Source organism: Bradyrhizobium sp. UFLA05-89 (assembly GCF_059803475.1).
On sequence record NZ_JBANBA010000014.1, the window covers coordinates 1 to 57,671 of the forward strand.

A 57,671-nucleotide genomic window follows, 5' to 3' on the forward strand; every position below is an offset into this window, starting at 1 on the left:
CGAAGCGCTTGTTGGGCTGCTGGGCGAGAAGTACATCGCGGATGACTTGATCCCGTGAAATGCCGTGGGCCTTGGCTTGACCGTCGATCTGCGCCTCCACGAGGGGCGTATAGACGTAGCCTGGGCAGATGGCGTTGCAGGTGATGCCCTCTTCCGCGGTCTCGAGAGCCGTCACCTTGGTCAGGCCGACGATGCCATGCTTGGCGGCGACATAGGCCGCCTTGAAGGGAGATGCGACCAGCGCGTGGGCAGACGCAATGTTGATGACCCTGCCGAACCCATTCTGCCGCATTGCGGGCAGCGCAAGGCGAGTCGTATGAAAGGCGGAAGACAGGTTGATAGCGAGGATTTGATCCCACTTTTCGACAGGAAACTGCTCCAGCGGCGCAACATGTTGGATACCAGCGTTGTTGACGAGGATATCCAGCCGGCCTGACTGGGCCACCGTCGCCGCAATCATCTCGGCGATCGATTTCGGCTTGCTCATGTCGGCGGGCGAATAGCTCGCCCCTACCCCGAAATCTGCAACGATCTGCTCGCGCGTCCGTCCAATCTCCTCCGGAGCCCCAAGACCGTTGAGCACCACATCGGCTCCGGCAGCCGCTAAAGCTCGCGCAATCCCGAGCCCAATGCCGCTGGTCGAGCCAGTGACCAGCGCTACCTTGCCGGCCAGCGTCCGCGCGGCAGTTTGGTCCTGCAACTTGATGGGAATGTTCATAATCGGAGCCTCTCATTTGAGCGATGGCGGGTCTGGTGGCCGGACCTGGCCTTCGCGAACTTTGAGAGGTTTTCCCAGTCTACGGAAATGCCCTTTAGCTTCCGAAACCATGCACGCTTGCTATCGGAGGCGGGATGTCCTTCCTCGCCTCGGTCGGCTAGAGTTCCCACCGACCTCGCTGGGGAGCCGATCCATGGAAATGCACCAGGTCCGATATTTTCTCGCGGTGGCGCAGCAGCTCAATTTCACGCGCGCTGCCGAGGAATGCAATGTGACGCAGCCATCGCTCACCCGCGCGATCAAGCAGCTCGAAGCCGAGCTGGGCGGCGACCTGTTCCGCCGCGAGCGGCCGGCGGCACAACTCACAGAGCTCGGGCAGCGCATGCACCCGCTGCTCAAGCAATGCTATGATGCGGCGGCGGGTGCCCGATCGTTGGCGTCTTCGTTCAAGAGCGGCGAGATCGGGGCGCTGCGCATCGCGTTAACGCATTCCATCGATCTTGCACTGCTCATTCCCCACCTGAGCCAAATCAAGCGTCAGTTCAATCGCCTCGAATTCTGTTTCCTGCGCGGTACCGGTCGGGAAGTCGGCGAACTCCTCAAAAAGGGCGAAGCGGAGCTCGGGATTGCGGCCGAGATCGATGAGGCCTGGGATCGGCTCGACACCTGGCCACTGTTCACGGAGAGCTTCGAGCTCGTCGTCAACAAGGACCATCGCCTCGCCGAGCGCGCTGAGATCGAGTTCGATGATCTGCGTACGGAGCAGTTCTTGAGCCGAACTTATTGCGAGCATTCCAAACGCATTGCGGCCTCACTGCGCGAGCACGGCATCGACGTCGGCCATAGCCATGATATCTCTAGCGAGCGCGATCTGATCGAGCTGGTCGAAGCCGATATCGGCGTCGCGATGGTGCCTCACACGTCACCTATCCCAGCGAACGTCAAACGCGCGACCGTTGCAGGGTTGGACGCTCGCCGCACGGTCAATCTCTATGGCGTTGCGGGACGCCAGCGTACCGCGGTTGCCTCTGCTGTCATGCGGATGCTAAGAGGCGCCGATTGGCGAGAGATCGCGGGGTAGCTGGCCCAGCTTCTTTCCCCGCAGTCGAGCGAGCTGGGGTCTGTGCTCATAGAGGCAAAGCGGAAAATATCTGCTCGGGTTGAGCTTTACTGGTTTGACCCATCTGCGACATTCGCTTCCCGCAGCAATTGCTCAGTCTGCGGGCTGGATATTTAGATACCGGTGTAACAAGGCGTCGGTGCTCGGCGTATCATTTTGTGTCCAACCCGACTGTCCTCGTGTCAGACCGATTGGAGGTCGCAGCTATGGCTCTGCCAGGTTACGCCATGAACCAGCTCTCTTTCCCACAGCTGTACGAGAGGGAGCTTGTCGGGCCTCTCTTTCGACCGTGGGCCGAGCTTACGGTCAATGAACTTCGCGTGTCCGAGGGCGATCGGGTCCTGGACGTTGCCTGCGGAACAGGAATCGTTGCTCGCATCGCCAAATCTCAGGTTGGCAGCAATGGCTCTGTTGTCGGCGTCGACATCAGCGCGGATATGCTTACCGTAGCGCGAACCGTTGCACCCGAGATCGATTGGCGCGAAGGTAACGCGACCGCTTTGCCTCTCCAGGACGGAGAGGATTTCGACGTTCTCATCTGTCAACAAGGCCTGCAATTCTTTGCTGATAAGCAGGCGGCGGTTCAGCAGATGCGGCGCGCTCTGGTTGCAGGCGGCCGTCTAGCTGTCGCAATCTGGAGCTCGGACGACGAAATACCGTTCCTGCGAGAGCTGCGTCGCGTTGCCGAGCAACACCTCGGTCCGGTCGTGGATCAGCGACACAGCTTCGGTGACGCGGCGTTGCTCCAAACCTTGCTCAGTCAAGCAGGTTTCCGTGATGTCAATGTAAAGGTCATAACACGGATTATTGGCTTTCAGGCGGAGACCCTATTTCCGCGATTGAACGCCATGGCTCTCATCGGCATGAGTTCTGCTGGCAAGACCATGGACGATCGAGAGCGCAAACGCATCGTGGATACCATTGCGACGCAGAGCGAGCGCGTGCGCGAGCGCTATTCTGACGGATCAACCCTCGCTTTCGAGCTGACTACCAATCTAGCGATCGCGAAAGGCTGAGCTGCCGCGAGCGCGCTGGTTTTGGCTGCCGAAAACGTCGTCCACCGTAGCGAAAGGAGCAGAAGCTTGCCGTAGCAGTGCATGTCCGGTTCTGGCCCCAAGCAGCGCGTGGGTGTTTGAGGTCGAGCAGACATGGACGCGCTGATCGGTGCGGCAATCCGCTTGCGAGCACACGCATAGCCGAATCTAAATGCTCACGCCTCGCGCTTTCCAGCGCTCTGAGCAGGTCGTCGATTTCCATGCGCTTGCGGCAATCGGGAACGACGAAGCTTTTTTGACCCTCAACGGGCTAAAAAGGGCCGCTAGATCCACGGCTCTGACAGGTGTTCCGCCCTAAGCGCCCGCAAAACTGCAGGACGTTCGGCAATCCTGTTGGCATAGGGTCCAAAGTGAGGCCAGCTCGCACCCGGCCGCGCCATGCCTCGAGACCAGCGGCAAAGAACAAACGCATAGGCATCCAGTACCGAATAGTCCTCCCCGAGCAGCCAAGGTCTCGCATCAATAGCCAACTCAGCATCAATGATGTCGAACAACTCTGCAACACGCGTCTCGGCGCCAGAACGCAGCTTGATCTGCGCGGCTTCGTCCGCCGTCCACTTGCTCGAGTGTAGGTAATTTGACAATGCGGGGTGCAGGTTCGTGGCCAGCCACATGAGCCACTTATAAAAATGGGCTCTGCCATCCGTTCCGAACTCGGGTGCCAATCTTGATCCCGGATGTTTGTCCGCAAGATATAGCGAGATCGCGGCGGCCTCGTAGAGGATCAGATCACGTTCTTTGAGAACCGGAATTAGCCCATTGGGATTGAGCTTCAAATACGCTTCGCGCTTGTGGATGCTTGCATATCGATCGACGAAGACCAGTCGATGCTCGATGCCAATTTCGTGGAGCAGGATATGGGGAAGAAGGCTGATATAGCTGGGGTAGTAGTAAAGCTCGATCATAGTGCCGGCTCGGTGCAGGGACGAGAGGGGGTCCTGGAAATGTCAAATAATTCGCCACACAGGCGTCGCCGCGGCAACGTCCCTTGGCTCCAAGGAGCGGTTGGGAGCAGTTCGCCATTGCGCCGGAGTACACGCCTGGTCGAAGATCAATGCTCGCGACTCGCGCTTTCCAGCGCCTCGAGTAGGTCGTCGATTTCCATGCGTTTGCGGAAATCGGGATCGACGAAACGAGCCTTCACGACGCCATCTCGTCTGAGGACGAAGACCGCCGGGATCGGCAGCATCCAGCCGTCATTGCCGTGGAACCGCGCCATATCCTGATAGGACAGCAGACCCTGGATCTCCGTACCCAGCCAGATCGCCAGATTGAGGGAGAGCGCATAACCGTTGTCGAGATCGGTCAATACTGGGAAGGGCGCCGCGGAGTCGGCCTTGAACTGATCGGTATATTCCTGCGTCTCCGGCATAATGGCAACGATCTGCGCGCCCATAGCCTCGATGCGATCCTGCGCCTGGATCACCGCCCGGACGTTCAGCCGGCAATAGGGGCACCAATGACCTCGAAAGAACATGACCGCTACGGGGCCGCGCGCGATCAGCGAGTCCAGCGTAACCAGGCGTCCTTTCTCGTCGGGCAACACGAAGGCCGGCATCACCTCGCCCGGGCGAGGCGCGTTCTCTCCGCCACCATTCTCGGCCAGTCGCGCGACGAGACGGTCGACCGCCTCGCCATAGGCGGGAAAGATCTCCCGGCCGGCATTCGCATAAGCCCGAAGCTGCTCATTCAGCGTCCCCTCCATGTCACGGCAGCGCTGGAAGGCGAGCTTGAGCCGTTCTGCGTCGGCTGGGGAAAGGGATGTCATTTTCCGCTCCGGCAAGAGTGAAGTCTATTATTCGGCATTTCGATCGCCTCGCAAGGGGCGCCCGTCCATCGAATGCCCGATCCCTGTCAAACGGAAATGCCGATCTCCAATCGGTTCGATAGCCGCCGCCTATCGCGCCGCGATAGCGCAGAGCTATCAGCACAAGAGCCAGACGGTATTTCCCCTGCTTGAGGAGCCCGTCCATCCTCGTGTGGCCGCAAGCTTCCCACCCATGGAGGAACACCCATGAAACGTCAGATCATCCTGCGTGTTGCGAATGTCGTCACCTCCCTTCTGATATGTTGCCTCGTCCTTGCCGCTGCGACCTCGCTCGCGCGGGCCGATAGCGACGACGGCATCGTCCGGGTGAAGAGCGCGGTGTCGATGCCCGAAGCGATCAGCCGCATCAAGGCGGACATTTCCACCAAGGGCATCAAATTCTTCCTTGAGGTCGACCAGTCGAAACTTGCCGCGGATGCCGGCATCAAGCTTCGACCTTCGACATTGCTCATCTTCGGCAACCCTCCACTTGGCACCCAGTTCATTACCGCCAATCCCAATGCCGGCCTCGACTGGCCTGTTCGCCTGCTCCTCACGCAGGATGAGAATGGCGAGGTCTGGGCCGTGTGGACCGACTTCGACTGGATCGCCAAGCGGCACAACATCCACAATCGCGAAGCGCAGTTCAAAATGGCCACCATGGTCGTGAGGTCGATTACCTCGACGATCACAACGAAGTAGCCGCCGATCGCGCCGGCGCGGCGCGGAATGCGCCGCCCGCATGCACAAGCGAAACTCTCATCAAGCAGTAGAGGCCGTTCCATGACTAGCGAGAGATTCGATGTGGTGATCCTGGGCGGCGGCAACGCCGGCATCGGCGTGACCGGTCCGGTCCGGCGCGCCGGGCTCTCGGTCGCGATGATTGAGCCGCGTGAACTAGGCGGCACCTGCCCAAACCGCGGCTGCACGCCGAAGAAGATCCTGGTCGCTGCGGGCCAGGCTCTGCACGATATTGATCGCGCGTCCGTTCATCACATTGCAGTTGGTAAGCCCCGGCTCAATTGGGCGGCGCTGATCGATCGTGAGAAGGCGATGATCAGGGACATTCCGTCCAACCTCGCCCGCGTAGTGGCGCGCCGAGAAGTCGAGGTTATCGGAGGTATGGGTGTCTTCGTTGCCCCCGACACCATCAGGGTCGGAGATCGCGTGCTCCAGGCCAAGCACATCGTAGTTGCCACGGGGTCCAAGGTGCGACCGCTGCCGATTCCTGGTGCCGAGCACATGATCACCTCGGACGAGTTACTAAGCGAACGTGAGCTGCCGAGCTCGGTGATATTCATCGGAGGCGGCGTAATCTCGCTGGAATTCGGGCATATCTACGCCCGGGCCGGCACCGCGGTGTCGGTTCTGGAGGCCCTGCCGCAGCTCCTCCCCGCCATGGACTGCGATGCTGTCGCGCAACTTCACGCCGAAAGCGAACGCATCGGCATCAAGATCACGACCGACGTCAAGGTCCGGCGGATCGAGCAGGTCGGCCATCGGCTCCGGGTGGTCTTCACGGATGGCGACATCGAACAGGCGCTCGAAGCGGATCGCGTCATCAACGGCGCCGGCCGGATAGCCAACGTGGATGCGCTCGATTTGGCAAAAGGCCGGGTCGAGCAAGTAAACGGTCGCATCGTCGTAGATCGCTACTTGAGGTCGGCTTCAAACCCTCAGGTCCACGTATGCGGCGATGCCGTTCCTGTATCGCCCCAACTTTCCCCGCTCGCGACCTACGAAGGTGAGATAGTGGGCCGCAACATCGTCGACGGACCGCGTCACGCGCCCGATTACGCGGGCATCGCGACTTCAGTCTACACCGTGCCATCGCTGGCCGCCGTCGGTCTCACCGAAAACGCAGCGCAGCAGTCCGGTTTAACCATTGATGTGCACATCAACGACATGCGCGACTGGTTCTCGTCTCAATCATATGCCGAGACCGTTGCCTGGTCGAAAATAATCGTCGACCGGGTTAGCGACCTGGTCCTCGGCGCGCACTTCGTCGGCCATGCCGGCCAGGAGCTCATCAACGTCTTCGGCCTCGCGATCAAGTTTGGCATTACCGCCAAGCAATTGCGCGACAACGTCTACGCCTATCCCACGTTTTCTGCCGACATCAAGCACATGCTCGGGCACGCATAGCGATCCGCTATCGTTTCGAGAGACAGACAGCATTTCAACGTGCCCTCAACCTCAGCCAAGCTCTACCCATAGCCGGCAACCACCGAGGTTACGGCCAACACAGGAGACCTCCCGATGCTCAAGAACTTCAAGCTATCGCATGCGATCTGGACCGGAGCTGCCCTCGTCGGCGCGCTCACGCTCACCACGCAACCGGTGTTCGCGGGTGAATGTCCGGCCGGCAAGGTCAAGCCCAATGCTCAGCCGATGGTCGACTACAAGCCCGTTGGCGTAACCGACGTGACGCTCGGATCGATCGACCTAGGCAAGCAGCCGGCGCACATCGAGGGGCGCGAGCTGCGCTTCCGCAAGCTGACGATCGAGCCTGGCGGTATCGTTCCGTGGCACAGCCACGACGACCGACCGGCGTTGATCTTCGTGCAGCAGGGCGAGATCGTCGAATACGCTTCCAACTGCATCGACCCGATCGTGCACAAGGCCGGCGACCTCCGCCCGGAGGTTTTCGGTACCTCGCACTGGTGGAAGAACCTCGGCAAGGAAACTGTCATCCTTTATGTCGGCGATGTCCGCAAGGATCCGGCCGACCACAATATGTAACGAGCCCTCGCAGCCCCAGCCTCGTTACTGGATGTGACGACCCGGGATCCCCCGTGCTCCCCCCAGCACGCCGGGCGTCACATCCTCTTTCGGAATGAGGAGACGTCACGCAATGACCGATCTGTCCACGAGCATGGAGCCGGTTGCGGCCGAGTTGCACGAGCATTCGCCGGGCGTTGCGCTCCGATCACTGGTGATCGGGCTGACCGCATTCTTGACCGTCGTCGACCTGTTCGCAACCCAGGCGATTCTCCCGTCTCTTACGCGGCACTATGGCGTGACCCCCGCCGCGATGGGATTTGCGGTCAACGCCAGCACGTTTGGAATGGCAATCTCGAGTCTCGTCGTAGGCCTCTTCAGCCCCCACATCGATCGACGACTCGGCATCCTTCTCAGCCTCTCTCTATTGGCGATACCCACAAGTCTGCTTGCGATAGCCCCTGGTATCACCGCCTTCATGATTTTGCGCGTCGCGCAGGGTCTGTTCATGGCTTCTGCGTTCACACTGACGCTTGCCTACCTCGGTGAGCAGTGCAGCGCGATGGATACCGGCGGAGCATTCGCCGCCTACATCACGGGTAACGTGGCCAGCAATCTGATTGGCAGACTGATCTCCGCCGCGCTTGCCGACAGTCTCGGCCTTGCCTGGAACTTCTATTTTTTTGCGGCCCTAAACCTCGCCGGCGCCGCGTTAGCCTACTTCTCGATACACCGCGTGCAACCGATGCAGTCCGTGGCCGCGAACGACTCACCAGTTCGCGCCATGCTTGAGCATTGGCGAACACCACGGCTGCGCGCTGGGTTCGGCATCGGTTTCTGCATTCTGTTCGCCTTTATCGGCACCTTCACGTTCGTGAATTTCGTTCTGGTGCGACCGCCGTTGTCGCTCGGCATGATGGACCTTGGCTTTGTCTACTTCGTCTTTCTGCCGTCCATTCTGACGACACTGCTCGCCGGAAAAGTCGCCGTTTGGCTCGGCAGTCGCATGACTGTCTGGATCGGCCTCGGCGTAGCCGCCGCAGGCCTTCCTTTGATGGTGACGTCTCATCTGCCTCAGGTTCTGACTGGAATGGTTCTGGTCGGCGTCGGGACGTTCTTTGCGCAGGCCGCTGCAACCGGATTTGTCGGTCAAGCTGCAGCCAAGAACCGTGGGATCGCGAGTGGCACCTATCTCGCCTGCTACTTTCTTGGAGGAGTAGTGGGAACCGCCCTTCTAGGCCGACTGTTCGACACGTTCGGGTGGATGGTCTGCGTGCTCGGCGTGGCCGGCGCGTTGGCCCTTGCCTCGCTGCTCACGGCGAGGCTGACGCCATCGCAGTGATGAGATCGCTGGCCGAGCATTCGTACCTGCTTCTTATGCTCATTTCGGCGATGCGGCGCTCCGCTCACGCAGACACTCGAGCTCATATCCGAAAAATCGTATGATTGGTAGCGGGGGAGCGACTCGCCCCCCGATAATCTTTCGCTTTGAAGCTCCGCATTCGAAGAGCCGGCTGCGCAAGCTTCCATGCCGGACAAAAATTCTTGTGAAATGGCATAGGCGTGCCCGCGGCGAGAACCCTCCTGTTTTTTTGTCGGCGAATACCGCGCGTCATCCTGCTGGTATTTGTGCTGGTATCGGCAACAACCGACGAAGAAAGGGCGTTGAAATTCAAATGGTTATGGCTCTAGGCAATTATCGGCCAGGGGCACCACGAAAAAAACTATAATAATAACAATAACTTAAGTCACTGGTTCGATTCCGGATTTTCTCGGGACAATTGTCGCGACGCATTGGAAATTCAAGCAAAATCCCACTACAATCGTCCGCTTTGCTGGCATTTTTGCTGGTATCGCCAAGCCAAACGCACCGCAGCGAATTTCGATATTCCGAACAAGAGAATTGAGCAGATGGCCCGCAAGAACGGTGGCGCGTGCCAGCGCGCTCCGAAATGCCAAACCTCTGATCGCGCGGATGTCTGATTTGCTCCCCCGCTATCCAAGTCTACGCCGCACAAGTAGTCGACGTGCACCAATGGGTCTGTGACCGGTCGGCTGTTAGCGCTGGCCGATTTGATTGTTGCTCTGAGATATCATGGGAGTTTGTGGGATTGCCCTCCGAGGCAAAAGTCACACGTTCGAATCGTGTCGGGCGCGCCAGTTTCTCCTTGTCTTACAGAACTATATGTGGGTCCAAGCTAAAACCGCCGAGCTGTCTCATTCGAGCGAGTAAGCTATGTTGCAAAGGCAAAGCGCATTGGTCGAATGGAAGCACACCTGCGTCAACAAGATGCAGAACAAGTTGCCAGCTTCACGGCCACCGCAATTAGCTAGTTTCATATACTCCCGAGCAACTACGCCTCTGCTCTGCTGATAAGGAAGATAAGACCGCCTAGTAGGCTCGTGCTCATTCCCAATTGAGTGCTCCGCCGTTCTGGTACTCGATGACCCGGGTCTCGAAGAAGTTCTTCTCCTTCTTCAGGTCCATCGCCTCCGACATCCACGGGAACGGGTTCTCGACCTCGGCGAAGACCGGTGCGAGTCCGATCTGGGCGCAGCGGCGGTTGGCGATGAAGTGCATGTACTGCTGGCACAGCGCCGCATTGAGACCGAGGAAACCGCGCGGCATGGTATCGCGACCGTAGGCAGCCTCGAGCTCAGCGGCATCACGGATCATGCCACGGATCTCGTCCTGGAATTCCGCGGTCCACAGATGCGGATTCTCGATCTTGATCTGGTTGATCACGTCGATGCCGAAGTTCAGATGGATGCTCTCGTCCCGCAGGATGTACTGATACTGCTCCGCGATCCCGACCATCTTGTTGCGGCGGCCGAGCGACAGGATCTGCGCGAAACCGGTGTAGAACCACATGCCCTCGAACACGACGTAGAAGGCGACGAGATCACGCAGGAAGGCGCGGTCGCTGTCGGGCGTGCCGGTCTGGAACGACGGATCATCCAGATGCTGGGTGTGCTTGAGAGCCCAGGCCGCCTTGTCGGTGATCGACGGCACCTCGCGGTACATGTTGAACAGCTCACCCTCGTCGAGGCCGAGGCTTTCCACGATGTACTGGAAAGTGTGGGTGTGCACCGCCTCCTCAAAAGCCTGCCGCAGCAGATACTGCCTGCATTCCGGATTGGTCAGATGACGGTAGATCGCCAGAACGATGTTGTTGGCGACCAGCGATTCCGAGGCCGCGAAGAAGCCGAGATTGCGCTTGATCGCGCGCCGCTCGTCCTCGGTCAGGCCGTCCCGCGACTTCCACAGCGCGATGTCAGCCTGCATCGAGACTTCGGTCGGCATCCAGTGATTGTTGCAGCCGGAGAGATATTTCTCCCAGGCCCATTTGTACTTCAGCGGCAGCAGCTGGTTGACGTCGGCGCGGCAGTTGATCATCCGCTTCTCGTCGACCGAGACGCGGCCGCCGGCGCGGTCGATCGACCCCAGGCCGGTCGGATCGACCGGCTCGAGCTTGAGCTGGGTCTGCGGACGCAGCGCCGTGGTGAGGGCTGGCGCGGCCGGAGCCGCCGCCGTGGTTTCAGTATCGGACCAATCAAGCATCGTCATTTCCTCACTGGCACGCTTCGCATTCGGGATCGTTGATCCGGCAGGCCTTGATGCCGTCGAGATCGGGCGCCGCCGCGGCCGGGATCATGATCGGCGCGTGCGAGGCGCCGCCCGATGCCGACACCGCGTTGAGCTTGCCGTCGGTGCCCTTCAGCGTCGATTTTTCGACATGCGTGGCGCTGCGCGAGCGCAGGTAATAGGTCGTCTTCAGGCCGCGCCGCCAGGCCAGCCGGTAAAGCGTATCGAGCTTCTTGCCGGAGGGATTGGCGATGTAGAGGTTGAGCGACTGCGACTGGTCGATCCATTTCTGCCGGCGCGCGGCCGCCTCGATCAGCCAGGCACTGTCGATCTCGAAGGCGGTGGCGTAGAGCGCCTTGAGATCGTCAGGAACGCGGTCGATCTGGCCGACGCTGCCGTCGAAATATTTGAGGTCGGAGACCATCACCTCGTCCCACAGTCCCCTCGCCTTCAGGTCGCGGACCAGGAACTCGTTCACGACCGTAAAGTCGCCGGACATGTTCGATTTGACGAACAGGTTCTGGTAGTTCGGCTCGATCGACTGCGAGACACCGCAGATGTTTGAGATCGTCGCGGTCGGGGCGATCGCCATGACGTTCGAGTTGCGCATGCCGCGGGAGGTGACCTTGTTGCGCAGGTGGTCCCAGTCGAGCGTCGAAGAGCGGTCGGCGTCGAGGCCGCCACGGGCGTCGGCGACGAACTGGATGGAGTCGAGCGGCAAAATGCCCTTCGACCACAGCGAGCCCTCGAAGCTCGGATAACGGCCACGCTCGGCGGCGAGATCCGACGATGCTTCGATGGCGTGGTAAGAGATCGCTTCCATACTGGTGTCGGCGAACGCCACGGCCGCGTCCGACGCGATCGGGATGCGCTGAACCTGAAGCGCCTCCTGGAAGCCCATCAAGCCGAGGCCGACCGGCCGGTGGCGCATGTTGGAGCGGCGCGCCTCCGGGATGGTGTAGAAGTTGATGTCGATGACGTTGTCGAGCATCCGCACCGCTGATGTCACCGTCCGCTTCAGCTTGGCCTGGTCAAGACCATTGGACCCAACATGGGCGAGCATGTTGATGGAGCCGAGATTGCAGACCGCGACCTCGTCGCCCGAGGTGTTCAGGGTGATCTCGGTGCAGAGGTTCGACGAGTGGATCACGCCCATGTGCCGCTGCGGCGAGCGCAAATTGCAGGGATCCTTGAAGGTGATCCAGGGATGACCGGTCTCGAACACCATGGTCAGCATGCGGCGCCACAGATCGGTCGCGCGGACCGTCTTGGACACCCGCATGCCGCCGGCCTTCGCCTTGGCTTCATAAGCCTCGTAAGCCGACTTGAACGCCTCGCCGTAGCGGTCGTGCAAATCGGGCGTCTCGTCCGGCGAGAACAGCGTCCACTCGCCGTCGGCATCGACGCGCTGCATGAACAAGTCCGGCACCCAATTGGCGGTGTTCATGTCGTGGGTGCGGCGGCGGTCGTCGCCGGTGTTCTTCCGCAGATCGAGGAACTCCTCGATGTCGACGTGCCAGGTTTCGAGATAGGCGCAGACCGCGCCCTTGCGCTTGCCGCCTTGGTTGACGGCGATCGCAGTGTCGTTGGCGACCTTCAGGAACGGGATGATGCCCTGGCTCTCGCCGTTGGTGCCCTTGATATGGGCGCCGAGACCGCGCACCGGCGTCCAGTCGTTACCGAGGCCGCCCGAATATTTTGCCAGCAGCGCATTGTCCTTGATCGACTTGAAAATACCGTCGAGGTCGTCGGAGACGGTGGTGAGGAAGCAGGACGAGAGCTGCGGGCGCAGCGTGCCCGAGTTGAACAGCGTCGGAGTCGAGGCCATGAAGTCGAACGACGACAGCAAATCGTAGAACTCGATCGCCTTGGCTTCGCGGTCAATCTCGCGCACCGCCAGGCCCATGGCCACGCGCATGAAGAAGGCCTGCGGCAGCTCGATCCGCTTGCCATGCTCATGCAGGAAGTAGCGGTCGTAGAGCGTCTGGAGGCCGAGGAACTGGAAGTTCAGATCGCGCTCGGGCTTCAGCGCCGCCGCGATCCGACCGAGATCGAAGCGGGCGAGCTCGGGATCGAGCAACTCGGCGGCGATGCCGGTCTTCACATAGGCCGGGAAGTATTCGGCATAGCGCGTCACCATGTCCGCCTGTGAAGCGGATGTCGGCACGCTGTGGACGTAGGACAGCACCTCGCCGCGGAGCTTGTCGAGCAGCAGGCGCGCACTGACATAGGCGTAGTTCGGCTCCTGCTCGACCAGCGTGCGGGCGGCCATGATCGAGGCCAGCGCCAGTTCGTCCTGGCTGATGCCATCGTAGAGATTGCGCGTGGTTTCGGCGAGCACGGGCGCAGCGGAGACACCGTCGAGCCCGGCGCAGGCTTCGCCGACGATCAGCGCGAGGCGCTTGCTGTCGAGACCGACGCGCGAACCGTCGGCAAGCGTAACGTGGAGTGCTGGGGCAGCGACGGGCACGGCCTGATGAGCAGCAGCTTCCTCCGCACGCTGGCGGGTACGTTCATCGCGATACAGCACGTAGGCGCGGGCCACCTTGTGGTGCTCGCTGCGCATCAACGCAAGCTCGACCTGATCCTGGACGTCCTCGATGTGGAAGGTGCGGCCCTCGCCGGCACGACGGTGCAATGCCGCGACCACTTCCGCAGTCAGTTGCTCGACGCTCTCGTGGACGCGGCGTGAAGCGACCGCGGTGTTTCCTTCCACGGCGAGGAAGGCCTTGGTCATCGCGACCGCGATCTTCGCCTGGTCGAACGGGGTGACCTTGCCGTTGCGGCGGATGATCTGCATGGCGGGCTCGCTGGGAACGGCAGCGAGCGACTCTGGACGCAACTGGATGATGGGAGCGGAGACAGTCTCCGCGTGGTGCATATTGGTAGACATCAAGGGCCCCGTGATGCGCGCGTTATGTTTGAGCGGGGCAAGACGAGGACGCTGCAGAAACGCCGGCAACGGAGTGCCGACGGCGCATGCAAGCGACCGCCGGGACACCCCGCCCGTGGACGTTCAGTTGCGTCGCGGCAGGTCTCCTGGCTCGCAGGTCATAGCTTTCTCCCCGTCTTCCCGGCGCGAACAGGCACCAGTGACGATTGTTTGGGAGCAGCTCGCTGCTGACAGTTGCGGGGGCAGCGCCGGAATTCCGCACCTCAGGCGCGGTTCACCGGCTTCCCTCTTAGCCACTAAATCTTGCGATCCAGCGGAACCGTGACACCCATATGTGGTGATATTCGCGGCGAAGTGTCAATGATCGATTAACGCGTCGGCCGGTTTTTGTCTGTGGAATGCGGGAATTTCACAGCTATCCACCGACATCCCGCGATTCGGCGGCTGCGCGCAATCAGTTCCGTTACGGGGTTTTCGCGGGGAATGGGGAATGCCAATTCATCGTGCTTGGCGAATCAGGCGGGAGCAACCGAACGGAGGTCGTCGCGTCGCCGCCTTCGTCGTTCACGTCGAAATCGCGCGTCGCCGCCCAAGCGGATTGAGCAGGCGAACGATCTCGCAGGCTGCAACAAGACCGACCAACCAGGCGGCGCTGCGCAGCCCAATCCGTGTCACTATGGCGAGAGTGAAGGCGCCCTCGCCGCCCAGGAACGGCGTCATGGCGAACAGAGTGAGCTCATAGGCCGCGTAGGCACAAACCAACGTGACCGCCAGAACCACAGCCGTGTGGTTCTGCGGGAGCGCACCGAGAATGGCTGACGAGACAGCGGTAGCGGCGAGCGCCGCTGCCCCGATCGCGAAGCCCCAGGCGATCGTGTTGGCATCGACCGGATAGTGCAGCACGCCAAATCCGATCGCCTGATTGACCAGCCATGCACCCGTGACGACGAGGAGTGCCGGACGCAACCGCAACAACGCGGCTGCAACGACTGCGAAGGCCGCAAACGGAGTCGCGCAGGCAAATACGAAGCTTGCCAGCGCACAGGCCGTCACCAGCAGACCGAAGGCGAACATCGGAGCGTTGCGCGGCTCAACCGGGTGCAAACGAAAGCCGTCAGCGGCGGCGGGCAGAACGTTGAAGGCCATTGGAAAATCTCCTCTCCTGCAATTGTAGCGACATCTGTTGCTGCGGGACAGCCTTTTGGCGGTCAGTGAAGGGCATCCATGGGATTTTCGGGCTCGGCAAGGTCGATCCGGTCATACGCGGCGAGCCATTCGATGATCGTCTGCGACAGCGGTCCGGCCGCGGCCAACTGCCGAAGCGTCACCCGAACGGTCGCGCGGCCGAGGCGGTCGTTCCGAACGGTCAGCGCATCAGGGTCTCGCCCCGCCATCACGGCCGCCATGATGTCTCGCTTGAGCGCGACGGACCCCGGCTCGCCATATTGCTCAAGGAAGGTCTGGAATGCCGCTTGATGTTGCGTCCGAAATTCATGCTTTCGACCGAATTGATCGCGAAGCGGATGCGCCGGATAGAAATGGGCGCAGGGAACCCAGCCGTCCGGAACCGGCTCCGTTGCCGCGTGCGTCCGACCATGCGCAAGCAGCTTCGGCAGGACATGCGTGTGTGGCCCGTCGGGACTGCGACCATCAGGTGGCGGGATCGGCTGGAACACCTCGGCCCGCCCGACTCGGCTGATGAAAACGCGGTGCGGATTGGCAGCGAGAATGATGCGCATCGCATCGTTCCCCGGCGCAAACACCGATCGGCCGACTCTTTCACGGAGCGCCGCAACGACGTGCCGATCTGCTATGCGAATGCAAGCGTCGATCTGCAATGTGCCAAGGCCGAGATCAAACAGGATGCCGCTGCGATCCCTGCCTCGCAGAGCATCGTCGTCGGCTCCGACCTCCGTCAACGTGGTACGCCCGTGCATCCCACACGAGCCAAGCGGAAGACACAGCGCCACGCGATGACTCCAGCTCTCGCTCGTCGGCGATTCCGAGGCGAACAGGCGCAGCTTTGGCGTTGACAGGATTTGAATCCCGCCCTTGTCCGTGACGATACTGATCATCGCCTCGTCGCAACGCAGATCGGCCGGCTCGGCCTGATCGCGTGTGAACTCGGCGATCGCCCCGAAAGTGCCCACACTCCAGCCCGCCTCAACGTCAGCAAGCTGACCGGCAAGGACGTCCATCACTCCGGCTGCCGTCATCCGAGATCCCTCGCCGCGCGACCTCTGGCGCGGCCCTTAGACTAGAAAGTCGCGCCAGCCTTCAAGAGATAGGTGCGGCCGGGAAGCGGATAGGCGCTGAACCGCCCGTCGGTGAAGGTACTCGCGATCGCATAGTCGTAATAGAGCGCGTTGAGCACATTGTTGACGGTGAAGGACCAAAAATAGCGCTCATACTGTCCGCTGAGCTTGAGATCGATCGTGCCATTGGCAGGAATTGGCTTTTGGGTTCCGGCCTGGTCGTTATCCATCCGCCGCTCGCTCCAGAAGCGCGCGGTGGCATCGAACACGACGTAATTCTGCCAGATGTTCCAGGTGACGCCAACATTCGCGGTGTAGCGCGACACCAGCGGCACGTCATTGCCCGCCCAAATCCCTTCGCGGAAGACCGCACGAGTAACCGCCATGCCTGAACGCAATAGCAGCGCGTCGTTGATGCGGACAGAGAGACTGGTCTCGGAGCCGTAGCGGCGGGTCGGATCGAGATTGACGTTGTAGAAAAGCACTGGGTTGAAATGGATCTCATTGGTGAGGTCCATCAGATAAAGGCTGCTCTGCATTTGCAGTCCGCCAGCCTTGATGCGCAGACCGCCCTCGACATCCTGTGATGTCTGAGTCTTGAGCTGGAATGTTTGCGGGATCGACGCAAACGTCACGGGATCGAACGAAGGCCCCGATGACACCCGCTCGTCGACATCAGGCGTCCGAAATGCACGCGCGCCTCGGCCGAACAAAGTAAACACGTCGTTGAGACGCTGCTCGACACCGAGGTGCAGCGCATATTGGGTTTCGCTGCTATTGAGCGGCAGCGCGCCGATGTCGGCGTTGAACGGAGCTGTAGGATCGAAATTGTCACGCGCCGACAAGTTGACGTTCTGCACGCGCGCGCCGTAGGAGACGTCGGTCGTCGGCGTGACACCCAGCGTATGCTGGAAGTAGCCGGCAACCGTCTGTTGCCTGAGGTCGTAATTGTGCCACGGTGCCAGGCCCTGGCCGGCGCCGCGATCCTGTTGGTAGCTCGCATCATAGTAGTCGATACCGGTCAGCAACTGCGAGGGCATGCCGAACAGCAGGCTCTTCACGCTCAGTCGCGGCGTGATCGACCACGTCGTCAGATTGGCTTCGAGATAGGTCGAGGTGAAGAGAGCCGGCACCGGCGTTGGACTGGAGAAAAATGCGCTCTGCTGCTTCTTGTCGCGCACGCCGCCGTCGACAATCAGATCAACGCCGTTGACGAGTGTCTTCGTGAAACCTGCGGTCGCACTCCAGCCCTGCTGGTTGGCGTAGTCGAAGGGCGTGCTGGTGCCTCTTCGATCCGTTGCGAGTTGGTCGAGCCCGATCGACGGATCGACGAGGCGGCCGCCCGGCAACCTCAGTTCCTGGTTGTCACCCGTGACGGTGAGAAACGCCGTCAGATCGGGCGTCGAGTAGTTCAGATTGCCGACGCCGTTTTCCTGGGAGTAGCGATTGTTATCGCGGTAGCCGTCGGTCTTGACGACATTGCCGTAAAACGAGGTCGACCAGGGACCAGAGGTGAGCGAGGTCGAAACGTTGCCGAGCCTGGTGTTGAACGAACCGAATCCGGCTTCGATGCGCGCCGTGACGGGTGGCCCGCTAACACCGTTTTTGGTGATGATATTGATGACGCCGCCAACCGCATTGTCGCCGTAAAGCACTGCGCCGGAATTGCCGCGCGTGATCTCGATGCGCTCGATGGAATTGAGCGGGATGGTGGAGAGATCCACCTGCGCCATGTCGATGTCGTTCAGCCGCCGCCCGTTGATCAGGACCAGCGTATTTGCCGTGGCGAAAGCGCCGAAGCCGCGCAGGTCGACGCTAGTCTTGGCCGCCACCGGGCCGCCGTAAAGCGTCGTGATCTGGGCACCCGGGGTCTGCGTCGTGATGATCTCGGCGAGCGACTGCGCCGGCGAATGTGCGATGTCGGCGGCGGTGATAACGGTGGTCGCCGCTCCGACGATCCCTCCGCCGCTGGCGACTGTCTGGTTGCCCGCCGCCGGCGGGGGTGTGCTATCGGCCGCCGGAGTGCCACGGGCGGTGACGTTTGGCGCGGCGCGACGCCTCGTCGTTTCGCCATCGCCGGTCGCTCTGGCGCGCGTGCGGTTCGGGTCGTCCGACTTGGTCACTTCCACGGGCGGTAGTTGCTCTGCAACAGTCTGGGCGCGGGCCGCCCCGGCCTCAATAAGAGCAGCAGAGACGATCACGGTTGATGCGAGCAGAGCCACGCGGCGGCGCCGGATAGCGGCAGAAACGGGAGACATACAACAGGCCTCGGTATGACGTCAGTGGCACGTCACAGCGAACGAGGCTTTACGGCGGAGCGATCGATTGCTCCGGTGAAGCTAATGTCTGTTACTCCCCGACCGACACCTTCGCGTGTGACCACGGCTGACGGCAGGTCTCCTGGCTCGCGGGTCGTTACCTCTCCGTCGCCTTCCCGGGACCGAGATGCCCAGTGGCAAATGACGTGAGGTTCACCGCTTACAGTTGCGGGGGCAGCCGCGGCATAAGGGTACTCCCCGCACCGCATTCCCTATTAATCCCCGAAGGGAGCCGTCGCAACAACCGTAAGGTTTCGGGTTTGGCCCCGTCAAACGAGTTCGCGACGATGGTCTACGGTTCGTTGCACAGTGTGATCGAAATACATCACTGGATGTAATGGCGAGGCGGAATTTAGTGCCGGCTAATCCGATCCGCGTCGCGCCATTGCGTGATCTGATCGGCGCGCGACGACAACTCGCGAATTGCCTCTGGAGGATAAAGAAAAAGTCCGACCTGCTTCCTGCCTTGGCTGAAATAGGCCCTGCCGCTCGTTGGGACACGACCGTCCTTTGACCAGCGGCGAAGCTCCGCGCCGGAGACTGAGAGAATTTCTTCGACCATCTTCGCAGTCAGCGGCTCGATCCTCAGCCGCTCAAGCTTCTGCTCGGCGACCTCGCACACATCCAGGATTGAGCGCTCGGCAACGTCAGGACATTCGATGACGATGCCCGATCTCACGTGCTTCACGACGCACTTTACCTCGTCGCGAAACGTCGATTTGACCAGCCGAATTGCCTGGTTTGCCTTCTGGATGCTGCCGGCCGTCAAGCGCACCGAAGGATAGAAGCCGACCATATGCACCGCGGCTTCAGACGTATCGAGATAGCGAAAATGAACAGCTTCGTCTTGCATTCGTCTCAGGGCTTGGACGCGGCATAAGGTGAAAAGAGCGACTGTCGCTCGTCGACCATCAGGGACCGGCCGACCGGTGGAAAAGCTCGCTGCGGACAACTGATACGTTCGCACACCTTGCATCCCATGCCAATGGGGACCGCTGACGCAGGATCGTGAATGTCCAAGCCCCTGGAGTAAACGAGCTCGCCAGCGTGCCTGACGTCGCACCCGAGCGCCACGGCGAAAGTCTTGCTGAGGGATTCATAACCGCCGCTCCTGTGGGACACGGTTCGCGCGATCCAAAGATAGGCCCGTTCGTCCGGCATCCGGGCAAATTGAGTCACGATACGGTCGGGAGAGGCAAACGCCTCATAGACATTCCAGAGCGGACAGGTGCCGCCAATCCGGGAGAAATGGAAATCGGTGGCGGATTGGCGTTTCGAAATGTTGCCGGCACGGTCGACGCGAATGAAGAAGAACGGAACGCCGCGCGACGAAGGTCTTTGCAACGTGCTGAGGCGATGACAGATGGTTTCAAAGCCGACGCCGAATGCCTCGCCCAGGAGATCGATGTCGTAGCGACGCACCTTGGCTTCGGCAAGAAATCGCTCGTAAGGCATGAGCAGCGCGCCGGCAAAGTAGTTGGCAAGGCCGATGCGGGCAAGCCCGCGCGTCTCCTGATTGGCGAAGCCTGCGCTCTCGACCAACGTCTTCAACTCTTGTTCGAGGCCGAGCATGGCGATCTGAGTTGCGAGCTGGAACGCACGTTGTCCAGGTTCGAGCCTGCGCGAAAGATGCAGTGTCCGGCTCTGCGGATCGAAACGGCGCTGGACATCGTCTGTCGCATCGCCGGTCACAACCGAAACGTCGAACCTCTTTCGCAGATGATCGCTAAGGGTGGACGGCGTTACGGTTGCCGAGGGCGCGAGTTCCTCGGCCATTAGCTCAGCAGCTTCATCAAGTTCGGCTATGTAGTTGTGACGCGCATAGAAGAAATCGCGAACCTCTTCGTAAGGCGTCGAAGGCAGGATCGCTGTTTCGGCCTGCCGGTCCTCACCGAGCAGCGCGGCGAGCGCCGCAGTCTGCTCGATCGCCTGCCGGTACCGGCGATTGATGCCGACAAGCGCCCGCCCGAGCGCCGGCATGTTGACGGCAAGCTCTCGCAGTTCGGCGGCAGACAACGTGTCGCCGATCTCCGGATCCGACAAGGCTTCTCGTAAATCGGCAATGAGCCGCGCCTCGTCATCCTCCGAGAACAACTGAACGTCGACGCCGAATGCAGCGTTGAGCTTGAGCAGCACGGCGATCGTGAGCGGCCGCTGGTTGTTCTCCAGCTGGTTGAGATAGCTCAGCGAAATTCCGATCGCCGAGGCGAGCGCCTGCTGCGTCAACCTGCGCTCCTCGCGCAGGCGTTTCAGGCGCACGCCCATGAATGCCTTCTTCATATGGCGCCCTCCCCGGACTTCGCAAACTTTGCAAATTCACAGCCTTTGCTTCGCAAAGCTTCACCTTTTCAGTACTGTACGCGATCGCCGCTCTTGCAGATATTGCGAATAGCAAGACCAAGTTGCAAGGGTCATCGGATATCCGTCGATGCAGGCCGCTCTCGAATCCATCGCCAGCCGGAACGAGCCCACCCGGTTCGTCGAGGTGATCTTCCCGAGCAGGCCAATCATTACGGCACGCTGTTCGGCGGCAATGCCTTGAGCCTGATGGGCAAGGCCGCCTTCGTTGCGGCGACGCGCCGAGCCCGCTGTGCCGTCGTGATGGCGACGTCGGACAAGGTGCAATTCCACGCGCCGGTCCGTGTCGGCGAGCTCGTCGAGTTGACCGCCCAGGTCGAGCGCGTCGGCCGCTCATCAATGACCGTCTCCGTGGAAGTGGTCGCGGAGACGCTTGGCACAGGCGCTCGCCGGGTCGCCATGCAAGGCTCGTTCGAGATGGTTGCGGTCGACACATCCGGCCGGCCGACGCCCGTGGCTCCGCTTCCTTCAAACCAAGTCTAGGGATATCCAATCGTGAAATCGCATAACGTCCGCACCTACAAGTCCTCCGAGCATCTGGCGCGGGCCGATCAACTCGCCTGGAAGATCGCCGAGGTCGCTTCCGATCCGGTCGCCGTCGAGCCCGCGGTGATCGAGATGATCGGAAACCGGATCATCGACAACGCCGCCGTGGCCGCCGCTTCGGTTGCGCGCCGTCCCGTGGCGAGCGCACGTGCACAGGCAGTTACTCATCCGTTCAAGCCCGGCGCAACGGTGTTCGGACTCGCACCGTCGCGGCGCATCTCGCCGGAATGGGCGGCCTGGGCCAATGGCGTTGCCGTGCGCGAGCTCGATTTCCACGACACGTTCCTGGCTGCCGACTACTCCCATCCCGGCGACAACATTCCGCCGATCCTTGCGGTCGCACAGCATTGCGGCCTCGACGGCGCCGCGCTGATCCGCGGCCTTGCGACCGGCTACGAGATCCAGGTCAATCTGGTGAAGGGCATCTGCCTGCACGAGCACAAGATCGACCACATCGCCCATCTCGGCCCCTCCGCAGCGGCCGGCATCGGCACTGCGTTGGGCCTGCCGATCGAGACGACCTACCAGGCTGTGCAGCAGGCGCTCCACGTCACCACCACGACGCGCCAGTCACGCAAGGGCGAAATCTCGAGCTGGAAGGCCTATGCACCGGCCTTCGCCGGCAAGTTGGCGATTGAGGCCGTCGACCGCGTCATGCGCGGCGAAGGCGCGCCCTCGCCCGCCTGGGAGGGCGAAGACGGTTTTATCGCGTGGCTGCTGTCGGGGCCGAAGGCGCAATACACGGTACCACTGCCCGAAAAGGGTGAGCCGAAGCGCGCCATTCTCGACACCTACACCAAGGAACACTCTGCGGAGTATCAGAGCCAGGCGCTGATCGATCTTGCGCGGCGCATGGGTCCGAAGATCGGCGATCTCACCAAGATCGAGAGCATCGTGATCCACACCAGCCATCATACGCATTACGTGATCGGTACCGGCGCCAACGATCCGCAGAAGATGGATCCGAAGGCCAGCCGCGAGACGCTGGACCATTCGATCATGTACATCTTCGCCGTCGCCCTCGAAGACGGCGGCTGGCATCACCAGAAGTCCTATGCGCCCGAACGTGCTAATCGGCCCGAGACGGTCGCCTTGTGGCACAAGATCTCGACGATCGAGGACCCGCAATGGACCCAGCGCTATCACAGCCATGATCCCAAGCAGAAGGCGTTCGGCGGCCGCGTGGTCGTGACGTTGAAGGGCGGCTCGATTGTCAGCGACGAACTGGCCGTAGCCGACGCCCACCCGCTCGGCGCCCGTCCTTTTGCCCGGCCGCAATATGTCACGAAGTTCCGCAGTCTCGCCGATGGCGTCATCGCACCGCAGGAGCAGGAGCGCTTCCTTGGCCTCGTCGAGCGCCTGCCGGAGCTGAAAGCAGTCGACCTCGTCGGACTCACGTTCACCGTCGATGCCTCGCAACTCGGCCCGAAAGGATCGAGCGGCATCTTCGACTGGTCCGGCTGCTAGCGCCCTCAACACAGCTCTCACGCAATTTCGGGGATTGCCATCATGACGAATGAAGCTCCTTCAAAGCCGACGCCCAAGAAGTCGGTCGCACTATCAGGCATCGTCGCCGGCAACACGGCGCTCTGCACCGTCGGCCGTACCGGCAACGATTTGCATTATCGCGGCTATGACATTCTCGACGTCGCGGAAACCTGCGAGTTCGAGGAGATCGCCTATCTTCTCGTGCACGGCAGCCTGCCGACGCCGGCCGAGCTCGCCGCCTACAAAGCCAAGCTGAAGGGCTTGCGCGGTCTGCCCAATGCCGTGCGAGCGACGCTAGAGGCGCTGCCGGCCGCGGCGCATCCGATGGACGTCATGCGCAGCGGCGTCTCGACGCTGGGCTGCGTGCTGCCGGAGGCCTCCGATCACAATCATCCGGGCGCGCGCGACATTGCCGATCGCCTGATGGCTTCGCTCGGCTCGATGCTGCTCTACTGGCACCATTTCGCTCAGAACGGCCGCCGCGTTGACGTCGAGACCGACGACCAGACCATCGGCGGTCACTTCCTGCACCTTCTGCACGGGCGCAAGCCGTCGGACTCCCATGTCCGCGCCATGCACACCTCGCTCAATCTCTACGCGGAGCACGAATTCAACGCGTCCACCTTCACGGCGCGTTCGATCGCCGGCACTGGCGCAGACATGTACTCCGCCATCACCGGCGCCATCGGTGCGCTGCGCGGACCCAAGCACGGCGGCGCCAACGAGGTCGCCTTTGAGGTGCAGAAGCGCTATGCCGACGTCGAGGAAGCCGATGCCGACATCCGCCGGCGGATTGCGGCCAAGGAGGTCGTCATCGGATTCGGCCACCCCGTCTACACGATCGCCGATCCGCGCAACAAGGTGATCAAGGAGGTCGCCCGCCGCCTGTCGCGCGATGCAGGCGCAATGAAGATGTTCGAGATCGCGAACCGGATCGAGGCGGTGATGGCCGAGACCAAGAAGATGTTCGCCAATCTCGACTGGTTCAGCGCCGTCTCCTACCACATGATGGGCGTGCCGACCGCGATGTTCACGCCGCTGTTCGTGATCGCCCGCACGTCTGGATGGGCCGCCCATATCATCGAGCAGCGCATCGACAACAAGATCATCCGTCCCTCCGCCAACTATGTCGGTCCGGAGAATTTGACTTTCGTGCCGCTCGACCAGCGCAGCGGCCTGCGCCCGTCGGTTCGTGCCGCCTGAAGGATCAGAGATGCCGTATCTCATCGCCGCCGATCTACCTCGTGAATCCGCCGGCAACCGCTTTCGCGCATTGTTGAAGCAGCCCGGCATCCTGAAGCTGCCGGGCGCCCATAACGGCATGGCGGCGCTCCAGGCCAGAGCCGCCGGGTTCGAGGGGCTTTATCTGTCGGGCGCAGCCATGACGGCGTCGATGGGACTGCCGGATCTCGGCATCATCACCGTGGATGAAGTTGCCTTCTTCATCCGGCAAATCGCCCGCGCATCGTGCCTGCCTTTGCTCGTCGACGCCGACACCGGCTACGGCGAGGCATTGAATGTCATGCACGCAACCCGCGTGTTCGAGGACGCCGGTGCCGGCGCACTTCATCTCGAAGACCAGATCCTGCCGAAGAAATGCGGCCATCTGAACGACAAGAAGATCGCCGACGCGCATGACATGGCGGCCAAGGTCGCGGCTGCATCGAAAGCGCGCCGCGATCTCGTGATCATCGCCCGGACCGATGCGGCCGCAAGCGAAGGTCTCGACGGAGCGGTCGCCCGCGCAAAGCTCTACATGGAGGCAGGCGCAGACGCGATCTTCCCGGAAGCGCTTAATACAGCCGACATGTTTCGCACTTTCGCCCAACGCATGCCCGGCGTGCCGCTCCTCGCCAACATGACGGAATTTGGAAAGACTCCATTTTTCACGGCCGCTGAGTTCGAAGCCATGGGCTACGCAATGGTGATCTGGCCCGTTTCGTCGTTGCGAATGGCCAACAAGGCCCAGGCAGACCTCTATGCCGCAATTTCGCGTGATGGCGGCACGCATAAGGTCGTTGACCGCATGCAGACGCGTGCGGAACTCTATGCGACAATTGGATTACAAGTCTACGAAGCTCTCGATTCATCGATCGTCCAAACGATCGTTCCAGCCGGTATGCCACAGCGGAAGTGATCTTCGAGAGGTTGACGTCACCCCTCTCTTGCAGATAATCGAAGCCGTCGAGGTTCTCCGGGTCCCGCTTGATCCGGAGCTAAGAGGGAAGCCGGTGCGCTCCTGGTTCACTTGAACCGAAGCAATGCCGGCGCTGCCCCCGCAACTGTAAGCGGTGAGCCCGCATCCATCAGTGTCACTGAAGCGAAAGCTTCGGGAAGGCCGGATGCAGGCGATGACCCGCGAGCCAGGAGACCTGCCCCGACAACATAATCGTCCACGGGCGGGGTGTCCCGGTGGTGCGCCAAGCAGCTGCCGCTTCTGCGCGGCACTCCTGCCAGCGTCCGCCATGGCCTTTTGCCCCCACCACAATGGGGTTAAAGCTATGACTTCTCTTTCACTTCCAATTGCAACGCTCGGCGCGCCCCGTATCGGGCCGCGCCGCGAACTCAAACTCGCGCTCGAAGGCTTCTGGGCCGGCAAGATCAGCGAGCAACAGCTTCTTGATACCGCGGCCGGGCTTCGTGCCGCCAACTGGGCGCGCCAGAAATCGCTCGGTGCCACGATCGTTCCTTCGAACGACTTCTCGCTCTACGACCAGGTGCTCGATACCAGCGTGATGGTCGGCGCCATTCCGGAGGCTTACGGCTGGACCGGCGGTGCCGTCTCGCTCAAGACCTACTTCGCGATGGCGCGCGGCTCGCAAGGCGATGGTCACGACGCGAGCTGCGGCCACGCCCATCACGGTCATGGCGCAACCGCGCAGGAGATGACCAAGTGGTTCGACACCAACTACCACTACATGGTTCCCGAATTTCGTAAGGGCCAGACATTCAAACTCTCGTCTCGCAAGGCGATCGAGGAGTATGACGAGGCAAAAGCACTCGGCTATCAGACACGCCCGGTGCTGGTCGGTCCCGTTACTTTCCTGAAGCTCGGCAAAAGCCATGACGCCGGCTTCGATCCGGTTTCGCTGCTCGACGGCCTCGTGCCCGTTTATGTCGAGGTTCTCAAGGAATTGGCCCAGCGTGGCGCCGATTGGGTCCAGATCGACGAGCCCTGCCTGGTGCTTGATCTCGACGACGCGGCGCGAAACGCACTCCAGCGCGCCTATGCGCAGTTCGCAAAGGAAGTCCCTGGCATCAAGATCATGCTCGCCACGTATTTCGGCGCGCTAGGCGACAATCTCGCGACCGCTTTGGCGTTGCCCGTCGCCGGTCTCCACGTCGATCTCGTCCGTGCACCTCAGCAACTGGCCCAGATCGAGGCGGGCGCCCGTGCCGATCTCGTGATCTCTCTCGGCGTCATCGACGGCCGCAACGTCTGGCGTTCCAACCTCTCGGCACTGGTCGATCGTTTCAAGCCCACCGTCGCAAAGTTCGGCAACGATCGTGTTCAGATCGCGCCCACCTGCTCGCTCCTGCACACGCCAATCGATCTCGAGCTCGAGACCGATCTCGATCCGGACGTGAAGAGTTGGCTCGCCTTCTCGGTCCAGAAGATCGCCGAGCTTGCGACCGTGGCGAAGGCGCTGGCCGGCGACAAGAGTGTCGCGGATGCCCTTGCCGCATCCGACCTTGCGGCAACCGCACGCAAGACGTCACCGAAGATCCACGATGCGAGCGTTGCCAAGCGGATGGCTGCGATCGACGATGCCATGCGTCGTCGCACCAGCGCTTTCGAGAGCCGTGCGGCCGTTCAGCGCAAGCGCTTCGAACTGCCCGCCTTCCCGACCACCACGATCGGTTCGTTCCCACAAACCGCTGACGTCCGCAACGCCCGTGCAGCGCACGCGAAGGGCAAGCTAACCGATGCGCAGTACGAGCAGTTCCTCCGTGAGGAAACCGCCCGCACCGTGCGCTGGCAGGAAGAGATCGGTCTCGACGTGCTCGTGCACGGCGAATTCGAGCGCAACGACATGGTGCAGTATTTCGGCGAGCAGCTCTCCGGCTTCGTGTTCACCAAATACGGCTGGGTGCAGTCCTACGGCTCCCGCTACGTCCGTCCGCCGATCCTGTTCGGGGACGTCTCGCGGCCGAAGCCGATGACGGTCGAATGGTGGCGTTATTCGCAGTCGCTGACCAAGAAGCCGATGAAGGCGATGCTCACGGGGCCGGTGACGATCCTGAACTGGTCGTTCGTCCGTGACGATATGCCACGCAGCGAAGCCTGCCGTCAGATCGCGCTCGCGATCCGCGACGAGGTGACGGACCTCGAAAAGGCCGGCGCAACGATGATCCAGATTGACGAAGCCGCCCTGCGCGAGGGCCTGCCGCTCCGCCATTCCGAGTGGAAGACCTATCTCGATTGGGCGGTGGAGAGCTTCCGCATCTGTTCGACGGGCGTCGCCGATGCCACGCAGATCCACACTCATATGTGCTACTCGGAGTTCAACGCCATTATCGACGCGATTGCGGCGATGGACGCCGACGTTATCTCGATCGAGACGTCGCGTTCGAAGATGGAGCTGCTCGATGCGTTCACCGGATTCAAATACCCGAACGACATCGGCCCCGGCGTCTACGACATCCACTCGCCGCGCGTCCCCGAAACCAGCGAGATGAAGGATCTCATGACGCTGGCCCGGAAGCGGCTGTCGGACTCGCAGCTCTGGATCAATCCGGACTGCGGCCTGAAGACGCGCAAATGGGAGGAAGTTCGCCCAGCGCTCGCCAACATGGTTGCGGCGGCGCGCGAGCTGCGCAAGGCATCCTGATGCCGGCCTGAGTTCGATCGTTTAGGCCCTCTCCAAGGAGACTTGCGATGCGCTTCTGGATCAAATGTACCGGCTTCGACAGCGGCAAGCCGTATCACGTCAACTTCTCGCTGGTCGGCGGAATGTGGCGTGACGGCGACAAGACGATCCTGGAGTTCGTCGGCAGCGGCGCCCAGACGATCGAGGTTCGCGAGACGCCTGAGGACATCCTCGCCATCCACCTTGGCACATCGGAGGCCGGGAAAGCGTGAATGTCATGACGAACGACGCCGGCACTCACGCAAGTCAGGTGCTGGCCGATTTGAGGAAGGTTGGCGCGCATCCGGATCACTGGTATGCGGTCGCCTGGTCGCACGAGGTCCAACCCGAACGCGCGTTCGCCTCGTCTTTTGCGGGCGAACCGATCGTCATCGTCCGCACGAAGACCAGCGAGCTCTTTGCGTTGGAGGATCGTTGCGCCCACCGGCAGGTGCCTCTGTCAAAGGGCGTCGTGAAGGATTGCCATCTACATTGCTGCTATCACGGCTGGAGCTACGACTCCTCGGGCCGCTGTGTCGATGTGCCGTATCTCGGCAAGGAGAAGCATCCGAACGGCGTCAAGTCCTACCCCTGCTGCGAACGCGATGGTGTCGTGTTGGTGTGGCCAGGCAACGTGCCAGCTGCAACGCCACCCTCAACGCTCGGGGCCGCGGCGGACCGGGGCTACAAGACCCGCCGCTTCGGCCAGATCGTCAATTGCCATTACACCTTCATGCACGAGAACCTGATGGACATGAACCATCAGTTCTTGCATCGGCGAACGACGGGGAAAGTCGGACCGCGCTATCTCGGCAAGCGATCAGGCGATGGTTGGATGGAGCTCGACTACAGCTTTCGGCGTCCCGGTGAACGGGCCCCCCTTGGGGAGGGCCTGATCATCGGCAGCCTACGTCCTGCCTCTACGGCTCCGCGCGACCTTATGACGATTCGGACCGACTACCCGCACCAATCGTTGCGTCTTTGGACCTCGGGGGAGGCCCCGGTGCTGAATGTCTGGCTGGGTTACACACCAATCGATGCGGAACAACGGAAGAACCGGACGTTCATCGTACTGTCCGTTCGGCGACCAAAAATCCCGGGGCTACTGGAGATGGTCTGGCCGTTGTTGGCCAAATTCACTGATCGTGTGTTCGACGAAGATCGTGAAATTGTCGAGATGGAGCAGGCCGCTTATGAAGCGCAAGGTGGTGATCGGAATCAGGAAGTCTTTCCAGCCATTCGCGACCTACGAGAATTGCTTGCCCGCCGTGGTTTGCGCAGCTGCGGTCGTTGCGACTAACGAATCTAATTGACCGCCGCCTTTGCTCCTAACTCTCTAACGTATGCTGGAATGGCCATGGTCGCATGGTTCATTTGGAGCTGTTCCACGGCATCGTTTCATTGCATTAGACGTCGCTGGCGGTCAGAACTTGAATGATGTCTCGATCTCGTACGTGCGGCGCGCCCCCAAGAAAATCTGGTCCGGATAGAACGGATCGCTCCATGTTGCATAAACTTTGTCGGTCACGTTCCGCACCCGAAAAGTCACGCGCGTGTTGTCGAAGGTCGGAAAGCGCGCCGACTTCGGAATGTCAACGAAGGCAAATATGTCGGCCGTGGTATAGGCCAGCATGGTCACGGTGTTGGCGTCTGTGGTGTAACGATCACCGACATGACGGACCGAGAACCCTGCTTCAACCGGCAGCCAGCCGGGATTGAGGAAGCGGTAGGAGGCGCCGCCATTCACGACCAGCGCGGGAATATTCGGCGGCGTGTTGCCGGAATAGGTGCCCCCGGTGAAATCAAAATCCGCATAGCGGGCGTTAACGTAGGCGACGTTCCCCCAAAGCTTCAGTTCCGGGACTGGGCGCGCGGCGGCGGCGAACTCGACGCCCTGGGATTTGACCCTACCGGCGATGCCGACGGTCTGACCGCCCTGAGCCGTATAGACATTGTTGCGCTCGATATCGAAGGCGGAGAAAGTCCATTCGGCCCGGCCATCCCACAGGAGGTTCTTGACGCCGGTCTCGTAGCTGCGCGCATCCGTGAGCGTAAGCTTCTGTGTCGGGTTCAACAGAAAGATGCTGCCGGCCGACAGATCGCTTGCGGTCGCATATTGGCTGTAGAACATCAGCCCCGGGAGCGCTTCCCAGGTGTAACCGATCCGTCCTGTGACTGGGTCCCAGTTGGCCGAATAAGGAAAGCCGGCCTTGCTCGCGCCGAACACGTCGGTCGACGTGCGATCGAGCGTGAACGGATTGTAGCGCAGGCCACCTATCAAGGCGAAGGTCGGCGTCAGCTTCAGACGATCCTCGATGTTGAATGCGATGCTGTCGATCGTGGCGGTCTGGCGCTGTGTCGTCAGCAGCCCGTAATACCCCCGGGTGGGATCGACGAGCGCAACTTGATCATAGGGGAAGTTGGCTGCGGCTGGACGCGTGAAGTCGAGGTGATACGCTTCCACCCCTGTCACGAGCCTGTTCTCCATGCCGAAGAAGCGCGAGTTCCAGGTCAGGTCGGTGTTGTTGCCGACGGTATTCTGGTTGTGATGGACGAAGAAGCGCTCGCGGTCGATCGGATTAGCGGCCCGCGCAGGGTCGTTGTTGAACGCGCTCACCTCGCTGTTGTACCAGTCGCGGCTGGCATTGTACTCGTAGGTCTGGCTCCTCAGCGTCACGTCATTGTTGAGATTCCACTCAAAGCCACTGCGCGCCCAAAGCTCCTTGATGGTCTTGTGGTTGTCGAGCACGTTGTAATTCGTGCTCAGCGTCCGGCTATCGATCGTGACCGCACCGAGATTGGTGCCGTTGTAGTCCGACACCTTCGTGCCGGAGACGATCCCGCTCGTGGCATATGGACCGCTGTAGGCGATCGGGACCAGCGGCGTGCCCTCGTAGACATGAGCCTTGTAGTCCTTGTATTCGACCGCGCCGAACACCTTGAACGATTCCGAGAGCCTATAGTCGAGCTGACCCGAGACGTGGAGGTTCTGGGCATCGGTATCGTCGATAGATCCCTTGACGCCCGATTGACTGATGTCGAAGCGGTAATCCAGACCCTTGATATTGGTGCTTCCGCCAGATCCATAGCCGGTCCGGTAGCTGCCATAGGAGTCAAACCCGAAGAAAGCCTCGTTCTGGATCGGGCCGGTGGTCGGAGCCTTGGTCACGTAGTTGATGGAACCACCGACGGCCCCCTGCCCGGTCATCAGCGACGATGGTCCCTTCAAGAACTCGACACGGTCGAGATTGAACGTCTCGGCGGTCAAGAACGTGAAGCCGGTTGGACCGACATTGATCCCGTTATAGGTGATGTTGACCTGATTGCCCTGAAAGCCACGCATCGCGAAGGCGATGTCATTCGGCGCGTCGCCGGCGGTGACGCCGGTCGCACCTTTCACGGCGTCGATTGTCGTGTGATAGCCCTGCTCACGAATCGTATCGGCGCCAACCACTTCCACGCTCGCGGGCGTTTCGCGCGGCGTCAGGCCGAGCCGGCTTGCGCCTTGAGCCACGACATTCGTATTGAGCGGTGTCGCGGGAGCCCCTGGCTGCGCTCCCGTCTGCGAGACAGGCGGCGCTGCGACAATAGTCCGCGAACGCGCGCCCGTACGATTGGCTCGATTTGAGCGCGACGAATTCACCGTCTGCTGTCGTGCCGGTCGCGGCTTCGGCGCCTCTACCTGGACGGGGGGAAGTGTCGTGCCGGCCGGTTGGGCTGGCTTCTCTTGCGCGTTTGCGGCGGAAGTCACCGCAAGTGTCAGCACGAAACTCGAGAACGAAACCGAAGACAACAATCGACGCATACGCCGCCCCAAATCAGAGAGGCCCGCGAACGCGGACCTCACCACCACCCGCCTTGATTAACTTCCGTTAATGAGTATGATGTCAATCAAGAAACATCATACTCTTGATGCTGGCAAGATGAGTGTGTCCCGCGCGACACTAGTTCGTCGTGGGCAGCGACGATGTCTTGGGCAATAGTGTTCGCGGGGTAGGCAGTCGCGTTACAGAACGATGCTTGAAGCTGTAGAAGTCACAAAGCGATTTGGCTCGAATTGCGCGCTTGACGGCGTTTCACTGAGCGTATCTTCCGGCGATATTTATTGCCTGCTCGGCGCGAACGGCGCCGGCAAGACGACGTTGATCAATCTTTTTCTGAATTTTCTCGTACCGACGTCCGGCTCCTTGCGCATTGGCGAGTTCGACGTGACCCGTCAAGCGTTGGAGACAAAGCGTCTCCTTGCGTACATCCCAGAACAAGTGACGCTCTACGCTCCGCTCACGGGGGTGGAAAATCTCGCATTCTTCTCGTCGCTCGCAATCGGCGAACGCCTGCCGCGCGCGCGGCTGCTGGAGCTGCTGGCGGCCGCAGGCCTTCCAAGGGAGGCCGTCGACAAAAGGGTCGCCACCTACTCCAAGGGGATGCGGCAGAAGGTCGGGATTGCGATTGCGCTCGCCAAGAACGCAAAGGCTCTGCTGCTCGACGAGCCGACGTCGGGACTCGATCCCTCCGCGGCCAACGAGTTTTCCGAGTTGCTCGTCACGGCCAGCCGGAACGGCGTCGCCGTGCTGACGACGACGCACGATCTGTTTCACGCCAAGCAGACCGGCACGCGCATCGGCATCATGAAGCGGGGCCGTCTGGTCGAGGAACTCAAGAGCGAAGATGTCAGCCACGCCGATCTCGAGACGCTCTATCTCAAGCACATGAAGAGCTGACGTGTTCACCACCATCGCCGCAAAGGACCTGCGCGAATTGCTCCGCGACGGACGGCTGTTGTGGAGCGGCGCACTGCTGGTTGCCCTGATGTTGGTCGCGCTGGCGATCGGATGGAACCGGCAAGCGCAGGTCAACAGCGAGCGCGCAGCGGGCCAGGCCCTCGACTATGAAGCCTGGCTTCACCAGGGGCCACGGCACCCTCACGATGCTGCCGAACAAGGTATGCACGTGTTCAAGCCGGAGCCGCCGCTTGCCGCCTTCGATCCGGGCATCGAGCCATTCGTCGGCTCGACGGTCTGGCTGCAGGCGCATCGCCAGAGCGAGCTCAAGTTCAGGCCCGCACAGGACGCCACCGGCCTGCAGCGCTTCGGCGAATTGTCGCCTGCCTGGATCCTTCAGGCACTGTTGCCGCTTCTCGTCATCATTGTCGGATTCAACGCGGTGAGCGGCGAGCGCGAGCGCGGTACCCTGCGACAACTCCTGAGCATCGGCGTACCAACGCGAAGCCTGCTGCTAGGCAAGGCCGCTGCGCTAGCGAGTTGCATCGCCATCCTCGTCGTGCCGCCGGCGCTTGCATTTGCGGTATTTCTCGTGGCCCGGCTGCCGGCCGGAGAACGGCTCGATGTCCTCTACCGTATGGCATGGCTTGCGGCCGGTTATGGCGCCTATCTCGCCTTCTTCGTCTTCCTGACGCTGGCGGTGTCCGCGCTGGCCCGCTCCTCGCGAACTGCGCTCGTCCTGCTGCTCGGCTTCTGGGTGACGGCGACGCTAATCGTACCGCGAACGGCCTCGGAGGTTGCCAATCTGGTCTATCCAACGCCGTCGCGACTCGAGTTCACCGACCATTTGTCACACGACATGTCCGAGGCAGCCGACGAAGCATGGCACAACCATTTCGGCGTTCGCACGCAGTGGGACGCCGCGCTGCCACTGAGCAAATGGGGCGCAGCGCTGAAAGTCGACGACGAAGCCGGCTATGGCGTGCTCGATGCGACATTCGGCAGGCTGTGGGACACGTTCGAGCATCAGGAAAAGTTGCAACAATGGATCGGCATCGTTGCGCCCGTGATTGCGCTTCGCGACTTCTCCATGGGGCTTTCGGGTACCGATTTTTCCCAACATCGGGATTTCTCGACCGCGGCCGAGATGCAACGTCGCAAGATCCAGGACATCGTCAGCCAGGATCTGATCGACCACGCCGATCCACTTGGCAATGCGCATTTTACCTACAAGGCTCAGCCGGCGCTGTGGGCGACCGTGCCTCAATTCAAATACGACCTGCCGAAAGTGTCTTTCGCGCTGACCAATCACTGGCCGGCCTTTGCACTGCTCGCCCTTGCCGCATGCGCTGCGGCCATGTTTGCCGGCTATGGCATCTCTCGTCCCTTGATGCGATAGGCCGACGGAATGACCTCGCCTCAGTCTTCTCGCGCATCGACGCTGCTGCTCATTCTGCAGAACGAAGCTCGGATCCTTCTGCGCGATGGCACGCTGCCGCTGGTCTTCGTCGTGCTGACCTTCATGGTGGCCTGCGGATTTTTCGTCGGGCTTGAGCAAGCGTCGCTGCGCGAGCATATGATCGAGAACGTCGTCAAGCACGAGCAGGACACGCAGACGTCCAATCAGGAGACACTCCGGTCGGTCCTGAGCGGCAAGGAAGCGCTGGTCCCCTTCGACAATCCGGCCAACCCGGCAGCGCTCGCCGGATCACTGGCGGGCCGCCATACGACGCTGCCCAATGCGCCGCTTGCGGCGCTCTCCGTCGGCCAATCCGACTTGCTGCCGAACTACTACCGCATCACTTATCTCAGCAAAGTCCAGTTCATGTACGACACGGAGATCGAAAATCCGTGGAACCTGCTCAGTGGCCATTTCGACCTGTCGTTTGTCATCGTGTTCGTTTTGCCGCTGCTCGTGATCGCGCTTGGCTACAACATGCTGTCGGCCGAGCGCGAACACGGCACCCTGCGGATGCTCTGTTCGCAGCCCGTCTCGATCGCAGCAATCATCGCCGGGAAACTTCTGGTGCGCTACGTGGCCGTGCTGGTGATTGCGATACCGCTGCCGCTAATTGCGATTCTCACGCTTCGTCCCGACACACATGGCGAGGAGCAGATGTTCCTGATGTCGTCATGGGCCGCGCTGGTTGCGGGCTACGTGCTGTTCTGGTTCGCGCTCGCGTCCTTCGTGAACGTGGCCGGACTATCGTCGTCTGCCAACGCTTTGGTGATGGTGGCAGTGTGGACCGTGCTCGTGCTGATCGTGCCGGTGGTTCTGAACCTCGCCGTCAGCGTGATCAGCCCGGCCCCGTCCCGCACCGAGCTTGCCAGCCGGACGCGGGTCGTGACCGGAGATGCCTTGCGCGAATATGAGAATCTCTACAGCGCCGACTACCGTTACGCCTCGGATCCCGAGGCGATGAAGGTCAAGGATGGCCACATCGAGGTGCCGGCGCGCATGCGGGCTTTTTTCCTGGCCAAGGAGCGCGTCGATGAGCGGATCGAGCCCCTGCTCAAGCAATTCGACCAACAATTGCTGAAGCAACAGAAGCTGGTTGATGTCCTGGGCTTCCTCTCACCTGCCATCCTCGTCAACGAGGCGTTGAATGGCATTGCTGGCACGGACTCCCGGCGCTTTCTTGCCTTCAAGTCCGAAACCGAAGCGTTCCACAACTCGTGGCGCGCATATTTCGCACCTCGCATTCAAGATGACGTGGCGGTCACGTTGAATGACCTGAACGGGCTTCCCAAATGGCACTGGGCTGAGGCGCCGCCAAGCCGGGTCAATCGACGCGTCTGGTCCCGGATTGCGCTGCTTCTGGTGCTCGTAGCAGTTCTGGGCGCCGCGACCTTCGCTCGTTCGACCCGGGGCCAGGTCATCTAGAATCATCGAGAATTTCGGGTCCTTAGAGCGAAGTCTTGTCGGCTGGGGCTCTGTTCTTTGCAATCAGGTTCCGGGGGATGTTACATCTTCATTCCAGAGTGACCGTCCATCTTCATCTTTCCGCCCATAGCGTTGCCGCCAGTTAGCCCCTTAGCGCCAACGCCCTGAACGTCGAACGTAGCCTGGACCTTTCCGGCCTTCTCGAAATCCAGCGTCACGGGGAGTTTGTCGCCCTGCTTTAATGGACCCTTCGGATCCTCAAGCATGAGGTGGTAGCCTTCCGGCGCGAGCTTCACCGTTTTGCCGGCGCCAATCTCCGACGGCAGGATCGCTACGCCGGCCACGAAAACGCAAACGCGGCAAAGGTCATGCTGATCCGTCTTTGTCGGCGCCGATCCGTGATCCGCGCCTGGACCGGTGGCCTCGACGGCGTGACAAATAGGCCGGCCGTCCTGTCCACCGTTTGCCATTGCCGCCGACTGTGCAACCGCCGCAAACAATTGAAATGCGAAGAGGTAAGCGATCGCCCGCTTCTGTCGCAGTTTGCGGAACATGCCCAATTCAATCTCCCCAAACTGGGGTCTAGCATCTCGTTGCACCAAGGGGGAGTGCCAGTTCCCACTACCGGAGTAGCGAGACTGCGTGACGGAAACGGTCGCCAATTCCTACATCCTGTAGCGCACGCCGCCGTAGATCGAACGCCCGGTGCCCGGGTTGAAGAGCTCAGTGGTCGGATCGGCTCTCCCGACCGTAACCGTGCTCATATGTGGCGGGTGCTTAGCAGATTGCGGGTTTCAATGTATCCGGACCACCTCTTGCCTTTGTCGTAGCCCATCTTGAAGCTCAAGAGCGCGTCTCCCGTCACCGTGGAGTCTCCCCGGCAGAAATCACATCGGTCAGCGCAAGAGGAGGCTCGACTTGCCGGTCATAGGGGCGCACAGCCGCCGGCCTTAAACTCAATCGAGATATTTCCGCTGCGGAAAGCGTTCGCTGGACGGATCGCGCATCGCTGGGCAATATTCCAGGATAGCGAAGGACAGCTCTCTCGGCTTCGTCTGCCGAATTCGCGGCGACGGCAAAGAAAACAATGTCCGTTCTGTTGTTGACTTCAATCGTTGCAAGGACGATCCAAGCTGATGGCGCCAGTTGCGGAGGCGACGCGGAGCGTGCCTCGTCAGCCGCTTCCAGATCTCTTCCTTTTCGCCGAGTTTGCGACACTAGATTCCTAACCTCTCTTTGACCGTCTCCGCCTCTTTCCGCGCTGACGCAATGAGAGGTGCGCGGCGCTTGAGGATCTCCTCCGTCAGTGCCGTCCCAGCCGCTTCCGGACTACCGGCGGCGAAAGGTGGCTTTGGATCGTATTCGATCAGAAGCTGAATCCGCTTCGCGGTGTCCTCATTCGAGAGGCGCGCCGCGAGCGTCAGCCCAAAGTCGATCCCGGAGGTCACGCCACCGGCAGTGATGCGGTTGCGATCCTCGACGACCCGCTCGGCCTTGAGCGTGGCACCCATCAAGGGCAACAGGTCGCGCACGTACCAATGTGACGTGGCCTGATATCCCTTCAGCAGGCCCGCGGCGGCGAGAACCAGTGAGCCGGTACAAACGCTGGTCACATAGCGAGCACGAGCGCCTCGCGCGGAGAGGAAGCCGGTAACGTCCGGGTCCTTCATGCAGGCAATTGATCCCCCGAGACCGCCCGGGACAAACAGGACGTCCAGATCCATCGGGCAGGTCTCGAAGGTATCATTCGCGTGAAGAGCAATGCCGACATCGGTCATGACGGCACTGCTATCCTTCCAGACCAGCCGGATGTCGGCCTGAAGGATCGAAAAGACGGTCTGCGGCCCGACCAGATCCTGCAGGATCATGCCCGGATAGATCAGCATGCCGATTTTCGGCTTTGATGCTTCGGCTGGCTCGGCGGCAGATGCCGACTGAACGATCGAAGCGAGAAGAGGCAGCGCACCAAGCGCAATGTTGAAATCACGACGATTCATGACGCCCTCCAGTCACTTGCTTCCATGCTCGTGCTTTTGCTGATCCGCATCGCCATCCATCATGACCAGGCCTTCGAAGCGTGAGAACATCGCCGTCTTCTCCGGCGGCAGTTTGGCTTCGGCTTTCGTCATGTCGGTTTCGAGCTTCTCCGCGTCTGCGGCCGGCACACCAGCCTTCACCAATGCATCCTTCGACTTGATGCCGTCGCCGGCGCATAGGATGAGCGCCCAGGCGCCGTTGCGGCTGCGCAATAGTGCGCGGCCTCCCATCTCCCCTTGAGTCCAATCGGCAATGGCATGACTACCCGATACCAGGATTGGCTCGACCGAGAGCGTCGCTTGCGGTTTGTCGAACATGCCATGAAGAAGCTGACTAATGGATTCTTCGTCGGAGCCGATAGGCGCAGCGAAACAGGTGATCGAATGGATCGTCAGCGCGATCAGCACTGCCAACGTCGTTCTGAACATCTTCAAGTCCTCGGTTTGCCGTTTCACTCTCGCGCAAATTCGTCCGGAACATTCTACGGGCGTCAACCATCGCGATATCTGGAATAGGCGTCCCGTCCAATTCGCTCGGCCTGCTTGTTGAAGTCCACGAACATGTCGCGCATCATCTTGGTGATGTCGGGCGGGGCCTTTTCGGGCGTTCCGGCATCGTATGGCGGCTCGGGCGCGTACTGGGCCATCAGTTGGACGCACTCCGCATATTGACGATCGCGCAGCTGGCCCACCAACGACAGGCCGAAGTCGATCCCGGCCGTGACGCCTCCGGCAGTAATTCGGTTGCGGTCACGAACGATCCGGGCTTCGGTCGCATTTGCTCCGAACAGCGGCAGCAGCGGCACCGCCGCCCAATGCGAAGTCGCCTTGTAGCCGGTCAGAAGTCCCGCAGCCCCGAGCAGCAATGAGCCCGTGCAGACCGACGTGACGAACCTTGCGCGCGATCCTCGGTTCTTCAGGAAGCGAAGTGTGGCGTCATCCTGCATGGCCGCAAGCGTACCGGATGCGCCGCCGGGAACGCAGATGATATCGAGATCCCCTGGACATTCGTCGAAGGTCGCGCTGGGCTGGAACTGCAGACCGGTATCGCTCTTCACGATGTCGCGGGTCTTTCCGACTATGTGGGTTGTCGCACCCAGAAGGCCGGTCAGCATGGCGTGCGCGCCGACCATGTCGAGCGCGGTAAACTCGGAATAGATAAGGAACGCGATCTGCTCCTTCCCAAACCAGTTCGCCGGCATCTGCGATATGTCATGACCGGCCGGCATATCCGGCGCGACCTCGGCGGCGGGCGCCGCCCGCAGGCTCGCCGCGGCAAGGCCCGCGGCAGATGCGAGAAGCAGATCTCGTTTCGATATCATTCGTCCACTCCCGTGACTTCGATGCGACAACGCTATCAGTACCGATAGGCAAGCGTACCGTAGAAAGCGCGCCCGTCGCCGGGGGCCACCTGCCCGCCGAACCAAAGGAAGGGCACGAAGTATTTCTCGCCCGTCAGATTCTTGACGTTGAACGACGCCCTCCAGTGCTCGGACTCGTAGGCAATCTTGGCGTCGACCGTGAAGTAGCCGGGCGTCTTGTAGAGATTGAGATTGTCGACGTACTGCGAGGACGCTACGTAAACGCCAGCGCCGGCGCTCCAGCCTCTAAGAGCGGGCCAGTCGAGCGTGTAGTTCACCCAGACCCGGCCCGAATCTTCCGGGACCATGGGCACTTTGTTCCCCTGCGGCGTCCCCGTATTCGAGTCGGAGAACACGACATTCGTGTGCCCGTAGCTCGCCAGCACCTTCCAGTTCTTGGTGGGCTGCCAAATCAGGTCGGCCTCGCAGCCTTTCGATTCCTGCGCGGACAGAGCCCCGATACCGACGCCAATCGTCACCGGCACGTTTTGCCGCTGGATGTCGAACGCCGCGACAGTACCCGTCAATTGATCGTTGATATTGAACTTGAATCCCCCCTCGACCTGCTTCGATGTCTCGGGCGCGATGTTGGTGTTCAAAGCCTGCGTGAACGGTTGGGCCTGCATCCCCTCGCTGTAGCTGCCGTACACCGATAGTCCGGGAATGAGATCGAGAACCGCTCCGAACCTGGGCAGCGCCTTGGTTGTGTCAGTGCCGAATTGGGTCGGCGAAAACACGCCCGTGCTGAACGGGAAGTTCTCGAGATAGTCGATGTTGATGCTCGCGTATCTCACGCCAGCAAGGATGTGAAGACGATCGTAGATGGTGGATTGCAGCTGGGTATATGCGCCTTTAGTCACGTAGGCACTGTTGAAGTCGAAAAACGGGAAGAAGAAGGCTGCCGATGCAGCGGTGGGATCCGTATATGGCGTCGGAAAGACAGGATTGTTGACCAGATCGACCGGCGGAATGCCCAAATCCGTATTCATGTGACCGCGATCCGTGACATGGCTGTAGTCGGCACCGGTGAGCCAAACGTTGTTTGTTGGCCCCAACCTGAACCGCGCCTCCAGATTGGGATTGACGGAGATCTCCTGCTGCTTCTGGGCAAGGTCGACATTCAACAGGCTCCAGGTCGTTGGACCGACATCCGGCGCGGCGGTTTGCGTCGTTTGGCTCCTCTGATCGAAGCTCTGGTCAGCCCAGCGTGCCTTGATGTTGAAGGACCAGATGGCATCGAACCTGTGGTCGAACGTTGCCGTCACGCTTTTGACTTCGCTATAGCTCTTCGGAATGTTCGAGGGGCCGATATAAAGATCGGGATTGAGGCGGAAGCTTCCAGCGATCGTACCAACCGCAGGCAGGCCTTGGTAAGCTTGCTGCTCGAGCCGCGAGACGCGGCCCTGGATCGTCAATGTCGTGTCTTCCTTATTCGTCAGCGTCAGCGTTGGATTGAAAGAGTAGCGATCCTGATGCACGACGTCGACAAAAGTATCGTTCGTCGTATAGGCGCCGGTGAACCGGAATAGCACCGTCTTGTCGGTTGACAGCGGTTGGTTGACGTCGAAATACGGCTGTACGTAATTGTTCGTTCCAAACGTCAAGCCCGTTTCAAGGCTCGCCTTGTCGGTCGGCAGCTTCGAGACGACATTGATGGCACCTCCGAGCGGACTGCCTGCTCCGCCGCCATAGAGGATCGCGTTCGGCCCCTTCAGTACCTCGATCCGCTCGACGTTCACGAGCGAATCCCGGTCGCCGGCGTTGTACATGACGTTCATGCCATCGAGATATTGCTGGGCAGAGAACCCGCGAATGTTGGTTAGGCCCGTCGGCCCTGTGGTGCCGATACTGAGAGTATTTGTCCCTTGCACGTTGGAGACATTCTGAATGGCCTCGGTGACCGTGACATTGTTTTGATCCGTCATGACGCTTCTGGGGATCACCTGGATCGACTGCGGGACCTGCTCGATTGGCGTCGCCGTCTTGGTCGCGGAGAACGCCGATAGCGCCCGATAGCCATCGACAGGCCCCGCGGTCGTCACGGTGGTGCCCGGCGGCAGCTTGAGATCCGGCAAATCGAGCGCGGGATTGTACGTTCCGAGAGCGGTTGCGGGCGGCTTGACCGCTGCCACAGGCTCCGCCGGCGCCCACTTCGCGCTTGTGCGCTTTCTGCCGGACTTATTTCCTGCCGTGGGCTTCGCGGGGCGGGTTTGGTTCGGTGCCAGGACGGTCACGCCGGGCAATTGTGTGGATTGGGCACGAGCAACGTCGGAAGCCGCAAACAGCAGCTGGATCGCGACGATACTCGCGCTCCCCAAAGCGCGAGAACGAAACATCAGAAACTCTCAGACTCGGGCGCAATCGCCCGCCAATGGTCGACAACATCACCGGTGGCGGCCGAGTGGCCGCACCGATCTGGCGATTTTGGAAAAGTCAGGAGTTCGAAGGGGGAGCGCGGGCCTGGGCGTGTCCGCCACCGCGAGAGTTCTGCAGTTCTTGCGCGACATCGCGCCAGACCACCGGCAACGAGGACCGATAGGGCACGACAACCGCGATCTTGGGGGTGTCCAGCGATGCGCCGGCGTGAACCAGGCAGCACAGCGCGCAGGCGCCCGCGTGAGCGCGATGGTCGGCCTGGTCGGATTGGTTGTCGGCCTCCCCGTCCGTCGCGTGGCAGATGACATTGCCGCCAAACGCGGCCAGGGGATCGGACAGGCTGGAAGCGGTCGCCCATGCCACCCCGATCGGCGCAATGATTTGCATCATCAACGCCAGCAAGAAGGCCGGAAGATAGATTTGCAGCCGTCGCCGCACTGGAAGTCACCCCGTTACAACGTCTTAAATAATCATGTGACTCAGCGAGAGTCGATCGCGCCTCGTCCTACTTGCCAAGAAGCGAAGTCGCGCAGTCGAAAATGTTGATCGGCTGTGTCCCAAATATCACGCTGGTCGACCACGAGAATGATCGAGATCGACTCGCAGACTTTCTAGTTCGCACTTGTCTTGAGTAACGGACATTCGCTCCGGCTCAGTGGCAGATAGGCCTTATCAGCCGGTATTGTCTCGATGACGTTGTAGTAGTCCCAGGGAGTTGTAATCTCCGATGGCTTCTTGACCTCGACGAGGTAAAAATCGTGCACGAGCTTGTTGTCGGCGCGTAATCGCGCGCCTCGGGCATAGAAGTCGTCGACGGGCATGGAACGCATTTTATCCAAAACAGCGTTCGTCTCGTCCATTCCGGCCGCAGCCACCGCCCTGAGATACTGCAGCACGGCTGAATACACGGCCGCTTGAGGTGCGGTCGGCATGGCGTTGTGCAGCTTGAAGAAGCGCTGACCGAATGCTCTTGTTTCCACGTTCAGGCCCCAATACCAAGCGGTCACGGTTCTCAGCCCTTTGGCCGTCTCCGGACCCATGGCGTGCACATCAGTCAGGAACATGAGCTCAGCCACCGCCTTCTGCGATGTGGAATTCATTCCAAACTCGTTCCATTGCTTCATTGCCGTGACAAGTTGCTCACCAGCGTTTGCGAACGCAACGACTTTGGCCTTTGAGGCCTGAGCCTGCAACAAGAAGGAACTGTAATCGGCGTTTCCAAGTGGATGAAAGACCGCGCCAAGCGATTTTGCACCTGCTTCAGCTAGCGTGCTTTGAGATACCTCCACCATGTTACGTCCGAACGCGTAGTCGGCAGCGATAAAGAACCAGCTGTCGTATCCTTGCGACACCAGTCTGCGAACTGATCCGGTGACGAGATTGTAATTGTCGTGCAGCCACATTAAGCCGGTGCGCGAACATTGTTTACCGCCGATGTCGGTGGTGCCGACCGCCGAGTAAATGACAATTTTGTTCTTGTCGCGCGCAATCGACTGGATCGCGAGGGCTACCGCCGAGTTGCCGACGTCAGCCACCATATCGACGCCGTCGACATCGAACCATCTGCGGACAATCTGGGCTCCTATATCCGGCTTGTTCTGGTGGTCGGCGAACACGATTTCGACCTTGACGCCGGGCGTTGCCTTCTGGAAATCCTCGATGGCTAATTTCGCGGCGACGACAGAACCCGGTCCGGAATTGTCCGACAACGGGCCGGACTGATCGTTGATGACTCCGATTTTGACGATTCCGCCTGAAAGCTCGCTAGCCACGCCGGGATACGTCAGCGCGGTGACGGAAATTAGTAAGCCGATGCCGAGGAGCAGACGAGAGAGCCGGATCTGGAACGAGCGCAATCGATCGATGGGGCGACGCCTCATGGTTCACCTTTGTTTACGAGGTAGCGAGTGGCCTATCTTCCCGGCAGTCGATAGTCGTAGCGCCGTAACGCTCGGTCCCAAGAGACTATCCGTTACGTGACAGCGGCTTTTTTCACAAACTCCATACGATTGGCGTGTGCGGAGGCAACCCTCTCTTTCATGGCCGCGACAATCGCCGCTGGCGCCGTGTTGGGAGATCCAGCATCGAATGGCGGAGCCGGATTATATTCCAGACGAAGCTGGATCATCTCGGCGGCCGAACGATCTTTCAGCAGCGACACCAACGTCAGCGCGAAGTCTATGCCAGCGGTCACGCCGCCGCCTGTAACCCTGTTGCGGTCGATACAGACCCGGTCGCGGGAGATCGATGCGCCGAAATACGGCAACGCCTCCACGGCAGTCCAATGCGTCGCGGCTCGGTAACCTTTCAACAATCCAGCAGCGCCAAGGACCAGCGAACCGGTGCATACGGAGGTTACGAACTTGGCCTTTGGCTCCTGCTTTCGCAGAAATTCCAGCACATCCTTGTCGACAAGGAGCTCGTCTGTGCCGTATCCGCCTGGGACGCATATGACATCAAGTTGCGGACAATCTGCGAAAGTGGCAGTCGGCGTCAGCGTGATGACTGAATCGCTCTGAACGGGCTCGATCCGCTTCCAGACCAGATGCAGCTCGGCGTCCGGCAGGCTGGAGAAGACCTGCACCGGACCCGTGAGGTCGAGTTGAGTCACACGCGGAAACACCAGCAAGCCGATCTGCAGCGGATTTGACATGTCTTCCTCTCAGCGTCGCCCTTGACCGCAACAGCCTGCCATGCTGCCATAAAGCCTAAAATGGCGTATTTCCCTCAAATCTGGACATGCCATGATCGGCCTACTGATTTTCAGAGATTTTCAGTTGATGGACGCATCTGGTCCAATCTCTGTCTTCGAGATTGCACGACGGCAAAAGCTGAGCGTACCTCGCACAAAGCTATTTGCGATCAAGGCCGGTGCCGTTCGGAGCTCCGCAGGCGCCGAGATGTATGCTTGCAATCTGCGATCGGCAAAGTCGCTGACGACGTTTATCGTGGCAGGAGGCGAAGGGGTCGAAGCGGCGGCGCAGTGCAAGACTACGGTTGCCTTCATTCAAAGGATGGCGAAGCGCGGCGTGCGCATCGCCAGCGTCTGCACCGGGGCCTATCTTTTGGCCGAAGCAGGATTATTGAACGGACGTTATGCGACGACGCATTGGTCTCGCACGCGGGACTTTATCGGGCGATATCCAAGAGTGAAACTTCAGGCAGATCGAATTTTTGCAAAGGACGGAGATGTCTGGACGTCGGCCGGTGTGACTGCCGGAATAGATCTAGCGCTGGCAATGGTTGCGGAAGATCACGGCGACGAAATTTCGCACGCGACCGCCCGGCAGCTGGTGCTCTATCATCGCCGCAGCGGCGGACAATCACAGTTCTCGACCTTGCTCGAACTGAAGACGCCGAACGGCCGCTTCGGCAATCTTCTATCTTGGATGCGCGAGAATCTTAACGCGCTCCTTACCACGGAGACGCTCGCAGAGCGGGCCGGCCTCAGTGAACGACATTTCGTCCGCTCTTTCGTCGCGGAGACTGGATCCACACCGACTAGAGCGGTCGAGCGGTTGCGCGTCGAGGTCGCACGGGAGCGTGTGCAATCTTCCGGAGAGACGATCGAGCGGGTTGCACGTTCGACGGGCTTCCGTGATCCCGAACGGATGCGCAGAGCGTTCATCCGAGCGTTTGGCCAACCTCCTCAGTCGTTGAGACGCTCTGCAAAGAGTCCGGAAAGGCTTTAATCGCCCCCTCGTCAATTCTACATTACCTCATTGCCAAAGGGATTTGATGAATCGGAGGAGCTGGTTCTGGCTTCGGCGCTGCAGAGACGTCTGGAATGCCGGCAAAAGAGGCTTTGACGCAATCGCTCCCTGGCTTCGCCGATATCGCACCGGTTCGTCTGGCACTGCCAGCCGTTGCGGCCGGACTTGTCTTAGCCGTCTTGATTGGGTCGATCATCACCTTGGCGGCGAAGATCGACGCGGGGCAAGCAGGACAAATTGCTAGCGTTTGCACGGCAGCAACGGCGACTCACCATCGATCTCGGCCAAGGCTCTGATGTCGTCGGCGATACAGCACCATCCTTGGCGGGGCTCGCCTCGCGGAACCAGCCACACTCAGCACCGCTCTGGCAATAAATCGAGCAGTCCGGCTTCCGAAAGCTACCCGGTTCAGGGCTTTCGCGAGACTGACCTTGTCCTCAACCTGTCCATGATCGGTAATCGGTGAGGCTGAGCAGATATCTGCGATGATCGGCGTCGTATGTCGAAACGCCGAGTTCCAGGGGCACGGGATATCGAAGGCTGGTCAACTGGCCTTCTTGACTACCGACAGCTTGATGAAATCCGAGAACGCCTTGAGCGTCGCCTCGGAAACGTGATGCTCGATGCCTTCAGCGTCCGTTTCCGCGATTTCCCTGGGAATGCCAAGCGCGAGCAGCATCTCAAGCACCACGCGGTGGCGCGCGCGTACGCGCCTGGCGAGCGCTTCGCCCTTCTCGGTCAGGAAGATGCCGCGATAGGGCCGGGCAATCGCAAGGCCCTCCCGCTTCAGCCGCGTGATCGTGTTGATTGCCGTCGGATGAGACACGCCGAGCCGGCGCGCGATATCGGTCGCGCGAGCTTCGCCGGACGATTCGAGCAGATCGGCAATCAGCTCGACGTAGTCCTCGAGGATTGCGGTCGAGCGCGCCGACCGCGCCTTGCCAAAACGCCGTGCCTGCGCCTGCTCGGTGGGGAGGGCGTGAAGCGATGTCGCAACGTCAGCAGTCTTCCGGCGCATCTGAAAACCCAGAATCTCATGGCTGACAATGGGCTCCCCATGGCGACATTGCAAGCAGGCGCGATGTCCCGGCCTGTCACCCACTTGCAACAGCCTCGCAATTGCAACAGCCAAGCCTTGACTCTGTAGCCTCGACCTCGCAATTGTAGCCTAAGCTACATTTTAATGCACAAACTAAGGCGTGCTCGTCTCGCCAGCTGTGCATCGGGGGTTGAGGATGTATATGCACGCAAGCCGTTCGGTTCTTCTGGGCACGACATCGATCGTCATGATCGGCCTTGGCGGCTTTGCATCTGCCCAGCCGGCCGCTCCCGGAGCGCCTGCGGCGTCGTCGACCGAGCAGGGCGAACCGCGGCCTGCAGCAACCGCCGCGCCGACGCCCCCGGCCCCATCCGACGCGGCCACGCCTGCCGCCTCGCAGTCATCGACTACGGCAGCGTCACCTGCATCGTCCGGCGCGCCGGCCGAAGTGGATATTCCCGTGGTCACGGTCGAGGGCCGCCAGCCGAGGCCGGCCCGCCGCGCCAACCGGGGAATCCCGAGCCGGCCGCAATCCGGCAACACGACGACCGCGCCCGCCCCCGCCGCGACGACGGCCTCCAGCCAGGCCCCCTTTGCGCCTTCGGTCCAGACCGGCAGCCAGATCCAGTCGAGCACCAGTGCAAGCTTCGGAAACCTGTTCTTCACCGCACCAGGGGCGACATCCGCGGGTCTGTCCACCCAATCTGCACGCCCCGTTCTGCGCGGACTGTCGGATGCCAAGGTGCGCATCCAGGAGAACGGCATCGGCAGCGTCGACGTGTCCGACATCGCGCAGGATCACGGAGTGCCGATCGATCCGCTGGCGCTCCAGAAAACCGAAGTGTTTCGCGGACCGGGCGCGCTGCGGTTCGGATCACAGGCGGTCGGCGGCATCGTCGACGTGACCAACAACCGGATTCCCACGGCCGCTCCGATCGGCGGTGTGGCCGCAGAGCTGCGATCCGCCGTCACCTCGGTCGACAGCGGCTGGGAGAGCGGGCTTCTGCTCGACGCCGGAAGCGGCAACGCCGCCTTGCATGCCGACGTCTATGGCCGCGGCGCCCAAGACTATCGCATCCCCAGCTATCCCTACCTCGTGCCCCCCACGCCCGCACCGGCGTTCAACGGGCGCCAGCCGAACTCGGCCAGCCAGAGCGCGGGCGCCTCGATCGGCGGCTCCTATCTATTCGATGGAGGCTATGCCGGCCTGTCGATCTCGCGCTTCACCAGCGACTATCATGTCCCCGGTATCGCCTCGGCGGACAGCCAGCAGCACAACCAGCTCGAGCAGACCAAGATTGCCAGCAAGGGCGAATACCGGCCCGATGCCGCCGCCATCGCTGCGGTGCGCTACTGGCTCGGCTATTCCGACTATCGGCACGACGAAGTCGACGTCAACAGCACCAATCTCGGCGATTTCCAGACCATCGGAGCGACGTTCAAGAACCGCCAGACCGAGGGCAAGCTCGAGCTCGAAACCGTGCCGGTCTCGACGCCGCTCGGAATGCTGACGAGCATCGTCGGGACACAGGGCGCCTACCAGCGACTGGACACTCTCGGCCAGGCCATCCTGCTTCCCGCGCAGACCACGACGGCAGCCGCCTATTTCTTCGAGGAGCTCAGGCACACCGACACGCTGCGGACGCAGCTGGCTGGCCGGATCGAATCCGTCAACGTCGCGGGCACGTCGTTCGATTTTCCGTCGACCTATCTGCCGCCGCCGGATGCGCCGTCGAGTTCGCCGTCCAAATCGAGCTTCCTGCCGACCAGCGTCAGTTTCGGCGTGATCAAGGATCTCCCGGCGAACCTCGAAGCGAGTCTCACGCTCCAGCGCATCCAGCGCGCCCCACGCGCGCTCGAGCTGTTCGCGTCCGGTCCTGACGACTCTGAGAAGACCTTCAAGATCGGCAATCCGGATCTGACGCTGGAGACGGCCAACACCGCGGAAATCGGGCTGAAGCGGAATCGCGGCGACTTCAGGTTCAATGCGACCGTCTACTATACGTTCTACGACAAGTTCATCTACGGGCGCGCAACCGGCAATTTCTGCGGCGCGACCTTTGCGACTTGCGCTGCCGGCGGCAATGGCGACTACATCCAGGTCGCTTACTCGCAGCGCGACACGATCTTCCGCGGCGGCGAGTTGTCGTGGCAGTGGGACGTGCTGCCGCTCTCGAACGGAATCTTCGGCGTCGAAGGCCAGTTCGATACCGTGCGCGCCACCTTCGCAGACGGCACCAACGTGCCGCGTATCCCGCCGATGCGGCTGGGGGGCGGCGTCTACTGGCGCAACGACAATTGGTACACGCGGCTGAACTATCTGCACGCGTTCACGCAGAACGATTTCGCCGAATTCGACACGCCGACCAACGGCTACGACCTGCTCAAGCTTCAGATCGAACACCGGCAGCGATGGCAGACCTCGCCGTGGGGACCGGTGGAGGTCGCGACCGGCCTGATCGGCGACAATCTCCTGAACGCGGATATCCGCAACTCCGTGCAATTCCACAAGGACGAGATTCTTCAGCCCGGGCGAACGTTCAAGCTGTTCCTCAACGTCAAATACGGCGCCGATACGCCTGCAAATGCGCCGATCGGCGCCGTGCGGGCGCAGCAAGCGGATCCGATCTACCGCAAGGCAATCACAGCGCCGGCCTGGGATTGGAGCGGGTTCTACGCCGGCGGCAATCTCGGCTATGTCTGGGGCAACGCCACCACATATGCCGGCTTCATCGACAATGCATCGCAGGCACCGCTGTTCGGCAGCACGCCCACAGCGCGGCTCGACAATGCGGGCATCGGCGTTCAGGCCGGCTACGACTGGACGGCGGGGCCCGTCATCGCCGGGATCGAAGGCGATTTCACCTATGCGAACCAGCACGGCCGCTCGGCGAGCACCTGTCCCGGCGCGGTCTGCAATGCGGCGCTGCTGCCGCTCGATGCGCCGATGTCGGCTGATCTCGGCTACCGGCTCGACTGGCTCGCCTCCATTCGCGGACGCATCGGCGTCGCGGTCACGCCAACCGCGGTCGCCTACATCACCGCCGGTGTTCCGTTTGGCGTCGTCACGTCATCTGGTTCAGTGGCAGGCTTCACGGCCGCCGGCGCTCCCGTCACGACGCCCTACAATGTGGACACGTTCCGCTTCGGCTGGGCTGCCGGTGCCGGCATCGAGACACGGCTGGCCGGCAACTGGTCCGGACGGATCGAATATCTGCATGCGGACCTCGGATCGTTCCGCGCGACACCGACCCTGCCGGCCAGCATGGCGACCTCGTTCGATTCAGACGCGCGGGTGAAAACCGACACGCTGCGCGTCGGGGTCAATTACAGGTTCGGCGCTGCCGATCGCGCGGCCATGACGAACTGACATGGCGAACTGACGCGACCGGCCGTGTCAGGCCAGACTATTTGACGGTGAAACGGATCGGCAGCTTCACGGCCACAGCTTGGCCCGCAAATGAGTCGGGCGGAGCTGGAAACGGCTGCGCCCGCTGCAACAATGCGATGGCCTCACTGTCGAGGGCGCTGGAGCCGGAGCTTTGCGTCACCTCGGCATTGCGCACCTGTCCCTTGCGATCCAGCATGAATCGGACCTGCGCGACCCCCTGCTCGCGCCGCGACCGCGCGGCTTCAGGATAGCGCTTGTTGCGCTCGACCAGCGCGAGGATCTGCGAGCGCCAGGTCGCGACCGCCTGCTCGTTCTTCGTATCCGGCCTTCCCTGCGTTGGCGCCGCGGCAACCTGCGCGGCACGCTCGGAGACCACGGCCGGGGCCGAAGTGGCCGCCGCAGCCTGCTGCTCCGGCGCGGCGTCGGGCTGCGCCTTGGTCGCGCTGTCGACGACGGCCTCGGGATTGGCTGCCTGCGGCAATTCCGGAGTGTCGTCGGGTGGCGTGGCATCCGGCGTCGGCGCCGGCCGGGCTTCGGCCATCGCCTGCTCCGGACCGGGAGGAAAATCGGACGGCGTGAGCGATGGCGCAGCTGCTTCCGGCGCAAGATCGACCACGACCGCGCCGGATGGTTCGGCCGGCTCGAGATCATCAGGTTCACGCCCGACGAGGAGCGATGCAGTGAGCACTCCGCACAGCGTTGCTACTGCAAGACCACTAAACGTCCACCGCCTGAGATCGGCGACGTCTTCCGCAGTAAGGACCGTCATGGCGCGGTCGACTGCTCCAGACCAACCAGCGCCACTTTGAGGTAGCCGGCCGTCCGCAGGCCGTTCATGACCTGCATCACCTCTCCATAGGGCACCGTCTTGTCGGCGCGGAGGAAGATGCGGCTCTCCTTCTGTCCATGGGTCGCCGCATCGAGCGCTGCGGCCAGTGCCGCGCGGCTCACCGCTTCGTCTCCGACCGACAGCGAGAGATCCGGCTTCACGGTGAGATACACCGGCTTGTCTGGACGCGGATGCGGCTGCGCGGTCGAGGCCGGGAGATCGACCGCGACATCCACGGTGACCAACGGCGCCGCCACCATGAAGATGATGAGCAACACGAGGATGACGTCGATGAACGGCGTCACATTGATGTCGTTGACCTCGGCAAGCTCGGTGCCGGACTGGCTGAGATTGACCGCCACCGGATCACTCCGCAGCCGCGAGGTGCGCCCGTCGCACGACGATCGCACCGCTATCGAGATCACGGCCGGCGAGCCGCGTGATTTCGGCAACGCAGTCGCCGAGCAGGGCCCGGTAGGCGCCAATCTGGCGGGCAAAAAGGTTGTAAATCACCACCGCCGGAATCGCCGCGACGAGACCGAGCGCGGTCGCCAGCAACGCCTCGGCAATGCCGGGGGCAACCACCGCGAGATTGGTGGTCTGCGATTTCGAGATACCGATGAAGCTGTTCATAATGCCCCAGACCGTACCGAAGAGGCCGACGAAAGGCCCGGTCGCACCAATCGTCGCAAGCACACCGGTACCGAAGGCGATGCGCCGGCCCGCGGCCGCCTCGATCTGCTGGAGCCGCGACAAGATACGCGTCTTGATCCCTTCTCTATCCATGCGATCGTTGCTGAGCTTCAACTCGGCGACAGCGCCGTCGAGCAGCCGCGCCACCGGCCCTGCGGGCACAGTCCGCACCGCGTCTTCGACGCTTCCGGCCCCTGCAAGCTCACGCAGCGAGCGCCGCACGCTACGGCGGGCATTGAACAGCTCGATGCTTTTGGACAGCCACACCGTGCATGTCACGACCGTAGCAAAGGCAAGTCCGGTCATCACCGCCTTCACAACGAGGTCGGCCTGCAAGAACATGCCCCAGGGACTGAGGTCGCGTGGCAGGGCGGCTATTCCGATCGGAGCGCCTTCGGATGCTCCCTCTGCAAAGGCAGACCCGGCGAAGCCGGCCAGGCAAGTCAGGACAACCGACATTCCGGCCGCACAAAAACGAGACATCCTCGCCGTGTAACGAGCGGCCCGTCGCGAGCTTGAAAACACCTGCATGAATCGGCCTTCCTAGGCTTTCGATTACGTCTAGGCCACATCATGTAGCATAAGCTACATCTTGCTGTAAACACTAGGGACGCGCGCTTGCGTCGAGCCTCGTTTTGAAAAGTGGGCAATTGTTTGGTTGGCAGGACCGGGCGAAAATTCGTTTCCGGCCGAGAGCGTCAACCGAGAGGAGAGAGGAGTAGCGTCGCCAGTTCGACCGCGAGCATATGGCCCTCAGTATGACATGACCGACCAGTCTGAAAAGCTGCACCTGCTCACGGTATTGGAATCAGCAACCCGACAGTGGTGCCGAACGATTGCTCGTGCCCCCTGCTGAAGGAGTAGCTGTAGGCCGGCTCAAGGAACCAGCCGAACTTTCGGTCGGCGGTCGGCCAGAACATGAAGTCGAGGGCGAACTGCGCGCCGGTCTGCGTGCCCTCCCGCGAAAAAGTCCATTGCGGTCCGACACCGACCATGAACTCAAGTTTGTCCGAGATCGTAAAGGGCTTTTTGAAAAGGAAGCCTGTATCCCACTCGCCGCGTCCGCCATGGAACATACGAGCGGCACCCACTTCGATTTCGAGCCAGTCCGGAATGGGCGCGAACTCGACGGCAAGCGATGGGCCGCGGCTGGATTCGCCCGGCAGCCCCCATTCGCCGGCTGCGCCAAGTTCGATGATCGCGGTCGGTTCCTTCTCCCCGGCTTGGGCAGGCACCGTCACCAGAAATGGCGCAACAGCGAGCCACAACGCATATCGCCAAGTCATCATGTTTTCCCCTCTGCAGGACGGAACGGCGGCGATGCTTCGCTTCCTGACCGTTGCGTTTGCGCGGCTGCCACAACACCGGAGCCCAGACCTTCGATGGCAGTGTGACGGGGCGTCGCGTGGAGATTCGAGAGAAGTTCGAACCTGGCCTGCCGGATGACCGTCGTTGCCCCTTGCAGCGCGAGCACGGCCATGATTGCTGCCACAATCACGTCGGGCCATCCCGTGCCTGTCCCGAACACGCCCGCCGCGGCGAGCAGCACCGCGAGATTGCCGATGACGTCATTGCGCGTGCAAATCCAGGCAGAACGCATGTTGGCGTCACCGGTGCGGTATCGCCACTGCAACAGGAAGGAGACGACATTGGCCATAAGCGCGGCAAGCCCGACGCCGCCCATGGTGAACGCTTGCGGGAGCGTGTTGTTGTAGACGTGCCATGCCGTGACGCCGAGCACCCAGAGCCCGAACAGCGCCATCGTCGCGCCCTTGGCGAGGGCTGCGGTCGCACGGTAGCGCAAGGCCATCCCGACCACGAACAGGCTGATTGCGTAGTTGGCGGCATCGCCAAGGAAATCGACCGCATCGGCCTGCAAGGCCGCCGAACCAGCTGCAAGCCCGGCGCTGATCTCGATGCCGAACATGACAGCGTTAATCGCTAGCACCCACCACAGAACTCGTCGGTATGCGGCCTGCCGCCGGTGATCGCCGCCCGGATCGTGATGTCCGCAACAATGCGCACTCATGATTGGCTTGTCCCTCAATACGGTCCCGCCCTATCTTTGGATCCTGTAGTCACTATAGGGTCAAGCCATGGATACGCTGACGATCGGTCAATTGGGCCGGGCCACCGATACGAAGATCGAGACGATCCGCTACTATGAGAAGATCGGCCTGCTGCCCGCGCCACGCCGAACCACCGGCAATTATCGCAGCTATTCTGCCGAGCAACTGCAGCGGCTCGGCTTCATCCGTCATGCGCGCGGACTCGGCTTCTCAATCGAGGACGTGCGCGAGCTTCTGGCACTGGCCGCACACGGTGAGAGGCCTTGTGACGAGGTAGACCAGCTTGCGGCACGCCATCTGGAGGCGACCGAGAGAAAGATTGAGGCACTGACTCGATTGCGCCGCGAGTTGCGCGAGACGCTGGCATCATGCAAGGGCGGTCGCATTGCCGAATGCCGCGTCATTCAGGCCCTCTCACCCGCGGGCCGTCGAAGATAGCGCCCCTTATGTGAACAACGCGAACGGGAAACAGAGGCGCAGCAGATCGGAGAACCACTGCCGCTTGACAGGAAGCTGGCATTTCAACAATGTAATGTTATAACATTACATCTGGTGCCAATGTCCTCTCCCAGCCATCGACCTATCCCCCTCAAAAGGCTCTTCGATCTCCATGCCAAAACTCCCCGTCACCGTCTTGTCCGGCTTCCTCGGGGCTGGAAAGACAACTTTGCTGAACCACGTCCTGAACAACCGGCACGGATTGAAGGTCGCGGTGATCGTCAACGACATGAGCGAGGTGAACATCGACGCCGATTTGGTCCGCGATGGTGGTGCCAATCTCTCCCGGACTGACGAGAAACTGGTCGAGATGACCAACGGCTGCATCTGCTGCACGCTGCGCGACGATCTGCTGAGGGAAGTGCGCATGCTCGCGGAGAGCGGGCGCTTTGACTATCTGCTGATTGAGTCGACGGGCATCTCCGAACCGCTGCCGGTGGCGGCTACGTTCGATTTTCGTTCAGAGGACGGCGAGAGCCTGTCTGACATCGCTCGTCTCGACACCATGGTGACCGTCGTCGATGCGGTGAATTTGCTCAAGGACTATGCGTCGACCGAGTTCCTCGGGGATCGCGGCGAAGCCCTCGATGGCGACAGGCGAACGCTGGTCGACCTGCTCGTGGAGCAGATCGAGTTCGCCGACGTCGTGGTCCTCAACAAGGTCGACGACGCCTCGGAAGCCCAGCATGAAGCGGCGCGCAAGATCATTCGCGCGCTCAATCCGGAAGCCGACATCATCGAGGCCAACCACAGCCGTGTGCCGTTCGATCGCGTGCTCGACACCGGCCGCTTCGATTTCGAGAGGGCCCAGCAGCACCCGCTCTGGTACAAGGAGCTCTATGGCTTCGCCGACCACGTGCCTGAGAACGAGGAATACGGCGTGACGAACTTCGTCTACCGCGCCGTTCGGCCTTTCGATCCGGTGAAGTTCGACCAGTTCATCAAGCAGCCCTGGCCTGGGGTCATCCGCGCCAAGGGGCATTTCTGGCTGGCGACCCGGCCGCAATGGCTCGGCGAGATCAGCCAGGCGGGCTCGATCGTGCGCACCGAAGCGTTGGGGTTCTGGTGGGCGGCCGTTCCCGCCGAACGCTGGCCCGACGATCCCTTCTGGCGCAAAAATCTGCGCAGGCACTGGAACGAGATCTATGGCGACCGCCGCCAGGAAATCGTATTCATCGGCGTCGGCATGGACGAAGCAGCCATCCGCGCACGACTCGATGCCTGCCTGGTGCCGGGCAAGCCTGCGATGGACGTTGCGGAATGGGCAAAGCTGCCGGATCCGTTTCCGGCGTGGCGACGGGCCGATGAAGCGGCCTGAACGGCAGTTCTGGAGACGATCCGTTGCGGTCTGGATTGCGCTTTCTCATCGGGGCAGCGCTCGGCGTGACGATCGCCGCATCGCTTGCAGCTAAGGCCTTTGCGGCGGACGAGCCGCCGGAGATTCCGGCCTGGCTGAAGAGCCATGTCGGTGACGGCGAGGGCCGGATCGCTTCGGTGGTCTTGCAGAGGGCGCGCGCGCTCTATCTACGCAAGGTGGCCGCGGGCGTTGTCAAGAATCCCTGCTATTTCGCGATGGACGCGACGCGGCCGAGCGATGGCGGCCTAGGAAAGCGGTTTTACGAGATCTGCGAAGCCGGCCGGTCATTTCGTGCGATGTCTGCGGGCCACGGCAGCGGGCGCAACATCAAGGGCGCGCCGAATTTCGCAAACGGAAAAGAGTGTGCGAAGAATTTCGGCAATGCGCTGGATTCGAATCTGACGACCGGCGGCGCCTATGTGACGGCCGAGACGAAAACCTCCTTCAAGGGTTACTTTCGCAACGCCGCGAAACGGGAGGCCATCCTGATGCGCTCGTTCGTTCAGTTCGACGGCGAGGGAGAGACTGCCAATGCCAGAGAGCGTGCCATCGGCGGACATCCGGCCGTTGTTCTGAAAGCGATCCACTATCGCAAGATGATGCGTAGTCCGTACGCCAACGTGAATGGCTGCGTTCCGGTCGGAACCCTCGTGGACTACGCGAGCGGACGCAGCAATGGATGCACGAGTTGGTCGCGATCCGACGCCGAGCAGATCATCCCGCTGCTCGAGAATCCCACGACGGTCTACATCTATCCGGAATCGCAGGACATCAAGGCGGTTGCGCAAGCCGTCTCGGCGCGCCGATCGCTTTCGTCCAATGGCCCTTATTGGAACGCCGTTTGTTTGAAGCAAATCGGCGCTCCGAAATTCTGGTCGAGAGAGATGCTTGAACCGATCCTGGCCCGATACCATCGGGAGCCCGAACCGGCCGCCAGCCCTGAGCCGACGTGCAAACCGTGAACTTTTCTCTTTCACTTGTTCTTGGTCGCTATCGCGAGAACATCCAGAGCTGCTCCGTGGCCATATAGCCGGTAAGCAGCAGCGCACCGAAGGCCACAATCGCCGCCGAGGCGGCGACCTCAACTGCCCGGATCGTGAGCATGCCGAAGCCGGCTCTTGCCCTGGCGATGCGACCGGCGACCTCGCGCGCGCTGACCGTGATCGTCGCGATCACCGCAACGGTGACCGCCGTGCCGAGCCCCATCAGCAGCGTGGCGCCGACGCCGGTCCAGAACAGGTCTTGCGCCAGTGCAAAGACGAGCAGGATGATCGCGCCGGAGCACGGCCGCAGCCCGACCGCGATGACTGCGGACAGACCGCGTTGCCAGCCGCCGGTGCCGGCAAGCTCGAACGGTTCGGGCCCGTGGGCGTGTCCCCACGCCGACTCGTGATGCTCGTGGGCGTGACAATGAAAGTCATGTGCGTGGTCGCATCCCGGCGCCTGACAGCGTCCGGGACGCATGGCCATGGCCATGGCGCGCGCCGGCAAAGCAGGAAGTTGGAGCTCTTCGCCGCCCGGACCCGAAGCCACGGCAAGTTTTGGTGTCTCCTGCCGGGCCATATCACGGCAGGCGACGACAAAGGCGCGTCCCTTGACGACGACAAGTCGCAGACCGATGAGGATCACGAAACCATAGCTCACGATCTCCACGACATGGACAGCCGTTCCGATCGCTGCCGCCGTCGTGTCGAGAACAAGCACCGCAATTGCCACAATGACGATGGCAACGGCGGATTGAATAGCGGCCGAGGCAAACGAAAGCACCACGCCGCGGCGCCAAGTCTCGCGATTTGCGACCAGATAAGACGAGATCACGGCCTTGCCATGGCCGGGACCGACCGCGTGAAAGACGCCGTAGAAGAGCGAGATCGCAAACAGGCTCCACGTGGCTGCGCCGTCCTCCTTGCTGGCTCGGATGTAACCCGATAGCGATCGATAAAAATCGGCCTGCTTCGCGAAAATCCATCCGGCAAGACTGGTCGTCGCCATGCCCGTTGCGGGATGCGGGGCACCAAATGGCGCACTTTGCGCCAAAGCGATATCGATCGAGCCAACCGCCGCGACGGCAAAAAGGGCCCCCAGCAAGGCCATGCGTGATTTGGTCATGGGCATTTCACCAGGATCTTGTTGGCGAAGGTCTCGCCATAGGTACTCAGGGGATCGAGCGGCGTGGTATCGAGCTGGCTCAGCCGCAACTGTTCGGCAGGTGTCGGCTCATGCGGCAGGTCGTAGCTCGCAACGCACTGCGGCGCGCCGTCGATCGATACGGGCTTATCCTTGGCGAACTCAAAATCGACGAAGATCGACGGATCGTAAATCTCGATTTGGGTAGCCTTGCCGGCGGACGGCGCCTTCAATGGCAGCGTGAAATGCAAGATGAGAGCCGGATTCTTGTATTCGAGCCAATAGTCGACCGGGTCTGAAAATTTCAGCTTTTTGCCGTCCGCGCGCGCGTAGGTGAAATACGCATATTCCTTCAACGACTCCACGTTCAGCTGCGCGAGCGAAGCGAGCTCTTCGCGCGTATACGCGCCTTTCCTGGCGTGATGGATGCCTTGGAGAGCGTAAGCAGAAAACATGTCGTCGAACGCCCAGGCGTGGCGTACCCCCGTCATGCTGCCGTCCGCGGCGTAAAGCACCTCGCTGTGAAACGTCACCCAGACGTGGGGATGGGCTTCCGCGCGACCGGCGATGAGCCAGGTCAGCAGCGCCGCCAAGCAGTATCGATAGATCAGTCTCGTCATGATCGCTCACCATTCGTGCAATGGCATCAACACCGGTGGTCGCGCGATATCAGATTGAATGCGAAACCGCTCCGGCCAGCGTGCGCACTCGTCGAGCGCGCGCGGACTTGCGCGGACGAGCGTCCGCGCATTCCGATCGAGCGCCGGCAGCGACCAAGCGGCCGACGGCGCAATTGTCAGACGAGGGAGGGAGGTCCGCGGGAGAAAAACCCCGAGCGACGAAGCTCGGATGCAGCGCGCGT

49 protein-coding genes, 1 tRNA gene and 3 riboswitches (1 of these 53 running past the window's edge) are annotated in these 57,671 nt (G+C 61.4%); of the genes, 22 read left to right on the top strand and 28 right to left on the bottom strand.

Annotation, left to right across the window (positions count from 1 at the left end):
- The coding region (locus SO139_RS10000) for a 3-hydroxybutyrate dehydrogenase (RefSeq protein ID WP_498539964.1) at positions 1–718 on the bottom strand (718 nt) is incomplete at its 3' end.
- A 193-nt stretch (positions 719–911) separates the two neighbouring features.
- Here SO139_RS10000 and SO139_RS10005 point away from each other — a divergent pair.
- On the top strand, positions 912–1,799 hold the full coding sequence (locus SO139_RS10005; protein WP_498539965.1) for a LysR family transcriptional regulator: 888 nt from the start codon (positions 912–914) through the stop codon (positions 1,797–1,799).
- A gap of 266 nt (positions 1,800–2,065) precedes the next feature.
- Positions 2,066–2,854 carry a class I SAM-dependent methyltransferase gene (locus tag SO139_RS10010; protein WP_498539966.1) on the top strand — a complete coding sequence of 263 codons (789 nt, stop codon included), beginning with the start codon at positions 2,066–2,068 and terminating at the stop codon, positions 2,852–2,854.
- A 302-nt stretch (positions 2,855–3,156) separates the two neighbouring features.
- Here the strand turns inward: SO139_RS10010 and SO139_RS10015 are convergent, their stop codons facing one another.
- Together SO139_RS10015 and SO139_RS10020 are read right to left on the bottom strand one after the other, a co-directional pair.
- On the bottom strand, positions 3,157–3,798 hold the full coding sequence (locus tag SO139_RS10015; RefSeq protein WP_498539967.1) for a glutathione S-transferase family protein: 642 nt from the start codon (positions 3,796–3,798) through the stop codon (positions 3,157–3,159).
- Between the two features lie 146 nt (positions 3,799–3,944).
- Entirely contained in the window at positions 3,945–4,661 is a 717-nt protein-coding gene (locus tag SO139_RS10020) for a peroxiredoxin-like family protein (protein WP_498539968.1), read from the bottom strand.
- A gap of 246 nt (positions 4,662–4,907) precedes the next feature.
- Here SO139_RS10020 and SO139_RS10025 point away from each other — a divergent pair, with 246 nt between their 5' ends.
- From SO139_RS10025 to SO139_RS10045, 5 genes are all read left to right on the top strand, one after another.
- Positions 4,908–5,402 (top strand): DUF302 domain-containing protein, encoded by a 495-nt coding sequence (locus SO139_RS10025; protein ID WP_498539969.1) that lies wholly within the window; start codon positions 4,908–4,910, stop codon positions 5,400–5,402.
- Positions 5,403–5,504: 102 nt separating this feature from the next.
- Positions 5,505–6,845 carry a dihydrolipoyl dehydrogenase family protein gene (locus SO139_RS10030; protein ID WP_498539970.1) on the top strand — a complete coding sequence of 447 codons (1,341 nt, stop codon included), beginning with the start codon at positions 5,505–5,507 and terminating at the stop codon, positions 6,843–6,845.
- Between the two features lie 114 nt (positions 6,846–6,959).
- Positions 6,960–7,442 (top strand): cupin domain-containing protein, encoded by a 483-nt coding sequence (locus SO139_RS10035; RefSeq protein ID WP_498539971.1) that lies wholly within the window; start codon positions 6,960–6,962, stop codon positions 7,440–7,442.
- Positions 7,443–7,554: 112 nt separating this feature from the next.
- Complete coding sequence (locus SO139_RS10040; protein ID WP_498539972.1) at positions 7,555–8,763, top strand: MFS transporter; 1,209 nt, start codon at positions 7,555–7,557, stop codon at positions 8,761–8,763.
- A gap of 695 nt (positions 8,764–9,458) precedes the next feature.
- A tRNA-Ser gene (locus tag SO139_RS10045) sits at positions 9,459–9,581 on the top strand.
- A 247-nt stretch (positions 9,582–9,828) separates the two neighbouring features.
- Here SO139_RS10045 and SO139_RS10050 read toward each other — a convergent pair.
- The 7 genes from SO139_RS10050 to SO139_RS10080 form a co-directional block, all read right to left on the bottom strand.
- Positions 9,829–10,983 (bottom strand): ribonucleotide-diphosphate reductase subunit beta, encoded by a 1,155-nt coding sequence (locus SO139_RS10050; RefSeq protein WP_498539973.1) that lies wholly within the window; start codon positions 10,981–10,983, stop codon positions 9,829–9,831.
- A 10-nt stretch (positions 10,984–10,993) separates the two neighbouring features.
- The gene (locus tag SO139_RS10055) at positions 10,994–13,900 is read right to left on the bottom strand and encodes a ribonucleoside-diphosphate reductase subunit alpha (RefSeq protein ID WP_498539974.1); all 2,907 of its coding nucleotides are present in this window, start codon (positions 13,898–13,900) and stop codon (positions 10,994–10,996) included.
- A gap of 119 nt (positions 13,901–14,019) precedes the next feature.
- Positions 14,020–14,239, bottom strand: a riboswitch (cobalamin riboswitch).
- Positions 14,240–14,464: 225 nt separating this feature from the next.
- The gene (locus SO139_RS10060) at positions 14,465–15,046 is read right to left on the bottom strand and encodes a hypothetical protein (RefSeq protein WP_498539975.1); all 582 of its coding nucleotides are present in this window, start codon (positions 15,044–15,046) and stop codon (positions 14,465–14,467) included.
- 62 nt (positions 15,047–15,108) lie between these two features.
- Positions 15,109–16,116 carry a DUF6925 family protein gene (locus tag SO139_RS10065; protein WP_498539976.1) on the bottom strand — a complete coding sequence of 336 codons (1,008 nt, stop codon included), beginning with the start codon at positions 16,114–16,116 and terminating at the stop codon, positions 15,109–15,111.
- Between the two features lie 41 nt (positions 16,117–16,157).
- On the bottom strand, positions 16,158–18,413 hold the full coding sequence (locus SO139_RS10070; protein ID WP_498539977.1) for a TonB-dependent receptor: 2,256 nt from the start codon (positions 18,411–18,413) through the stop codon (positions 16,158–16,160).
- A 115-nt stretch (positions 18,414–18,528) separates the two neighbouring features.
- Positions 18,529–18,725, bottom strand: a riboswitch (cobalamin riboswitch).
- Between the two features lie 100 nt (positions 18,726–18,825).
- Positions 18,826–19,425, bottom strand: a complete 600-nt coding sequence (locus SO139_RS10075) for a hypothetical protein (RefSeq protein ID WP_498540017.1) — start codon at positions 19,423–19,425, stop codon at positions 18,826–18,828.
- Positions 19,332–20,753 carry a short-chain fatty acyl-CoA regulator family protein gene (locus tag SO139_RS10080; RefSeq protein WP_498539978.1) on the bottom strand — a complete coding sequence of 474 codons (1,422 nt, stop codon included), beginning with the start codon at positions 20,751–20,753 and terminating at the stop codon, positions 19,332–19,334. The genes SO139_RS10075 and SO139_RS10080 overlap by 94 nt, the downstream gene beginning before the upstream one ends.
- Before the next feature lie 267 nt (positions 20,754–21,020).
- Here SO139_RS10080 and SO139_RS10085 point away from each other — a divergent pair, with 267 nt between their 5' ends.
- The 7 genes from SO139_RS10085 to SO139_RS10115 all read left to right on the top strand — a co-directional run bounded on the left by SO139_RS10085 (position 21,021) and on the right by SO139_RS10115 (position 29,015).
- Positions 21,021–21,314: an acyl-CoA thioesterase gene (locus tag SO139_RS10085; RefSeq protein WP_498540016.1), complete on the top strand. Its 294-nt coding sequence runs from the start codon at positions 21,021–21,023 to the stop codon at positions 21,312–21,314.
- 12 nt (positions 21,315–21,326) lie between these two features.
- On the top strand, positions 21,327–22,844 hold the full coding sequence (locus SO139_RS10090) for an MmgE/PrpD family protein (RefSeq protein WP_498539979.1): 1,518 nt from the start codon (positions 21,327–21,329) through the stop codon (positions 22,842–22,844).
- A gap of 42 nt (positions 22,845–22,886) precedes the next feature.
- On the top strand, positions 22,887–24,068 hold the full coding sequence (prpC, locus tag SO139_RS10095) for a bifunctional 2-methylcitrate synthase/citrate synthase (protein WP_498539980.1): 1,182 nt from the start codon (positions 22,887–22,889) through the stop codon (positions 24,066–24,068).
- A gap of 10 nt (positions 24,069–24,078) precedes the next feature.
- Entirely contained in the window at positions 24,079–25,002 is a 924-nt protein-coding gene (gene prpB, locus SO139_RS10100) for a methylisocitrate lyase (protein WP_498539981.1), read from the top strand.
- A gap of 33 nt (positions 25,003–25,035) precedes the next feature.
- A riboswitch (cobalamin riboswitch) is annotated at positions 25,036–25,259 on the top strand.
- Between the two features lie 107 nt (positions 25,260–25,366).
- Positions 25,367–27,697: a 5-methyltetrahydropteroyltriglutamate--homocysteine S-methyltransferase gene (gene metE, locus SO139_RS10105; RefSeq protein WP_498539982.1), complete on the top strand. Its 2,331-nt coding sequence runs from the start codon at positions 25,367–25,369 to the stop codon at positions 27,695–27,697.
- A 47-nt stretch (positions 27,698–27,744) separates the two neighbouring features.
- On the top strand, positions 27,745–27,948 hold the full coding sequence (locus SO139_RS10110; RefSeq protein WP_498539983.1) for a hypothetical protein: 204 nt from the start codon (positions 27,745–27,747) through the stop codon (positions 27,946–27,948).
- A 5-nt stretch (positions 27,949–27,953) separates the two neighbouring features.
- Complete coding sequence (locus SO139_RS10115; protein ID WP_498539984.1) at positions 27,954–29,015, top strand: Rieske 2Fe-2S domain-containing protein; 1,062 nt, start codon at positions 27,954–27,956, stop codon at positions 29,013–29,015.
- A gap of 123 nt (positions 29,016–29,138) precedes the next feature.
- Here SO139_RS10115 and SO139_RS10120 read toward each other — a convergent pair whose 3' ends face one another.
- Positions 29,139–31,520, bottom strand: a complete 2,382-nt coding sequence (locus SO139_RS10120) for a TonB-dependent receptor (RefSeq protein ID WP_498539985.1) — start codon at positions 31,518–31,520, stop codon at positions 29,139–29,141.
- Between the two features lie 211 nt (positions 31,521–31,731).
- Here SO139_RS10120 and SO139_RS10125 point away from each other — a divergent pair, with 211 nt between their 5' ends.
- Genes SO139_RS10125 through SO139_RS10135 form a run of 3 tightly spaced genes read left to right on the top strand, consistent with a single transcriptional unit; the run spans position 31,732 to position 35,320 of the window.
- Positions 31,732–32,436 (top strand): ABC transporter ATP-binding protein, encoded by a 705-nt coding sequence (locus SO139_RS10125; protein ID WP_498539986.1) that lies wholly within the window; start codon positions 31,732–31,734, stop codon positions 32,434–32,436.
- A gap of 1 nt (position 32,437) precedes the next feature.
- Entirely contained in the window at positions 32,438–33,835 is a 1,398-nt protein-coding gene (locus SO139_RS10130) for an ABC transporter permease subunit (protein ID WP_498539987.1), read from the top strand.
- Between the two features lie 9 nt (positions 33,836–33,844).
- Positions 33,845–35,320, top strand: a complete 1,476-nt coding sequence (locus SO139_RS10135) for a DUF3526 domain-containing protein (protein WP_498539988.1) — start codon at positions 33,845–33,847, stop codon at positions 35,318–35,320.
- 80 nt (positions 35,321–35,400) lie between these two features.
- Here SO139_RS10135 and SO139_RS10140 read toward each other — a convergent pair whose 3' ends face one another.
- From SO139_RS10140 to SO139_RS10175, 8 genes are all read right to left on the bottom strand, one after another.
- Positions 35,401–35,874 (bottom strand): copper chaperone PCu(A)C, encoded by a 474-nt coding sequence (locus SO139_RS10140; protein WP_498539989.1) that lies wholly within the window; start codon positions 35,872–35,874, stop codon positions 35,401–35,403.
- Positions 35,875–36,537: 663 nt separating this feature from the next.
- Positions 36,538–37,317, bottom strand: coding sequence for a DJ-1/PfpI family protein (locus SO139_RS10145; protein ID WP_498539990.1), 780 nt, complete (start codon positions 37,315–37,317; stop codon positions 36,538–36,540).
- A 12-nt stretch (positions 37,318–37,329) separates the two neighbouring features.
- A complete protein-coding gene (locus SO139_RS10150) occupies positions 37,330–37,785 on the bottom strand; it encodes a copper uptake system-associated protein (protein ID WP_498539991.1) in 456 nt (151 codons plus the stop codon).
- A 62-nt stretch (positions 37,786–37,847) separates the two neighbouring features.
- Positions 37,848–38,678: a DJ-1/PfpI family protein gene (locus SO139_RS10155; RefSeq protein WP_498539992.1), complete on the bottom strand. Its 831-nt coding sequence runs from the start codon at positions 38,676–38,678 to the stop codon at positions 37,848–37,850.
- Between the two features lie 35 nt (positions 38,679–38,713).
- Positions 38,714–40,849, bottom strand: a complete 2,136-nt coding sequence (locus tag SO139_RS10160) for a TonB-dependent siderophore receptor (protein WP_498539993.1) — start codon at positions 40,847–40,849, stop codon at positions 38,714–38,716.
- A 301-nt stretch (positions 40,850–41,150) separates the two neighbouring features.
- A complete protein-coding gene (locus SO139_RS10165) occupies positions 41,151–41,531 on the bottom strand; it encodes a DUF2946 domain-containing protein (RefSeq protein ID WP_498539994.1) in 381 nt (126 codons plus the stop codon).
- 173 nt (positions 41,532–41,704) lie between these two features.
- Positions 41,705–42,973 (bottom strand): ABC transporter substrate-binding protein, encoded by a 1,269-nt coding sequence (locus SO139_RS10170; RefSeq protein ID WP_498539995.1) that lies wholly within the window; start codon positions 42,971–42,973, stop codon positions 41,705–41,707.
- 92 nt (positions 42,974–43,065) lie between these two features.
- Positions 43,066–43,746, bottom strand: a complete 681-nt coding sequence (locus SO139_RS10175; RefSeq protein ID WP_498539996.1) for a DJ-1/PfpI family protein — start codon at positions 43,744–43,746, stop codon at positions 43,066–43,068.
- Between the two features lie 91 nt (positions 43,747–43,837).
- On the opposite strand from SO139_RS10175, the gene SO139_RS10180 reads away from it, so the two are divergent.
- The gene (locus tag SO139_RS10180) at positions 43,838–44,785 is read left to right on the top strand and encodes a GlxA family transcriptional regulator (RefSeq protein WP_498539997.1); all 948 of its coding nucleotides are present in this window, start codon (positions 43,838–43,840) and stop codon (positions 44,783–44,785) included.
- 565 nt (positions 44,786–45,350) lie between these two features.
- Here SO139_RS10180 and mntR read toward each other — a convergent pair.
- Positions 45,351–45,824, bottom strand: a complete 474-nt coding sequence (mntR, locus tag SO139_RS10185) for a manganese-binding transcriptional regulator MntR (RefSeq protein WP_498539998.1) — start codon at positions 45,822–45,824, stop codon at positions 45,351–45,353.
- 223 nt (positions 45,825–46,047) lie between these two features.
- Between mntR and SO139_RS10190 the strand changes: the two genes are divergently transcribed.
- Complete coding sequence (locus SO139_RS10190) at positions 46,048–49,215, top strand: TonB-dependent receptor domain-containing protein (protein WP_498539999.1); 3,168 nt, start codon at positions 46,048–46,050, stop codon at positions 49,213–49,215.
- 37 nt (positions 49,216–49,252) lie between these two features.
- Here the strand turns inward: SO139_RS10190 and SO139_RS10195 are convergent, their stop codons facing one another.
- From SO139_RS10195 to SO139_RS10215, 5 genes are all read right to left on the bottom strand, one after another.
- On the bottom strand, positions 49,253–50,005 hold the full coding sequence (locus tag SO139_RS10195) for an energy transducer TonB (RefSeq protein ID WP_498540000.1): 753 nt from the start codon (positions 50,003–50,005) through the stop codon (positions 49,253–49,255).
- Positions 50,002–50,427, bottom strand: coding sequence for a TonB system transport protein ExbD (gene exbD / locus SO139_RS10200; protein ID WP_498540001.1), 426 nt, complete (start codon positions 50,425–50,427; stop codon positions 50,002–50,004). Before exbD ends, SO139_RS10195 begins: the two co-directional genes overlap by 4 nt.
- Positions 50,428–50,431: 4 nt before the next feature.
- Positions 50,432–51,289 (bottom strand): tonB-system energizer ExbB, encoded by an 858-nt coding sequence (exbB, locus tag SO139_RS10205; protein WP_498540002.1) that lies wholly within the window; start codon positions 51,287–51,289, stop codon positions 50,432–50,434.
- Between the two features lie 263 nt (positions 51,290–51,552).
- A complete protein-coding gene (locus tag SO139_RS10210) occupies positions 51,553–52,026 on the bottom strand; it encodes a hypothetical protein (protein WP_498540003.1) in 474 nt (157 codons plus the stop codon).
- A 17-nt stretch (positions 52,027–52,043) separates the two neighbouring features.
- Positions 52,044–52,787, bottom strand: a complete 744-nt coding sequence (locus tag SO139_RS10215) for a cation efflux transmembrane domain-containing protein (RefSeq protein ID WP_498540004.1) — start codon at positions 52,785–52,787, stop codon at positions 52,044–52,046.
- Between the two features lie 67 nt (positions 52,788–52,854).
- Between SO139_RS10215 and SO139_RS10220 the strand changes: the two genes are divergently transcribed.
- The 3 genes from SO139_RS10220 to SO139_RS10230 all read left to right on the top strand — a co-directional run bounded on the left by SO139_RS10220 (position 52,855) and on the right by SO139_RS10230 (position 55,644).
- Positions 52,855–53,265 (top strand): MerR family transcriptional regulator, encoded by a 411-nt coding sequence (locus SO139_RS10220; RefSeq protein WP_498540005.1) that lies wholly within the window; start codon positions 52,855–52,857, stop codon positions 53,263–53,265.
- A 172-nt stretch (positions 53,266–53,437) separates the two neighbouring features.
- A complete protein-coding gene (gene zigA, locus SO139_RS10225; protein ID WP_498540006.1) occupies positions 53,438–54,643 on the top strand; it encodes a zinc metallochaperone GTPase ZigA in 1,206 nt (401 codons plus the stop codon).
- Between the two features lie 23 nt (positions 54,644–54,666).
- The gene (locus SO139_RS10230) at positions 54,667–55,644 is read left to right on the top strand and encodes a hypothetical protein (RefSeq protein WP_498540007.1); all 978 of its coding nucleotides are present in this window, start codon (positions 54,667–54,669) and stop codon (positions 55,642–55,644) included.
- A gap of 28 nt (positions 55,645–55,672) precedes the next feature.
- Here the strand turns inward: SO139_RS10230 and SO139_RS10235 are convergent, their stop codons facing one another.
- The 3 genes from SO139_RS10235 to SO139_RS10245 form a co-directional block, all read right to left on the bottom strand.
- Positions 55,673–56,791, bottom strand: coding sequence for a nickel/cobalt transporter (locus SO139_RS10235; protein WP_498540008.1), 1,119 nt, complete (start codon positions 56,789–56,791; stop codon positions 55,673–55,675).
- Positions 56,788–57,429 (bottom strand): DUF1007 family protein, encoded by a 642-nt coding sequence (locus SO139_RS10240; protein WP_498540009.1) that lies wholly within the window; start codon positions 57,427–57,429, stop codon positions 56,788–56,790. The genes SO139_RS10235 and SO139_RS10240 overlap by 4 nt, the downstream gene beginning before the upstream one ends.
- 176 nt (positions 57,430–57,605) lie before the next feature.
- Positions 57,606–57,671, bottom strand: partial view of a hypothetical protein gene (locus SO139_RS10245; RefSeq protein ID WP_498540010.1) — the end only. It continues 360 nt past the right edge of the window; the window shows 66 of its 426 coding nt (coding positions 361–426); its start codon lies off the right edge, out of view — the gene reads right to left on this strand; it ends in the stop codon at positions 57,606–57,608.

Excerpts from the sequence above, each read along its gene's own strand:
- SO139_RS10060 (WP_498539975.1), bottom strand. The coding sequence starts at position 15,046 with ATGGCCTTCAACGTTCTGCCCGCCGCCGCTGACGGCTTTCGTTTGCAC.
- SO139_RS10115 (WP_498539984.1), top strand. The coding sequence starts at position 27,954 with ATGACGAACGACGCCGGCACTCACGCAAGTCAGGTGCTGGCCGATTTG.
- SO139_RS10215 (WP_498540004.1), bottom strand. The coding sequence starts at position 52,787 with ATGAGTGCGCATTGTTGCGGACATCACGATCCGGGCGGCGATCACCGG.
- SO139_RS10145 (WP_498539990.1), bottom strand. The coding sequence starts at position 37,317 with ATGAATCGTCGTGATTTCAACATTGCGCTTGGTGCGCTGCCTCTTCTC.
- SO139_RS10040 (WP_498539972.1), top strand. The coding sequence starts at position 7,555 with ATGACCGATCTGTCCACGAGCATGGAGCCGGTTGCGGCCGAGTTGCAC.
- SO139_RS10020 (WP_498539968.1), bottom strand. The coding sequence starts at position 4,661 with ATGACATCCCTTTCCCCAGCCGACGCAGAACGGCTCAAGCTCGCCTTC.
- SO139_RS10170 (WP_498539995.1), bottom strand. The coding sequence starts at position 42,973 with ATGAGGCGTCGCCCCATCGATCGATTGCGCTCGTTCCAGATCCGGCTC.
- SO139_RS10135 (WP_498539988.1), top strand. The coding sequence starts at position 33,845 with ATGACCTCGCCTCAGTCTTCTCGCGCATCGACGCTGCTGCTCATTCTG.
- SO139_RS10035 (WP_498539971.1), top strand. The coding sequence starts at position 6,960 with ATGCTCAAGAACTTCAAGCTATCGCATGCGATCTGGACCGGAGCTGCC.
- SO139_RS10080 (WP_498539978.1), bottom strand. The coding sequence starts at position 20,753 with ATGAAGAAGGCATTCATGGGCGTGCGCCTGAAACGCCTGCGCGAGGAG.
- SO139_RS10110 (WP_498539983.1), top strand. The coding sequence starts at position 27,745 with ATGCGCTTCTGGATCAAATGTACCGGCTTCGACAGCGGCAAGCCGTAT.
- zigA (WP_498540006.1), top strand. The coding sequence starts at position 53,438 with ATGCCAAAACTCCCCGTCACCGTCTTGTCCGGCTTCCTCGGGGCTGGA.
- prpC (WP_498539980.1), top strand. The coding sequence starts at position 22,887 with ATGACGAATGAAGCTCCTTCAAAGCCGACGCCCAAGAAGTCGGTCGCA.
- SO139_RS10240 (WP_498540009.1), bottom strand. The coding sequence starts at position 57,429 with ATGACGAGACTGATCTATCGATACTGCTTGGCGGCGCTGCTGACCTGG.
- SO139_RS10175 (WP_498539996.1), bottom strand. The coding sequence starts at position 43,746 with ATGTCAAATCCGCTGCAGATCGGCTTGCTGGTGTTTCCGCGTGTGACT.
- SO139_RS10220 (WP_498540005.1), top strand. The coding sequence starts at position 52,855 with ATGGATACGCTGACGATCGGTCAATTGGGCCGGGCCACCGATACGAAG.
- SO139_RS10070 (WP_498539977.1), bottom strand. The coding sequence starts at position 18,413 with ATGTCTCCCGTTTCTGCCGCTATCCGGCGCCGCCGCGTGGCTCTGCTC.
- SO139_RS10235 (WP_498540008.1), bottom strand. The coding sequence starts at position 56,791 with ATGACCAAATCACGCATGGCCTTGCTGGGGGCCCTTTTTGCCGTCGCG.
- SO139_RS10065 (WP_498539976.1), bottom strand. The coding sequence starts at position 16,116 with ATGACGGCAGCCGGAGTGATGGACGTCCTTGCCGGTCAGCTTGCTGAC.
- metE (WP_498539982.1), top strand. The coding sequence starts at position 25,367 with ATGACTTCTCTTTCACTTCCAATTGCAACGCTCGGCGCGCCCCGTATC.
- SO139_RS10155 (WP_498539992.1), bottom strand. The coding sequence starts at position 38,678 with ATGATATCGAAACGAGATCTGCTTCTCGCATCTGCCGCGGGCCTTGCC.
- SO139_RS10180 (WP_498539997.1), top strand. The coding sequence starts at position 43,838 with ATGATCGGCCTACTGATTTTCAGAGATTTTCAGTTGATGGACGCATCT.
- SO139_RS10140 (WP_498539989.1), bottom strand. The coding sequence starts at position 35,874 with ATGTTCCGCAAACTGCGACAGAAGCGGGCGATCGCTTACCTCTTCGCA.
- SO139_RS10195 (WP_498540000.1), bottom strand. The coding sequence starts at position 50,005 with ATGACGGTCCTTACTGCGGAAGACGTCGCCGATCTCAGGCGGTGGACG.
- SO139_RS10015 (WP_498539967.1), bottom strand. The coding sequence starts at position 3,798 with ATGATCGAGCTTTACTACTACCCCAGCTATATCAGCCTTCTTCCCCAT.
- SO139_RS10190 (WP_498539999.1), top strand. The coding sequence starts at position 46,048 with ATGCACGCAAGCCGTTCGGTTCTTCTGGGCACGACATCGATCGTCATG.
- SO139_RS10010 (WP_498539966.1), top strand. The coding sequence starts at position 2,066 with ATGAACCAGCTCTCTTTCCCACAGCTGTACGAGAGGGAGCTTGTCGGG.
- SO139_RS10025 (WP_498539969.1), top strand. The coding sequence starts at position 4,908 with ATGAAACGTCAGATCATCCTGCGTGTTGCGAATGTCGTCACCTCCCTT.
- exbB (WP_498540002.1), bottom strand. The coding sequence starts at position 51,289 with ATGCAGGTGTTTTCAAGCTCGCGACGGGCCGCTCGTTACACGGCGAGG.
- SO139_RS10120 (WP_498539985.1), bottom strand. The coding sequence starts at position 31,520 with ATGCGTCGATTGTTGTCTTCGGTTTCGTTCTCGAGTTTCGTGCTGACA.
- SO139_RS10050 (WP_498539973.1), bottom strand. The coding sequence starts at position 10,983 with ATGCTTGATTGGTCCGATACTGAAACCACGGCGGCGGCTCCGGCCGCG.
- SO139_RS10085 (WP_498540016.1), top strand. The coding sequence starts at position 21,021 with ATGGGCAAGGCCGCCTTCGTTGCGGCGACGCGCCGAGCCCGCTGTGCC.
- SO139_RS10125 (WP_498539986.1), top strand. The coding sequence starts at position 31,732 with ATGCTTGAAGCTGTAGAAGTCACAAAGCGATTTGGCTCGAATTGCGCG.
- SO139_RS10005 (WP_498539965.1), top strand. The coding sequence starts at position 912 with ATGGAAATGCACCAGGTCCGATATTTTCTCGCGGTGGCGCAGCAGCTC.
- SO139_RS10055 (WP_498539974.1), bottom strand. The coding sequence starts at position 13,900 with ATGTCTACCAATATGCACCACGCGGAGACTGTCTCCGCTCCCATCATC.
- mntR (WP_498539998.1), bottom strand. The coding sequence starts at position 45,824 with ATGCGCCGGAAGACTGCTGACGTTGCGACATCGCTTCACGCCCTCCCC.
- SO139_RS10150 (WP_498539991.1), bottom strand. The coding sequence starts at position 37,785 with ATGTTCAGAACGACGTTGGCAGTGCTGATCGCGCTGACGATCCATTCG.
- prpB (WP_498539981.1), top strand. The coding sequence starts at position 24,079 with ATGCCGTATCTCATCGCCGCCGATCTACCTCGTGAATCCGCCGGCAAC.